Source organism: Kitasatospora phosalacinea, from assembly GCF_000716545.1.
In the GTDB taxonomy this organism is placed as follows: domain Bacteria; phylum Actinomycetota; class Actinomycetes; order Streptomycetales; family Streptomycetaceae; genus Kitasatospora; species Kitasatospora phosalacinea.
The window spans coordinates 1-55,446 of sequence record NZ_JNWZ01000007.1; the positions used below are offsets into that span (position 1 = coordinate 1).

At 74.8% G+C, this 55,446-nt stretch carries 51 protein-coding genes and 1 pseudogene (1 of these 52 only partly in view); 25 read left to right on the plus strand and 27 right to left on the minus strand.

The window, feature by feature from the left end; translation table 11 throughout:
• Positions 1 to 423 precede the first annotated feature (423 nt).
• Positions 424 to 1,167, plus strand: coding sequence for a DUF6215 domain-containing protein (locus tag OO48_RS41120; RefSeq protein ID WP_425338506.1), 744 nt, complete (start codon positions 424 to 426; stop codon positions 1,165 to 1,167).
• Here the strand turns inward: OO48_RS41120 and OO48_RS05095 are convergent.
• The gene (locus OO48_RS05095; RefSeq protein ID WP_033213132.1) at positions 1,127 to 2,338 is read right to left on the minus strand and encodes a pyridoxal phosphate-dependent aminotransferase; all 1,212 of its coding nucleotides are present in this window, start codon (positions 2,336 to 2,338) and stop codon (positions 1,127 to 1,129) included. The two genes, OO48_RS41120 and OO48_RS05095, sit on opposite strands and share 41 nt — an antisense overlap.
• 98 nt (positions 2,339 to 2,436) lie before the next feature.
• Between OO48_RS05095 and OO48_RS05100 the strand changes: the two are divergent.
• Positions 2,437 to 2,790 (plus strand): annotated as a pseudogene (locus tag OO48_RS05100) (winged helix-turn-helix transcriptional regulator); the annotation flags it as partial.
• 102 nt (positions 2,791 to 2,892) lie between these two features.
• On the opposite strand, the gene OO48_RS05105 reads toward OO48_RS05100, so the two are convergent.
• Together OO48_RS05105 and OO48_RS05110 are read right to left on the minus strand one after the other, a co-directional pair.
• The gene (locus tag OO48_RS05105; protein WP_051731751.1) at positions 2,893 to 5,007 is read right to left on the minus strand and encodes an MMPL family transporter; all 2,115 of its coding nucleotides are present in this window, start codon (positions 5,005 to 5,007) and stop codon (positions 2,893 to 2,895) included.
• A gap of 59 nt (positions 5,008 to 5,066) precedes the next feature.
• Positions 5,067 to 5,897, minus strand: a complete 831-nt coding sequence (locus OO48_RS05110) for an SDR family NAD(P)-dependent oxidoreductase (RefSeq protein ID WP_033213135.1) — start codon at positions 5,895 to 5,897, stop codon at positions 5,067 to 5,069.
• A 105-nt stretch (positions 5,898 to 6,002) separates the two neighbouring features.
• On the opposite strand from OO48_RS05110, the gene OO48_RS05115 reads away from it, so the two are divergent.
• From OO48_RS05115 to OO48_RS05130, 4 genes are all read left to right on the plus strand, one after another.
• Complete coding sequence (locus tag OO48_RS05115) at positions 6,003 to 6,905, plus strand: LysR family transcriptional regulator (RefSeq protein WP_033213136.1); 903 nt, start codon at positions 6,003 to 6,005, stop codon at positions 6,903 to 6,905.
• Positions 6,906 to 7,068: 163 nt separating this feature from the next.
• Positions 7,069 to 7,521, plus strand: a complete 453-nt coding sequence (locus tag OO48_RS05120) for a MarR family winged helix-turn-helix transcriptional regulator (protein WP_280842389.1) — start codon at positions 7,069 to 7,071, stop codon at positions 7,519 to 7,521.
• Positions 7,522 to 7,655: 134 nt separating this feature from the next.
• On the plus strand, positions 7,656 to 8,681 hold the full coding sequence (locus OO48_RS05125) for a Dyp-type peroxidase (RefSeq protein WP_033213138.1): 1,026 nt from the start codon (positions 7,656 to 7,658) through the stop codon (positions 8,679 to 8,681).
• Complete coding sequence (locus OO48_RS05130; protein ID WP_033213139.1) at positions 8,678 to 9,481, plus strand: family 1 encapsulin nanocompartment shell protein; 804 nt, start codon at positions 8,678 to 8,680, stop codon at positions 9,479 to 9,481. Before OO48_RS05125 ends, OO48_RS05130 begins: the two co-directional genes overlap by 4 nt.
• A 333-nt stretch (positions 9,482 to 9,814) precedes the next feature.
• Here OO48_RS05130 and OO48_RS05135 read toward each other — a convergent pair whose 3' ends face one another.
• On the minus strand, positions 9,815 to 10,402 hold the full coding sequence (locus OO48_RS05135) for a TetR/AcrR family transcriptional regulator (protein WP_033213140.1): 588 nt from the start codon (positions 10,400 to 10,402) through the stop codon (positions 9,815 to 9,817).
• Positions 10,403 to 10,562: 160 nt separating this feature from the next.
• On the opposite strand from OO48_RS05135, the gene OO48_RS05140 reads away from it, so the two are divergent.
• Positions 10,563 to 11,519, plus strand: a complete 957-nt coding sequence (locus OO48_RS05140; RefSeq protein ID WP_033213141.1) for an alpha/beta hydrolase family protein — start codon at positions 10,563 to 10,565, stop codon at positions 11,517 to 11,519.
• Positions 11,520 to 11,628: 109 nt separating this feature from the next.
• Entirely contained in the window at positions 11,629 to 12,411 is a 783-nt protein-coding gene (locus OO48_RS05145; protein WP_081951922.1) for an SGNH/GDSL hydrolase family protein, read from the plus strand.
• A gap of 43 nt (positions 12,412 to 12,454) precedes the next feature.
• Here OO48_RS05145 and OO48_RS05150 read toward each other — a convergent pair whose 3' ends face one another.
• Entirely contained in the window at positions 12,455 to 12,841 is a 387-nt protein-coding gene (locus tag OO48_RS05150; RefSeq protein ID WP_033213142.1) for a PPOX class F420-dependent oxidoreductase, read from the minus strand.
• Positions 12,842 to 12,870: 29 nt separating this feature from the next.
• On the minus strand, positions 12,871 to 14,205 hold the full coding sequence (locus tag OO48_RS05155; protein WP_033213143.1) for a glycosyltransferase family 87 protein: 1,335 nt from the start codon (positions 14,203 to 14,205) through the stop codon (positions 12,871 to 12,873).
• A 270-nt stretch (positions 14,206 to 14,475) separates the two neighbouring features.
• Here OO48_RS05155 and OO48_RS05160 point away from each other — a divergent pair, with 270 nt between their 5' ends.
• The gene (locus OO48_RS05160; RefSeq protein ID WP_051731773.1) at positions 14,476 to 16,809 is read left to right on the plus strand and encodes a Tex family protein; all 2,334 of its coding nucleotides are present in this window, start codon (positions 14,476 to 14,478) and stop codon (positions 16,807 to 16,809) included.
• Between the two features lie 33 nt (positions 16,810 to 16,842).
• Here OO48_RS05160 and OO48_RS05165 read toward each other — a convergent pair whose 3' ends face one another.
• Complete coding sequence (locus tag OO48_RS05165; RefSeq protein WP_051731752.1) at positions 16,843 to 17,406, minus strand: NUDIX domain-containing protein; 564 nt, start codon at positions 17,404 to 17,406, stop codon at positions 16,843 to 16,845.
• A gap of 1,143 nt (positions 17,407 to 18,549) precedes the next feature.
• On the opposite strand from OO48_RS05165, the gene OO48_RS05170 reads away from it, so the two are divergent.
• Complete coding sequence (locus OO48_RS05170; RefSeq protein WP_033213144.1) at positions 18,550 to 19,488, plus strand: SCO4651 family lipoprotein; 939 nt, start codon at positions 18,550 to 18,552, stop codon at positions 19,486 to 19,488.
• Positions 19,489 to 19,876: 388 nt separating this feature from the next.
• Here the strand turns inward: OO48_RS05170 and OO48_RS05175 are convergent, their stop codons facing one another.
• On the minus strand, positions 19,877 to 20,659 hold the full coding sequence (locus OO48_RS05175; RefSeq protein ID WP_033213145.1) for a DeoR/GlpR family DNA-binding transcription regulator: 783 nt from the start codon (positions 20,657 to 20,659) through the stop codon (positions 19,877 to 19,879).
• Between the two features lie 89 nt (positions 20,660 to 20,748).
• Between OO48_RS05175 and OO48_RS05180 the strand changes: the two genes are divergently transcribed.
• Together OO48_RS05180 and OO48_RS05185 are read left to right on the plus strand one after the other, a co-directional pair.
• The gene (locus OO48_RS05180; protein WP_425338507.1) at positions 20,749 to 21,948 is read left to right on the plus strand and encodes an MFS transporter; all 1,200 of its coding nucleotides are present in this window, start codon (positions 20,749 to 20,751) and stop codon (positions 21,946 to 21,948) included.
• Positions 21,949 to 22,146: 198 nt separating this feature from the next.
• Positions 22,147 to 22,494: a hypothetical protein gene (locus OO48_RS05185; RefSeq protein WP_033213146.1), complete on the plus strand. Its 348-nt coding sequence runs from the start codon at positions 22,147 to 22,149 to the stop codon at positions 22,492 to 22,494.
• Here OO48_RS05185 and hemC read toward each other — a convergent pair.
• A complete protein-coding gene (hemC, locus tag OO48_RS05190) occupies positions 22,472 to 23,407 on the minus strand; it encodes a hydroxymethylbilane synthase (RefSeq protein WP_033213147.1) in 936 nt (311 codons plus the stop codon). The two genes, OO48_RS05185 and hemC, sit on opposite strands and share 23 nt — an antisense overlap.
• Before the next feature lie 93 nt (positions 23,408 to 23,500).
• Here hemC and OO48_RS05195 point away from each other — a divergent pair, with 93 nt between their 5' ends.
• Entirely contained in the window at positions 23,501 to 24,028 is a 528-nt protein-coding gene (locus OO48_RS05195) for an AAA family ATPase (protein ID WP_033213228.1), read from the plus strand.
• A 67-nt stretch (positions 24,029 to 24,095) separates the two neighbouring features.
• On the opposite strand, the gene OO48_RS05200 is transcribed toward OO48_RS05195, so the two are convergent.
• Positions 24,096 to 24,728 carry an FMN-dependent NADH-azoreductase gene (locus tag OO48_RS05200; protein WP_033213148.1) on the minus strand — a complete coding sequence of 211 codons (633 nt, stop codon included), beginning with the start codon at positions 24,726 to 24,728 and terminating at the stop codon, positions 24,096 to 24,098.
• A 151-nt stretch (positions 24,729 to 24,879) separates the two neighbouring features.
• Here OO48_RS05200 and OO48_RS05205 point away from each other — a divergent pair, with 151 nt between their 5' ends.
• A complete protein-coding gene (locus OO48_RS05205) occupies positions 24,880 to 25,509 on the plus strand; it encodes a TetR/AcrR family transcriptional regulator (RefSeq protein ID WP_209439436.1) in 630 nt (209 codons plus the stop codon).
• Positions 25,510 to 25,568: 59 nt separating this feature from the next.
• Here the strand turns inward: OO48_RS05205 and OO48_RS05210 are convergent, their stop codons facing one another.
• The 3 genes from OO48_RS05210 to OO48_RS05220 form a co-directional block, all read right to left on the minus strand.
• Positions 25,569 to 26,165: a GNAT family N-acetyltransferase gene (locus OO48_RS05210; RefSeq protein ID WP_051731754.1), complete on the minus strand. Its 597-nt coding sequence runs from the start codon at positions 26,163 to 26,165 to the stop codon at positions 25,569 to 25,571.
• Positions 26,166 to 26,322: 157 nt separating this feature from the next.
• Positions 26,323 to 26,658: a nitroreductase family protein gene (locus OO48_RS05215; protein WP_245194519.1), complete on the minus strand. Its 336-nt coding sequence runs from the start codon at positions 26,656 to 26,658 to the stop codon at positions 26,323 to 26,325.
• A gap of 155 nt (positions 26,659 to 26,813) precedes the next feature.
• Positions 26,814 to 28,460, minus strand: a complete 1,647-nt coding sequence (locus tag OO48_RS05220) for an ABC-F family ATP-binding cassette domain-containing protein (protein WP_033213151.1) — start codon at positions 28,458 to 28,460, stop codon at positions 26,814 to 26,816.
• A gap of 393 nt (positions 28,461 to 28,853) precedes the next feature.
• Between OO48_RS05220 and OO48_RS05225 the strand changes: the two genes are divergently transcribed.
• Entirely contained in the window at positions 28,854 to 30,470 is a 1,617-nt protein-coding gene (locus OO48_RS05225; protein ID WP_033213152.1) for an ABC-F family ATP-binding cassette domain-containing protein, read from the plus strand.
• Between the two features lie 220 nt (positions 30,471 to 30,690).
• A complete protein-coding gene (gene aroA, locus OO48_RS05230) occupies positions 30,691 to 31,923 on the plus strand; it encodes a 3-phosphoshikimate 1-carboxyvinyltransferase (RefSeq protein WP_033213153.1) in 1,233 nt (410 codons plus the stop codon).
• A 40-nt stretch (positions 31,924 to 31,963) separates the two neighbouring features.
• Here the strand turns inward: aroA and OO48_RS05235 are convergent, their stop codons facing one another.
• Genes OO48_RS05235 through OO48_RS05245 form a run of 3 tightly spaced genes read right to left on the minus strand, consistent with a single transcriptional unit; the run spans position 31,964 to position 35,119 of the window.
• On the minus strand, positions 31,964 to 32,815 hold the full coding sequence (locus tag OO48_RS05235; RefSeq protein WP_051731774.1) for a carbohydrate ABC transporter permease: 852 nt from the start codon (positions 32,813 to 32,815) through the stop codon (positions 31,964 to 31,966).
• A complete protein-coding gene (locus OO48_RS05240) occupies positions 32,815 to 33,789 on the minus strand; it encodes a carbohydrate ABC transporter permease (RefSeq protein WP_033213154.1) in 975 nt (324 codons plus the stop codon). Before OO48_RS05240 ends, OO48_RS05235 begins: the two co-directional genes overlap by 1 nt.
• A 31-nt stretch (positions 33,790 to 33,820) precedes the next feature.
• On the minus strand, positions 33,821 to 35,119 hold the full coding sequence (locus OO48_RS05245) for an extracellular solute-binding protein (RefSeq protein WP_033213155.1): 1,299 nt from the start codon (positions 35,117 to 35,119) through the stop codon (positions 33,821 to 33,823).
• A gap of 202 nt (positions 35,120 to 35,321) precedes the next feature.
• Between OO48_RS05245 and OO48_RS05250 the strand changes: the two genes are divergently transcribed.
• A complete protein-coding gene (locus OO48_RS05250) occupies positions 35,322 to 36,134 on the plus strand; it encodes an IclR family transcriptional regulator (protein ID WP_033213156.1) in 813 nt (270 codons plus the stop codon).
• Between the two features lie 24 nt (positions 36,135 to 36,158).
• Here OO48_RS05250 and OO48_RS05255 read toward each other — a convergent pair whose 3' ends face one another.
• The 3 genes from OO48_RS05255 to OO48_RS05265 all read right to left on the minus strand — a co-directional run bounded on the left by OO48_RS05255 (position 36,159) and on the right by OO48_RS05265 (position 38,055).
• The gene (locus tag OO48_RS05255; RefSeq protein WP_033213157.1) at positions 36,159 to 36,812 is read right to left on the minus strand and encodes a Pr6Pr family membrane protein; all 654 of its coding nucleotides are present in this window, start codon (positions 36,810 to 36,812) and stop codon (positions 36,159 to 36,161) included.
• A 123-nt stretch (positions 36,813 to 36,935) separates the two neighbouring features.
• The gene (locus OO48_RS05260; RefSeq protein WP_033213158.1) at positions 36,936 to 37,199 is read right to left on the minus strand and encodes a DUF1876 domain-containing protein; all 264 of its coding nucleotides are present in this window, start codon (positions 37,197 to 37,199) and stop codon (positions 36,936 to 36,938) included.
• Between the two features lie 145 nt (positions 37,200 to 37,344).
• The gene (locus OO48_RS05265) at positions 37,345 to 38,055 is read right to left on the minus strand and encodes a GNAT family N-acetyltransferase (RefSeq protein ID WP_033213159.1); all 711 of its coding nucleotides are present in this window, start codon (positions 38,053 to 38,055) and stop codon (positions 37,345 to 37,347) included.
• A 165-nt stretch (positions 38,056 to 38,220) separates the two neighbouring features.
• On the opposite strand from OO48_RS05265, the gene OO48_RS05270 reads away from it, so the two are divergent.
• From OO48_RS05270 to OO48_RS05285, 4 genes are read left to right on the plus strand one after another with little or no spacing between them, the layout of a single operon-like run.
• A complete protein-coding gene (locus tag OO48_RS05270; protein WP_051731755.1) occupies positions 38,221 to 39,363 on the plus strand; it encodes a CaiB/BaiF CoA transferase family protein in 1,143 nt (380 codons plus the stop codon).
• A 16-nt stretch (positions 39,364 to 39,379) separates the two neighbouring features.
• Positions 39,380 to 40,522 (plus strand): acyl-CoA dehydrogenase family protein, encoded by a 1,143-nt coding sequence (locus tag OO48_RS05275; RefSeq protein ID WP_033213160.1) that lies wholly within the window; start codon positions 39,380 to 39,382, stop codon positions 40,520 to 40,522.
• Positions 40,523 to 40,550: 28 nt separating this feature from the next.
• A complete protein-coding gene (locus OO48_RS05280; RefSeq protein WP_033213161.1) occupies positions 40,551 to 41,771 on the plus strand; it encodes an acetyl-CoA C-acetyltransferase in 1,221 nt (406 codons plus the stop codon).
• A 41-nt stretch (positions 41,772 to 41,812) separates the two neighbouring features.
• Positions 41,813 to 43,975, plus strand: coding sequence for a 3-hydroxyacyl-CoA dehydrogenase NAD-binding domain-containing protein (locus tag OO48_RS05285; RefSeq protein WP_033213162.1), 2,163 nt, complete (start codon positions 41,813 to 41,815; stop codon positions 43,973 to 43,975).
• On the opposite strand, the gene OO48_RS05290 is transcribed toward OO48_RS05285, so the two are convergent.
• The 5 genes from OO48_RS05290 to OO48_RS05305 form a co-directional block, all read right to left on the minus strand.
• Positions 43,969 to 44,727 carry a MerR family transcriptional regulator gene (locus tag OO48_RS05290; protein WP_051731775.1) on the minus strand — a complete coding sequence of 253 codons (759 nt, stop codon included), beginning with the start codon at positions 44,725 to 44,727 and terminating at the stop codon, positions 43,969 to 43,971. The two genes, OO48_RS05285 and OO48_RS05290, sit on opposite strands and share 7 nt — an antisense overlap.
• 81 nt (positions 44,728 to 44,808) lie before the next feature.
• A complete protein-coding gene (locus OO48_RS05295) occupies positions 44,809 to 45,825 on the minus strand; it encodes an isopenicillin N synthase family dioxygenase (protein ID WP_033213164.1) in 1,017 nt (338 codons plus the stop codon).
• Positions 45,826 to 45,942: 117 nt separating this feature from the next.
• Positions 45,943 to 46,017 (minus strand): putative leader peptide, encoded by a 75-nt coding sequence (locus OO48_RS41125; RefSeq protein WP_425338508.1) that lies wholly within the window; start codon positions 46,015 to 46,017, stop codon positions 45,943 to 45,945.
• 54 nt (positions 46,018 to 46,071) lie between these two features.
• Entirely contained in the window at positions 46,072 to 46,632 is a 561-nt protein-coding gene (locus tag OO48_RS05300; protein WP_033213165.1) for a DinB family protein, read from the minus strand.
• 67 nt (positions 46,633 to 46,699) lie between these two features.
• Positions 46,700 to 47,785 (minus strand): zinc-binding alcohol dehydrogenase family protein, encoded by a 1,086-nt coding sequence (locus OO48_RS05305; RefSeq protein WP_033213232.1) that lies wholly within the window; start codon positions 47,783 to 47,785, stop codon positions 46,700 to 46,702.
• A 128-nt stretch (positions 47,786 to 47,913) separates the two neighbouring features.
• Between OO48_RS05305 and OO48_RS05310 the strand changes: the two genes are divergently transcribed.
• Entirely contained in the window at positions 47,914 to 48,525 is a 612-nt protein-coding gene (locus OO48_RS05310) for a TetR/AcrR family transcriptional regulator (protein WP_033213166.1), read from the plus strand.
• A 16-nt stretch (positions 48,526 to 48,541) separates the two neighbouring features.
• Here OO48_RS05310 and OO48_RS05315 read toward each other — a convergent pair whose 3' ends face one another.
• Entirely contained in the window at positions 48,542 to 48,796 is a 255-nt protein-coding gene (locus OO48_RS05315; RefSeq protein WP_033213167.1) for a hypothetical protein, read from the minus strand.
• Between the two features lie 368 nt (positions 48,797 to 49,164).
• Between OO48_RS05315 and OO48_RS05320 the strand changes: the two genes are divergently transcribed.
• Both OO48_RS05320 and OO48_RS05325 read left to right on the plus strand, forming a co-directional pair.
• Entirely contained in the window at positions 49,165 to 50,214 is a 1,050-nt protein-coding gene (locus tag OO48_RS05320; protein WP_033213168.1) for a zinc-binding dehydrogenase, read from the plus strand.
• Positions 50,215 to 50,291: 77 nt separating this feature from the next.
• Positions 50,292 to 50,645 (plus strand): MerR family transcriptional regulator, encoded by a 354-nt coding sequence (locus tag OO48_RS05325; protein WP_033213169.1) that lies wholly within the window; start codon positions 50,292 to 50,294, stop codon positions 50,643 to 50,645.
• Between the two features lie 9 nt (positions 50,646 to 50,654).
• Here OO48_RS05325 and OO48_RS05330 read toward each other — a convergent pair whose 3' ends face one another.
• Positions 50,655 to 51,500, minus strand: a complete 846-nt coding sequence (locus OO48_RS05330; RefSeq protein ID WP_033213170.1) for a hypothetical protein — start codon at positions 51,498 to 51,500, stop codon at positions 50,655 to 50,657.
• A 281-nt stretch (positions 51,501 to 51,781) separates the two neighbouring features.
• Positions 51,782 to 54,196 (minus strand): ATP-binding cassette domain-containing protein, encoded by a 2,415-nt coding sequence (locus tag OO48_RS05335; protein WP_033213171.1) that lies wholly within the window; start codon positions 54,194 to 54,196, stop codon positions 51,782 to 51,784.
• Positions 54,197 to 54,332: 136 nt separating this feature from the next.
• Here OO48_RS05335 and OO48_RS05340 point away from each other — a divergent pair, with 136 nt between their 5' ends.
• On the plus strand, positions 54,333 to 55,446 hold the 5' portion of the coding sequence (locus tag OO48_RS05340; RefSeq protein WP_157845381.1) for a hypothetical protein. It continues 1,163 nt past the right edge of the window; only the first 1,114 of its 2,277 coding nucleotides appear in the window; it begins with the start codon at positions 54,333 to 54,335; its stop codon lies beyond the right edge, outside the window.

Sequence of the window (55,446 nt, forward strand, 5' to 3'; positions counted from 1 at the left end):
TCTAGTACGGTCTCGTGGGCTCGGAGATGTGTATAAGAGACAGGGCTGGGCGTGGGCGACGGGCTGGGCGTGGGGCTGGGCGTCGGGGTCGGTGTGGGCGTGGGGGACGGCGTGGGCGTCGGCGTCGGGGCGGGGGCGCTGCTGCTGTGCGTGGCGGCGGGGGCGGGCGCGACCGGGTCGGTGGGCTCGCAGGCGGTGGCGAGCAGGGCGGCGGCCAGCAGTGCGCCGGCGGCGGTGGCCCGGCGCAGGCGGAGGGGGAGGGGGAGGGACAAGACGGCTCATCTCGGAGGGGCGGCTCGGACGGGACGCCATCCTTACGAGTGTGTGCGAGCAGTGGAGTTCGAGTGACGGGTTCGTTACCGATCGGCAATCCGAACGCCGCGCAGCGCCCCTCCGGCGCAGGCCCGGACGCGGGAGATCCGCATGCCGCGCATCGTGGGCGAGGGGGTGGGCGTGCCGCCAACTCCCGTGGTGGGAAACCCCGGTGCGGGTTCGAACCGAAGTGCTGCATCCTGCGGGCTTCGGACGGGGGCGGACCATGCGGGATTACGCGGCGGGTGTCGGCCGGACGATCGCGGTGCGTGCTGCGGTGGGGCTGGTCGTCCTGGGGGCGGGGCGTTCTGGCACTCGGCGCGGGGGTCGGACCACCGGGCGGACGGGCAGCGGGCGGAGGGCGGCGAACCGGCCGCGTGCTGGCCGATCGAGCAGGACTGGCCGGCCGGATACCCGGCGATGTGCGCCGCGCTGAACCGCCCCGACCTGGCGGAACTGCTCGACGTGCCGGGCGAGCGCGTCGTGAGTGCCGGGGTCGGCCCCTACTGGCCGCGGGACACCGCGGCGGCCCGGGTCCAGGTCGGCCAGGTGGTCGCCTCGGTGTCCGAGAGCCCCACCGTCCCGTACGACCGGCTGCTGGACGCCTCCGGCGCGGCCACCCCGGAACGCGGACGGCAGCGGCGGCTCCCTCCAACTGTCCCTGTGGCGGCTCGACGGCGGTTTCGCGGACAGCGAGCGGCTGCCCGGCCTGGCCGAGAAGCTGATGTCCGGCCTGGACGGCTGGAACGCGCCCCCGCTCCCGACCCCGTTCGGGCCGTTCTCGGGCGGCCGCTGAACCGGCGCCGCCGCGGCCCTACTGTCGGTAGGTGGCCAGGAAGCGGCCGATCCGGTTGATCGCGGTCTCCAGTTCGTCGGCGCGCGGCAGGGTGACGAAGCGGAAGTGGTCGGGGCGGGGCCAGTTGAAGCCGGTGCCCTGGACGATGTGGATCTTCTCGCGGAGCAGCAGGTCCAGGACGAAGCGCTCGTCGTCGACGATCCGGTGCACGGCCGGGTCGAGCTTGGCGAAGGCGTACAGCGCGCCGCGCGGTTTGACGCAGGAGACGCCGGGGATCTCGTTCAGCGCCCGCCAGGTGACGTCGCGCTGCTCGGTGAGCCGGCCGTTGGGCAGCACCAGGTCGTTGATGGACTGCCGGCCGCCGAGCGCGGCCTGCACGGCGTACTGGGCGGGCACGTTGGGGCACAGCCGCATCGCGGCCAGCATGGTGAGGCCCTCCAGGTAGTCCTTGGCGTGCTCCTTGGGGCCGGAGACCACCAGCCAGCCGCTGCGGAAGCCGGCCACCCGGTACGCCTTGGACAGGCCGTTGAAGGTGAGGGTGACCACGTCGTCGGCGAGGGCGGCCATGCAGTGGTGCTCGGTGCCGTCGTAGAGGATCTTGTCGTAGATCTCGTCGGCGAAGACCAGCAGGTGGTGGCGGCGGGCCAGGTCGAGGACGCCCTCCAGCAGCTCCTTGGGGTAGACCGCGCCGGTCGGGTTGTTCGGGTTGATCACCACGATCGCCTTGGTGCGGTGGGTGATCTTGGCGGCGATGTCGTCCAGGTCCGGGTACCAGTCGGACTCCTCGTCGCACAGGTAGTGCACCGCCTTGCCGCCGGCGAACCGCACCACGGCCGTCCACAGCGGGAAGTCCGGCGCCGGGACGAGCACCTCGTCGCCGTCGTCCACCAGGGCCTGGACGGCCATCTGGATCAGCTCGGAGGCGCCGTTGCCCAGGTACACGTCGTTGACGCCGACGCCCGCGACGCCGCGCTGCTGGTAGTACTGCACGACGGCGCGACGGGCGGGGAGGATGCCGCGCGAGTCGGAGTAGCCGTGCGCGTTGGGCAGGTTGCGGATGATGTCCTGGAGGATCTCCTCCGGGGCCTCGAAGCCGAAGGGGGCCGGGTTGCCGGTGTTCAGCCGCAGCACGCTGTGGCCGGCCTCCTCCAGGGCGTTGGCGGTGTCGACGACCGGGCCACGGATCTCGTAGCACACGTCCTTCAGCTTGCTGGACTGGCGAAACTCCATCAGCGGCCTCCCGACCCTCACCGAGCCCCTGCGGCCGGCTTGCTTCGTTCTACCAAGTAAGGACTTGGAAAGTCCAACCTATTGGCTATGCTGACGGCATGCCACGCCGAAGCTACGACCAGTACTGCGCCGTCGCCCGCGCCCTGGACGCGGTGGGGGAACGCTGGAGCCTCCTGATCGTCCGTGAACTCCTCGGCGGACCGCGCCGCTACACCGACCTGCACGCCGACCTGCCCGGCGTCTCCACCGACATCCTCGCCACCCGCCTCAAGCAGCTGGAGGGCGAGGGCCTGGTCGAGCGCCGCCGCCTGGAGCGCCCCGCCAACGCCACCGTCTACGAACTCACCCCGCGCGGCGCCGAACTGCGCCCCGTCGTCGAGGCGTTGGCCCGCTGGGGCGGCCCGGACCTGGGCGAGCCGCGCCCCACCGACGCCGTCCGCGAGCACTGGTACACCGCCGCCGGCTCCTGACGGCCGTCGGCGCGGTGTGCTTGGCCGGCCGCCGCGTCCGTCCTGCCGGTCGGGGGCGCCGCGGCCGCCTCCCGGGACGCCCCGTCAGTCCGCCTTGCGGGCCGGCCACCAGACCCGGCCGCCGATGTCGTGCACCAGGGCCGGGACGAGCAGGGAGCGGACCAGCAGGGTGTCGAGCAGGACGCCGAAGGCCACGATGAAGGCGATCTGGGCCAGGAAGGCCAGCGGGATGACGCCCAGCGCGGCGAACGTCGCGGCCAGCACCACGCCGGCCGAGGTGATCACGCCGCCGGTCGCGGTCAGGCCGCGCAGCACGCCCGCCCGGGTGCCGAGCGCCTCGGTCTCCTCGCGGACGCGGGTCATCAGGAAGATGTTGTAGTCCACGCCCAGCGCGACCAGGAACACGAACCCGTACAGCGGCACGGACGGATCGGTCGCCGAGAACCCGAACACGTGCGGGAACACCAGCGCCGAGACGCCCAGCGTGGCCAGGTAGGAGAGCGCCACCGTCGCCGCCAGCAGCACCGGCGCCAGCACCGAGCGCAGCAGCAGGACCAGCACCGCCAGGACGCACAGCAGCACCACCGGCATGATCAGCGTCCGGTCGTGCCGGGCGGTGGCCCGGGTGTCGGCCTGCTGCGCCGAGTAGCCGCCGACCAGCGCGTCGGCCCCGTCCACGGCGTGCACGGCGGTGCGCAGCCGGGCGACGGTGGCCAGCGCGGCGTCGCTGTCGGCCGGGTCGGTGAGCGTCGCGTCCAGCCGGACCAGGCCGTCCGCGGTGATCGGCGGGTCGGTGGGCGCGCCGCCGGTGTACGGGCGCACCGCCGCGACGCCCGGCACCCGCGCGGCCGCCGCCACCGCCCCGGCCCGGTCGGCGTTCGCGATGATCACCGCCGGGTTGCCCGAGCCGCCGGGGAAGTGCGCGGACAGCAGGCGCTGCCCGGCGACCGAGGGCTGGGCGGTGGTGAACAGCTCGGACTGCGGCACGCCCCGGGCGTCCAGCAGCGGGGAGCAGGCCGCGAGCGCCGCCAGCACCGCGGCCGAGCCCACCCACAGCGCGCGCGGCCGGCGGCCCACCAGTTCGGCGATCCGCTGCCAGACCCGGTGCCCGCCGCCCCGGCCGTCGGTACCGGGCGCGGCCGGCCAGAACGCGGCCCGGCCGCACAGCGCCAGCACCGCCGGGAGGAAGGTCAGCGCGGACAGCACGGCGCAGGCGATGCCGATCGCGCCGACCGGGCCGAGCGCCCGGTTGTTGGTCAGGTCGGAGAGCAGCAGCACCAGCAGGCCCAGGCCCACCGTCAGGCCCGAGGCGGCGACCGGCTCCGCCGAGCGGCGCAGCGCGGTGCGGGCGGCGGCGAACCGGTCCTGCCCGGTGGCGAGTTCCTCGCGGAAGCGGGCGGACAGCAGCAGCCCGTAGTCGGTGGCCGCGCCGATCACCAGGATCGACAGCAGCCCCTGCACCTGCCCGTCCACCCGCACCACGCCGTGCTGCGCCAGCGCGTACACGATCGCGCAGGCCACCGCGAGGGCGAACACCGCGCCCAGGATCACCAGCAGCGGCAGCAGCACCGCCCGGTACACCAGCAGCAGGATGAGCAGCACCACGCCGAGCGCCACCCCGAGCAGCAGGCCGTCGATGCCCGCGAACGCCCCCGACAGGTCGGCCAGCACCGCCGCCGGGCCGGCCACCCCGGCCGTGGCGCCCGGCACCTGCTCGGCGTACCCGCGGATCGCCTTGACCGCGTCCTTGGTGTCCGGCCCGAGGTCGGCGCGCAGCTGCACCACCGCCTCCAGCGCCTTCCCGTCCTCGGACGGCAGCAGCGGCGAGGGCTGCCCGACGGCGCCGGGCACCCGCGCGGCCGCCGCCAGCGCCTCGCCGGCCCGGGCCCGCAGTGCCTCGTCCACCTGCCCGGAGTCGGCCTCCCAGACCAGCACCACCGGCAGCGTGGACTCGGCGCGGAAGTCCTTCTCCAGCTGGGCGACCCGGGTCGACTCGGCGCTGCGCGGCAGGAACGCCGCGCCGTCGTTGGTCGACACCTCGCCCAGCCGCCCCGCGAACGGCCCGAGCGCGCCGCCGAGCACCAGCCAGACCAGCAGCAGGGCGAGCGGCAGCAGGAAGCGGGTGCGGCGGGAGGGTGCGGGGGAGGAGGACGCGGGGCCGGGGGACGTGGGGGGCACGGGCGGTGCGGGCGTCGGCATGGCCGGAGAATATCTCAATCATTGAGAGATCTGTCGTACCGGGCGCCCGCCGCGCGGACTCAGGCGTCGAAGGCCGTCCCCCTGGACCGCTCCTCCCAGGCCAGGACGTCCTCCCGGACTTGCTCCAGGTGCGCCAGCACCCCGTCCACCGCGTCCCCGCCCAGCACCAGCCGCAGCGGCGTCCGCTCCGCCTCCAGCGCGGCCAGGACCAGCGCCGCCGCCTTGTCCGGGTCGCCGGGCTGCGCACCGTCCCCGCCCGCCACCATCGCCCGGGTCGCGGCCACCGCCGCGTACCGGCCGCCGTCCTCGCTCACCCCGGCCCGGGAGGCCGCGAACAGCGACGTCCGGAAGGCGCCCGGCTCCACGATCAGCACCTTGACGCCGTACTCGCGCACCTCGTCCGCGAGCGCCTCGGACATCCCCTCCAGCGCGAACTTCGTCCCGCTGTACGCGCCGAACCCCGCGAAGGACAACTGCCCTCCCACGCTGCTCAGTTGCACGACGGCGCCGGAACGCCGCCCCCGCATGTGCGGCAGCGCCGCCCGCACCAGCGCCGCCGGCCCGAAGACGTGCACGTCGAACAGGGCGCGCAACTCCTCGTCCGTGGTCTCCTCGACGGCGCCCACGTGCGTGCGGCCCGCGTTGTTCACCAGCACGTCGATCCGCCCGTGCCGGGCCACCACCCGCTCCACCGCCGCCCCGGCCGCGGCCGTGTCCGTGACGTCGAGGCGCAGCGCCTCCACCTGGTCCGGGTGCGCGGCCACCAGGTCGTCCAAGGACTCCGGGTGCCGGGCCGCGCCCACCACCACGTCACCGGCGGCCACCGCCGCCCGCGTGATCGCCCGTCCGAAACCGCTGCCCGCGCCCGTCACCAGCCACACCCTGTTCACGGCGACTCCCGTTCGTTCCCGTTCGTTCCCGTTCGCTTCCGACACCCGCAAGCCTGCCGCCGAAACCCGTTGCCGGTCCAAGACCCGTGGTGATAACCAACCGGCATGGCCCTGGACGTCCACACCCGAGACCTGCGCTACTTCCTCGCCGTGGCCGAGGAGTTGCACTTCACCCGCGCCGCCGAACGGCTGCACGTCTCGCAACCCGCGCTCAGCAAACAGGTCCGCGCCCTCGAACAGCGGCTCGGCGCCGAACTGTTCCGCCGCGACCGGCACCGCGTCGCCCTCACCCCCGCCGGGCACGCCCTGCTGCCGCACGCCCGCGAAGTCCTCGACGGCTGGGCGCGCGGCGCGGACGCCCTGGCCGCCGCCAAGGCCGAGCAGCGCAGCACGCTCACCGTCGGCATGAGCACCAGCCCCGCCCGCGGCGGCCTCCTGCCCGCCGTCCGCTCCCGCCTCGGCGCCACCCACCCGCAGGTCACCACCCGCCTGCGCCAAGTCGGTTGGGGCGACCCCACGGCCGGCCTGGCCGACGGCGGCACCGACGTCGCCTTCGTCTGGCTCCCGCTGCCCGACCCGCACCGCTACGACTGGACGGTCGTCGCCGAAGAACCCCGCCTGATCGCCCTCCCCGCCACCCACCCGCTCGCCGCCCGCCCCGTCGTCGACTTCGCCGACCTGCTCGACGAACCCTTCCTCGCCCTCCCCCCGGACGCCGGCCCGCTGCGCGACCACTGGCTCGCCCTCGACGCCCGCGACGGCCGCCCGCCCCGGATCGGCGCCGAGATCGCCGGCGTCGAGGAGACCTACGAAGCCCTGATCGCCGGCCTCGGCATCTGCCTGGTCGCCGCCGGCAACGCCCCCCTCATCGCCCACGCCGGCGTCACCACCCGCCCCGTCACCGGCGTCGGCCCCAGCCGCTACGCCCTCGCCTGGCGCCGCGAGGACGCCCACCACCCCCTCGTCCGGGCCTACGCGGAAGCCTGCCGGGCGACAGCGGGCGGGTGACGGGCGCCCGGGCTCCCCTCGGGCGCCCGCCGCCTCCGGGCCGGCCCCCGGGGGCGTGGCGGCCGGGTGCGCCGGCCCCGGCGGTGCGGGCGCTAGGGTCGTGACCGGTCCGGCGGGTGTCCGGGCAGGCGGGCGGTCGGGTGCGGTGGCGGAGGAGCGGGCGGTGGCGCAGCGGGAGTTCGGGCGCTTGTTGCAGGGGCTGGCGTCCGAGATGAACCTGCTGGGGCACGACTTCGCGGCGGCCTCGGGGCTGCACGCCACCGACGTCCAGGCGTTGCTGGCGGTGCTGCGGGCGGCCGACCCGCCCGGGATCACGCCCGGCGGGCTGCGGGCCGAACTCGGGCTGACCTCCGGCGCGGTCAGCGCGGTGCTGGACCGGCTGGAGCGGGCCGGGCACGTCCACCGGACCAAGGACGCGGCGGACCGGCGCCAGGTCCACGTGCACTACCACCAGGACGCGGCCCGGATCGCCGGCGCGTGGTTCGCCCCCGTCGCCGAGTGCACCGACCGGGTGCGGGCCGAGTTCACGCCGGAGCAGGTCGCCGCGGTGGTCCGCTTCCTCACCCGGATGACCGAGGAACTGGCCGTGCTGCGCCAGGCCAGGCGGGCCGAGTAGGCCCGGCCGGGCGGGGGTTCCGGGCGGTCCCGCCGGACACGCCCGATTCGGGTGCCATCGCGGGGTCTCGAACCTTTTGCCCGGTATGGTCGGCGGGCGTCCGAACGTCCGGAAGTCCCCCGGGAGCCCTCGCCATGCCGCAGCCCCAACCGGTCCTCGCCACGCTGACCGGGGCCGCCGTGTTCCTGGTGCTCGGGATCGAGGAAGGCGGCGAGCAGACCGTCCGCGACCTGCTGCCCGACCTCGGCGGACTGGCCCGCACCGTCAGCAGCCGGGCCCCGCGCGAGCAGGTCGGCCTGGTGCTCGGCATCGGCTCCGACGCCTGGGACCGCCTGTTCGCCGGCCCCCGCCCCGCCCGGCTGCACCCCTTCGTCGAACTCGCCGGCCCCCGGCACCTCGCCCCCGCCACCCCCGGCGACCTGCTGCTGCACATCCGGGCCGAACGCATGGACCTGTGCTTCGAGTTGGCCGCCCTGGTCAGCCGGCGGCTCGGCGACCGGGTCACCGTCCTGGACGAGACGCACGGCTTCCGGTACTTCGACTGCCGCGACCTGATCGGCTTCGTCGACGGCACCGAGAACCCCACCGGGCGGGACGCCGCCGAGGCGGTCCTGATCGGCGACGAGGACCCGGAGTTCGCCGGCGGCAGCTACGTGATCGTGCAGAAGTACCTGCACGACATGGCGGGTTGGAACGCGATCGGCACCGAGAAGCAGGAACGCGTGATCGGCCGCACCAAGCTCGACAACGTCGAACTCGACGACGCCGCCAAGCCCGCCGACTCGCACGTCGCGCTGAACACCGTCACCGGGCCGGACGGCGAGGACCGCGACATCTGGCGGCTGAACATGCCGTTCGGGTCCTTCGCCGAGGGCGGCGAGTGCGGCACCTACTTCATCGGGTACGCCCGCGACCCGTGGGTCACCGAGGAGATGCTGCGCAACATGTTCCTCGGCCGCGGCCCCGCCGCCCACGACCGGCTGCTGGACTTCTCCACCGCCGTCACCGGCACCTTCTTCCACGTCCCCAGCGCGGACTTCCTGAACGACCCGCCGCCCGCCCCCGGCGCGCCCGCCCCGGCCGCCGAAGCCGTCCCCGCCCCGCCGGTCCGGGACGGCAGCCTCCACATCGGCAGCCTGAAAAGGAGCACCGCACCGTGAACAACCTGCACCGCGACCTGGCGCCCGTCTCCGCCGCCGCCTGGGCCGAGATCGAGGAAGAGGCCCGGCGCACCTTCCGCCTGCACGTCGCCGGACGCCGGGTGGTCGACCTGGCCGGCCCCGACGGCCCCGGACTCGCCGCCGTCGGCACCGGACACCTCGCCGACATCGCCGCCCCCGCCAACGGCATCCGGGCCCGCGCCCGGGAAGCCCTCCGGGTGGTCGAGCTGCGCGTCCCCTTCACCGTCACCCGGGCCGCCGTCGACGACGTCGAACGCGGCTCCAAGGACTCCGACTGGGACCCGGTCAAGGACGCCGCCCGCACCATCGCCCTCGCCGAGGACCGCGCCGTCTTCGACGGCTACCAGGCCGCCGGCATCACCGGCATCCGCGACGGCTCCTCCAACCACCCCGTCGCCCTCCCCGCCGACGTCCGCGAGTACCCCAACGCCGTCAGCCGCGCCCTCACCGCGCTGCGCCTGGCCGGCGTCGGCGGCCCCTACTCCCTCCTGCTCGGCGCCGACACCTTCACCGCCGTCAACGAGACCTCCGACCACGGCTATCCCGTCCACAACCACCTCGCCCGCCTCCTCGACGGCGAGATCATCTGGGCCCCCGCCGTCGAGGGCGCCGTCCTCCTCTCCGCCCGCGGTGGCGACTTCGAACTCCACCTCGGCGAGGACCTCTCCATCGGCTACCTCTCCCACGACGCCACCACCGTCCACCTCTACCTCCAGGAATCCCTCACCTTCCAGCTCCACACCCCGGAAGCCGCCGTCACCCTCACCTCCGCCGCCTGACCCGCCCCCGTCGCGGGTGGGGCGGGTGGTGCCAAATCGCTTGGGAGGTCGTGGAGTCGGGGCGGGATCCGGACAATGGCGGGGGAGGGCTTCCGGGGGCGGGGCGCGGGGCCGCACCATGTGGGGAGCGTGGTGGCGCCCGCCCGCATCCCGTCGATGATCGTCAGCGGCCCGGCGGCCCCGCCCGTGGTGCCCCGCCCGGCGGAACCGGGGGCGTGAGCGCCGCCCCGTCCGGACCCGCCCCGTCCGGACCCGCCCCGTCCGGACCCGCCCCGGCCGGTGGGCCTCCGGGGGCGGCGGGCGAGGGCGGCGGGCCGGGGGCGGTGGAGCCGGTCAGGGGAGCCGCAGCCCCCGGAGGAGTAGTTCGATCAGCCGGCGAGGGTCGTAGCGGGGGTCGCTGTCGTGCCCGATGCAGAGGTTGCCGATGCCGCGCATGAGTTCGTAGGGCCGGGTGCCGGGTGCGATCTCGCCGGCGTCGACGGCGGCGTCGAGCAGCTGGGCGCAGACGGGCATCAGCCGGTCGAGGAAGTGGGCGTGCAGCGTGGCGAAGCGGTCACTGTCGGACTGGAGGGCGTCGGCGAGCCCGTGCTTGGTGACCAGGAAGTCGGCGAAGAGGCCGACCCACTGGCGCAGCGCGTCGAACGGGGAGGCGGCGTCGGCCAGCAGCTTCGGGCCCGCTTCGGCGCAGGCCTCGATCTGGTGGTGGTAGACGGCGGTGACCAGGTCCGCCCGGGTGGGGAAGTGGCGGTAGAGCGTCCCCAGCCCGACACCCGCCCGGGCGGCGATCTGGCGGATCGGTGCGTCGATCCCCGAGGTCACGAAGACCTCCGCCGCGGCGTCGAGCAGCGTCTGCTGGTTGCGTACCGCGTCCGCCCGCTTGCTGCGGGCGGACGCTCCTCGGGTCGGGCCTGCTGCGGGCACCGCGCTCTCCTTCCGGCGGCCGTTGACAAAGCGGATCAGCGATCCATATCGTAAATGGAACAAGGATCCGCTTTCAGGTTAGCTGACTGCGGCCGCTCCGCCACACCCGCCGCCGCTGTCCGCGGCCAGGCGGCGGACGTCATCGAAGGGCATGCTCCCCATGAGTGCACCTGCTCGCACGGCCCACGCTCCCCGCACGACCACCCCCGTCCTCTCCGTCAGCCCCGTGGTGCTGCCGGCCCCCGGCCGCGCCACGGACCTCCAACTGCGCGTCTCCGCACCGGTGACCGGCGGCGAACTGCCGGTCGTCCTCCTCTCGCACGGCCTCGGCTTCTCCCACCACCTCTCCTCGCTGAACGGCTACGCCCCGCTCGCCGACTTCTGGGCCGCCCGGGGCTTCGTCGTGATCCAGCCCACCCACCTGGACTCCAGGACGCTGAACCCGGACTCCCGCGCCCCCGGAGCCACCCACTGGCGCACCCGGGCCGAGGACATGACGCTCGTCCTCGACCGGCTCGACGCCGTCGAGGAGGCCGTTCCGCAGCTCGCCGGGCGCCTCGACCGGAGCCGGATCGCCGTCGCCGGGCACTCCATGGGCGGGCACACCGCGAGCCTGCTGCTGGGCGCCCGCCTCACCGATCCCCACGACGGGACCGAAGTGGACCTGGCCGACCCGCGGATCAAGGCGGGCGTGCTGCTCGCCCCGCCCGGCCGGGGCGGCGACGCCCTCACCGAGTTCACCGCCGAGCACTACCCCTTCTTCCTGACCACCGACTTCTCCACGATGACCGCCCCCGCCCTCGTGGTCGCCGGGGACGAGGACGACTCCGCCTTCCTGACGGTCAGCGGCCCGGACTGGCACACCGACCCCTACACCCTCGCCCCCGGCCCCAAGTCCCTGCTCACCCTGTTCGGCGCGGGGCACGGGCTCGGCGGGGTCTCCGGGTACGACGTCGCCGAGACCACCGACGAGGACCCCGCGCGGGTCGCCGCCCTCGCCCACCTCGCCTGGGCCTACCTGCGCAGCGCGTTCCACCCCGAGGACCCGGCCTGGCGGGAGGCGTGCGACGCGCTGGCGGCCGACTCCGACCCCGTCGGGCGCGTCGAATCCAAGTAGGCCGGGAAGCCGCCCGGCCCACCCGCGCCGCCCGGCCCGGCCGGCGCCCGGAGCGCGCCGGTTACGCCTCGGTAGGGTTGGCCGGTCGGGAACGGACCGAGGAGGCGGTGTGCGGCAGTACCGGGCGATGGTGGCGGTGGGCGACTCGTTCACGGAGGGGATGTGCGACGACGTCCGCTCCGACGGGCACTTCCGCGGGTGGGCGGACCGGGTCGCGGCCGCACTGGCCGCCGAGGCCGGTCCGGCGGGCTTCCGGTACGCCAACCTGGCGGTGCGCGGGAAGCTGATCGGCCAGATCCGCGCCGACCAGGTCGACCCGGCCGCGGCCACCGACGCCGACCTGGTGACGCTGGCGGGCGGCCTGAACGACGTGCTGCGCCCGGGCTGCGACGTCGCGCGGGTCGAGCGGCTGCTCGGCGAGTGCGTCCGCGCGCTGCTCGCCGACGGCCGCACCGTGGTGCTGTTCACCTCCACCGACCCGACCCGCCGGATGGCCGGGAGCGCCCGGCTGCTGCCCGCGATCCTGCGGATGAAGGCGTACGTGGAGGGCGTGGTGCGGGACCACCCGGACCGGGTGGTGCTGGTCGACCTGTTCTCGGCGCCGGTGTTCGACGACCGCAGGCTCTGGGCGGAGGACCGGCTGCACCTGTCCCCGGAGGGCCACCGCCGGGTCGCGCTGGCGGTGCTGGAGGCGCTCGGCCGCCCCTCGGACGAGGACTGGCGGGCGCCGCTGGTCGAACCCGACACCCGCACCCGCGGCCGGAAGGCCCGCGAGGACCTCCGCTGGCTGGGCACCCACGTCGGCCCGTGGATCGGCCGCCGGCTGCGCGGCCGCTCCTCCGGCGACGGCCGCCCGGCCAAGCGCCCGCAGCTGCTGCCGTACGAGGGCTGAGCCGGGCGGGGACGCACCGGGGCGGGCGGACCGGCGCCGAGCGCTACCCGTCCAGCCGGACGGTGATGCCGACCGTGCCGTCCCTGCCCCGGCGCAGCCGGCTGCCGAGCAGGGTGAGCCGCCCGAGCAGCCCGTACTTGCGGGCGAGCAGCCGCCGGTAGCGCTCGGTGGTCCCGGCGTCGGCGATCTCGGCGTGCGCGGGCAGCGGCTTGCCGCTGGGGTTGCCGCGCACGTCGCACGGCCCGACCAGGACGTCGGCGCGCCGCCGGATCCGCTTGACCTTCCAGGAGTCCGCGGCGGTCCACGCCCCGAGCGCGTCGCCGTCCCGGACCACCCACACCGGGGTGGCCACGGCGCTGCCGTCCTTCTTGTAGCTGGTGATCAGCAGGTACTTGCCGGCGGCGAGCCGGTCCAGCGCGGTGTCGGCCATTGGTGGAGTGTACGTCCCCTGACCCCCCGTCAGGCCGCCGGTACGGCGTCCTGGTCCGGATCGGCGCGCGGATCGGCGTCCGGGCCGGTGCGCGCGCCGCCGGACTCCCCGGCGGCCGGACGGGACGCGGGCGGCGGGGAGACGGTGGCCCGCCACAGCAGCGCCGCGGACCAGCAGGAGGCGGCCAGCAGCAGTCCGTTGCGCAGCAGGATGACGCCGGTCGGCCACCAGCCGCCGGCCTGCATCGAGTCGAAGAACAGCGGGTAGTCGACGGTGGTGACGCCGACCGCGGGCAGCAGCAGGAACGCCACCGGCCGCTGCGTGGTGCCCTCCACGGTCAGGCAGACCGCCACCAGGCCGATCAGCCACACCAGGTACTGCGGGGAGATCACCCGGCTGGTGACGGTGAACAGCAGCACCGCGCTCAGCGCCGCGTCGTACGGGGTGGCGGCCGTCCAGCGCCGGGCCCGCACCCGCCACAGCAGCAGCCAGCCGAACGCCGCGGCGGTCAGCAGCAGAGACAGCTGCGAGACGCGGTGCACGTACCGGCCGAGGAACTCGAACGAGCCGTAGTGCTGCTCGACCCGGCCGGACCAGCCGAACTGCCGGGCCACCTGCAGGACGCTGCCGCCCAGCGACTCGATCTCCACCCCCCGGCCGCGCTGGGCGTACAGGAAGTCGAAGGCGTGGTCGAAGAGCGCGGCGAGCACCAGCAGCAGGGCGAGCGCCGAGACGGCGGCCGCCGTCCAGACCTGGCGGGTGGTGCGGCCGCGCGGGGTGCCGAGCACGGTCAGCGCCGGCCACACCTTCACCAGCGCGCCGATCCCGGCCAGGGCCCCGCCGAGCCTCGGCCGGGCCGGGACCAGCAGCAGCCCGACGACCGCCAGCGCGGTGGCCACCAGGTCGTAGCGGCCGTACGGCAGGCCGAGCAGGAGCGGCAGGGTCAGCGCCCACGCCCAGGCGCCCCACATCGAGCGCCCCGGGCCGCGGCCGGCCGCCAGCAGCGCGACCTGCACGGCGGCGTCGGCCAGCAGCATCAGCAGCACGAACGCCTGCAGGTAGCTCAGCAGCGGCAGCGCGCCCGGCGCGAGCATCGGCAGCGCCGCGCCGGGCGGGTACTGCCAGGTGACGTCGTCGACCGGGAAGGTGCCGGTGCGCAGGACGCGGTACCAGCCCCGGTACAGCTGGTGCACCTCGACGGCGGGCTCGGTCCGGCCGGAGCGGATCAGGCCGACCATCAGCACCCGGCCGGCGACCCAGTACGCGGCGAGGGCGAGCACCTCGCGGGGCCAGGTGGCGGGGCGGGTCCAGCGGACCGGCCGGTCGGGAGTCCGGCCGGCCGGGGCGGGGGCCTGGGCCACCATGTCCTCCAGTGCGCTCTGGTGCGGTCTCGGGGGGCGGGGCCGTGGGGACGGGGCGCCGCGAGCGGGGCTCGAAATGGTCGTCCGTCTCTCATACCAGACAAAACGGGCGGGCTCCGGGTCGCTCCGGCGCGTGTCCCCGGACGTCCCCGGGACGCGCCACGCGCCGGGCGGCCACCCGGTCCACCGGATCGTGTCGGCCGGACCTGCCAGAATGCTCGGGCGACACCGCGCAACCGTCATGAACATGAAGAGGTGACCGGCACCGTGACCATGCCCGTCGAACGCAAGATCGCCGAAGAACTCGGCGTCCGCGAGAACCAGGTGCAGGCCGCCGTCGGCCTGCTCGACGGCGGTGCGACCGTGCCCTTCATCGCCCGGTACCGCAAGGAGGCCACCGGCGCGCTCGACGACACCCAGCTGCGCACCCTGGAGGAGCGGCTGCGGTACCTGCGCGAGCTGGAGGAGCGGCGCACCGCCGTCCTGGAGTCCGTCGAGGCCCAGGGCAAGCTGGACGACGAGCTGCGCGCGCGGATCCTCGCCGCCGACTCCAAGGCCCGGCTGGAGGACATCTACCTCCCGTACAAGCCCAAGCGGCGCACCAAGGCGCAGATCGCCCGCGAGGCCGGGCTCGAACCGCTCGCCGACACCCTGCTCGCCGACCCGGACCAGGACCCGTCAGCCCTCGCCGCCGGCTACCTGAACGAGCAGGTCGCCGACGCCGCCGCCGCGCTGGAGGGCGCCCGCGCCATCCTGGTCGAGCGCTTCGGCGAGGACGCCGACCTGGTCGGCTCGCTGCGCGAGCGGATGTGGACGCGCGGCCGGCTGGTCGCCAGGGTCCGCGACGGCAAGGAGCAGGACGGCGCCAAGTTCGCCGACTACTTCGACTTCGCCGAGCCCTTCACCAAGCTGCCCTCGCACCGGATCCTGGCCATGCTGCGCGGCGAGAAGGAAGAGGTCCTCGACCTCGAACTCTCCCCGTACGACGGCGAGCAGGAGGCCGACCTGCCCGGCGCGAGCGACTACGAGCAGCGGATCGCCGCCCGCTTCCAGATCGCCGACCGCGGCCGCCCCGCCGACAAGTGGCTGACCGACACCGTCCGCTGGGCCTGGCGCACCCGCGTCCTGGTCCGGCTCGGCATCGACCTGCGGACCAGGCTGCGCGCCGAGGCCGAGGACGAGGCGGTGCGGGTCTTCGCCGCCAACCTGCGCGACCTGCTGCTCGCCGCCCCCGCCGGGACGCGCGCCACCATGGGCCTCGACCCGGGCTTCCGCACCGGCGTCAAGGTCGCCGTGGTCGACGCCACCGGCAAGGTCGTCGCGCACGAGACGATCTACCCGCACCAGCCCGCCAACAAGTGGGACGCCGCGCTCGCCACCCTGGCCCGGCTCGCCGCCCGGCACGGGGTCGACCTGGTCGCGATCGGCAACGGCACCGCGTCCCGGGAGACCGACCGGCTCGCCGCCGACCTGATCAAGCGCCACCCCGAGCTCGGCCTCACCAAGGTGATGGTCAGCGAGGCCGGCGCCTCCGTCTACTCCGCCTCCGCGTTCGCCGCCCAGGAACTCCCCGGCCTCGACGTGTCGATCCGCGGCGCCGTCTCGATCGCCCGCCGCCTCCAGGACCCGCTGGCCGAACTCGTCAAGATCGACCCCAAGTCGATCGGCGTCGGCCAGTACCAGCACGACCTGAGCGAACTCAAGCTCTCCCGCTCGCTGGACGCCGTGGTCGAGGACTGCGTCAACGCCGTCGGCGTCGACGTCAACACCGCCTCCGCGCCGCTGCTCACCCGGGTCTCCGGCATCACCGGCACCCTCGCCGACAACATCGTCGCCCACCGGGACGCCAACGGCCCGTTCCGCACCCGCAGGGCGCTCAAGGACGTCGCCCGGCTCGGCCCCAAGGCGTTCGAACAGTGCGCGGGCTTCCTGCGCATCCCCGACGGCGACGACCCGCTGGACGCCTCGGCCGTCCACCCCGAGGCGTACCCCGTGGTCCGCCGGATCCTCGCCGCGACCGGCGGGCAGCTGCGCGAACTGATCGGCAACGGCCCGGCGCTGCGCGCGCTGCGGCCCGGCGACTTCGCCGACGAGACCTTCGGCGTGCCGACCGTCACCGACATCCTCGGCGAGCTCGACAAGCCCGGCCGCGACCCGCGCCCCGCCTTCCAGACCGCCACCTTCAAGGACGGCGTCGAGAAGATCTCCGACCTGGAGGTCGGCATGGTCCTGGAGGGCGTGGTCACCAACGTCGCCGCGTTCGGCGCCTTCGTCGACATCGGCGTCCACCAGGACGGCCTGGTGCACGTCTCCGCGCTGTCGAAGAACTTCGTCAAGGACCCGCGCGAGGTGGTCAAGCCCGGCGACATCGTCCGGGCCAAGGTCACCGCCGTCGACGTCCAGCGCAAGCGGATCGGCCTCACCCTGCGCCTCGACGACGACACCACCGCCCCCGGCGCCAGCGGCGGCAACCGCCGCGAGCAGGGTCCCCGCCGGGACTCCCGCCCCCCGCGCCAGGAGCGCCGACCTGCCGGCCCCGGCACCCCGCCCCCGCCCGCCAACTCCGCCATGGCCGACGCCCTCCGCCGCGCGGGCCTGGGCAAGTAGCGCGCCACGGGGGCGGCCGGGCCCGGCCGCCCCTCAGCCGCTGCGGGACTCGACGGCCAGGGCGACGAGTTCGGGCCACCAGGGCTCGCGGTGGTGGGCGAGCAGGCGCCGGGCCTCCTCGGGGGTGACGGGGCGGACCTCCACCACCTGCTCGCCGTCGTCCGGGTTGGTGGGGGCGGAGTCGACCAGGACGTCCGCCCAGCCCCAGAGCCAGGCCTTGACGGGGTGCGGCTGCCAGGGGCGGTAGGGGGCGGGCCCGTCGGTGACGGCCAGGTGGTGGCCGATCCAGGTGGGCGGGCCGAGCAGCCGGGCGCCGGCCTCCTCGCGCAGTTCGCGCTCCAGGCAGGACTCGACGCTCTCGGCGGCCTCCCGGGTGCCGCCCGGCAGGAACCAGTGGCCGCGGACGTCCCGGCACAGGACGACCCGGCCCTCGGCGAAGCCGACCAGGTGGATGTTGGTGATCAGCTCGTCCGGTGGCAGGTCGGTGCTGAACTGGGCGTCGATGCCGCCCCACTCCCAGCGCTGCGGCGCGTGCAGGGCCGGGTACCTGGCCGCCAGTTCGCTGCTGTCGCTCGTTCTGCGTGTGGTGTCCGTCATCGATCGATCGTAGTCCTGGACGCTCCCGGACGGACCCGGACGGTCAACGAAGCGGACAAAACGTCACCCTTACGTGTCGCTCCGTCAACTCGGCGCGCCGGTGGTTCACCTGATGGAGCGCCAGTCGCCAACTGTCACTCCGGTCCGGCGACCACCGACCGGGCGGCGGGCCGGTCCTCGGCGTCCGGGTGCGCGCGCGGCGGCTGGCAGTGGCAGCCGGCGGCAGCCGGCGGTCCGTCCGGGCGAAGTCGGCTCCGAAACCGGCCCCGGCTTCTGACCCGGTCGCTGGGCCGCCGCTGGGCGGCCGGTGGGCGGCCGGTTCCGGCCGACCGCGAGCCGGGTCGGCAGCGCCGTCCGCAGGTCCGTCAACTCCCGGTACGGGCACGGCTGTTCGGTTACCGTGAGCCGCACCTCCCGGTGCCGGAGGACGGCCGGGATCTCGGTCGGCGACTCGATCCGCTGTCGCAGCGGGAGGTCCCGGACGACGCCGGGGCACGGGTCGTCGGGTCCGGCGGCCGGCAACGGCGGGCTCGCCCGGGCGGTCCGGCGCAGCGCCGTCCGGCTGGGCTGCCGCTCCCGGCGCGAGAGCGGGTGCGCGGGGTCGGCCGGCCAGGCAGTGGCCCGTTCGGCGCCCACCGCCAGTCGCCGCCCGTACCAGCCGCGTTCCGTCAACTCGCCGACCAGAGCGTGGACTTCGGTGGGTGCGGCGGCGTGCACGGACCGCACGGTGCGGGCGAACCGGGCCCTGCGCTCGGGCAGCGGGAGCGCGTCCGGCGCGGCGAGCAGGGCGGTGGGCGTCGGGGGCGACGGGGGCGCTCCGGCTGTCGTCGCTCTGCTACTCAACGGGGACATTCCTGTTGCTGAGCTGTCGTGGGGATCGGCTAGAGTCCGGCAGGAAGTATGAAAGAGGGATGAGAACGGTATTAGAGGGGGATCCGACACAACCCGCGTGTCGGGCCTGACGACCGCGGCGGCGCCCGCCGCCCCGGCGGCCGAGGCCGCCGCACCGGCCGACACGTCCGAGCTGCCGGAGGAACACCTCCGCACCGTTCGAAGCCCGTCCGGCCCCGGAAGCACGGGGCCGGACACCACCCGGCCCCGGAGACACCGTGCCGGGACGTTCCCCAGGGGGAGAAGAACCAGATGTTCAAGACCGGACGCGTGCTCCTCGCCGCCACCTCCGTCGCCCTGCTCGCGCTGACCGCGACCGCCTGCAACGACAACGAGACCGACGACAGCCCGGCGGCGGCCGCCAGCAAGGGCGGCGACTCGGGCGCCGGCTCGGGCGCCGGCAAGTCCGGCGCCCAGGGCGGCGCCGTGGACACCGCCTCGCTGCTCAAGCTGGTGAGCGAGAAGACCACCGCGGCCAAGTCCGCCAAGGTCGAGGTCACCAACGAGATGGGCGACTCGAAGACCAGCATGAAGGGCGCCCTCTCCTGGGAGAAGGGCCTCCAGGGCGAGATGAGCGGCGGCATCGGCGGCGGGGCGATGGCCGACTCCCTCGCCAAGGCCGGCAGCGACGGCAAGATGAGCGCCCGGTACCTCAGCGACGCGATGTACGTGAACATGGGCGACGCGATGGCCGGGCAGCTCGGCGGCGCCCACTGGATCAAGTACGGCTACGCGGACCTCACCAAGCTGATGGGCCCGGCCGGCGACAGCCTCAAGAACCAGCTCCAGAACGCCGACCCGATCTCCTCGGTGCGCGCCCTGATCGCCTCCGGCCAGGTCACCAAGGCCGGCACCGAGAAGGTCAACGGCACCGAGGCCACCAAGTACACCGGCGACCTCGGCGCGGCCGAGATCACCGCGGCCACCAGCAAGGGCCTCACCCAGGACCAGATCGACGCGCTGGAGGAGCAGTTCACCGCCGCCGGGATCAGCACCGAGCACATCGAGATCTGGATCAGCAAGGACAACCTGCTGCTGAAGAAGATCGAGCAGTTCGACAGCAAGGCCGGTCAGGTCGTCTCGACGGCCCTCTACTCCGACTACGGCACCCCGATCAAGGTCAGCGCCCCGCCGGCGAGCGACACCGTCGACTTCGCCGAGCTGATGAAGGGTCAGCAGGCCGGTTCCTGACGACCGCCCCCGGGAGCAGTGCCCGCCACCGGGCCGGAGCCGCCGCGGCTCCGGCCCGGTGGCCGTTTCCCGTGGTGCGCGTCGGTGGCAGCCCCCGTCGGCGCGTCGGCGCGGGGCGCCGGAGCCGAACCAGCCCGGCCGATCGCGCTTACTGACTGTGGGGGAGCGCGACGGCCGGGCCGTGTGGGGGTTGGTTCTCAACAGCCGCCCCGGAGGGCGGTTCTCGAATTTCGTGCGCGGAGCGGCCGGACCGTTTCCGTGCACTCAAAATGCCCGGCCGGCCGGGGCCCGTCAAGCGTTCCCCGCCCGCTTGAGCCGCCCTTAAGGCTCCCTTCGCCGACACCACTGGTGCCGGGGCCCGCGGCGCGCGGCGGGCCGGCCGGCGCGGTCAGACCCTCGTGACGGCGGTGCCCGCGGCTTCGAACGCGGCGACCTCGTCGGCCGGGGCCGCGCCGTCGGTGACCAGGGCGTGCAGGCTCCCGGCGGGGGCGACGCGGGCGAAGGCGGTGCGGCCGAGCTTGCCGCCGTCGGCGGCCACGACCGTGCGGCGGGCGGCGGCCATCGCGGCCTTCTTCACCGCCGCGTCGTCGAGGTCGTAGGCGGTCAGCCCGTCGGCGGCGCTCAGGGCGCAGCAGCCGAGGACGGCGGTGTCGAAGCGCAGCGCGTTGATCGAGGCGAGGGCGAGCGGCCCGGTCAGGGCGCCCTCGGCGGCGCGCGGGCGGCCGCCGGGGACGAGCAGGGTGGCCGGCCCGGGCGCGTCGCCGAGGACGTGGACGGCGGGCAGCGACAGCGGCATCACGGTGACCGGGCGCTCGCGCAGCAGCCGGGCGACCTCCAGGCAGGTGGTGCCGCTGTCCAGGATCACCGTCTCGCCGTCGGAGACCAACGCGCAGACCGCGGCCGCGATCCGGCGCTTGGCGTCGACGGCCTCGCGGGCGCGCAGCGCGAACGGCGGCTCCTCGCCGCGCAGCAGCAGGGTGCGGGCCCCGCCGCGGAAGCGCTCCAGGACGCCCTGGGCGGCCAGCGCGTCGAGGTCGCGCCGGATGGTCATCTCGGAGGCCCCGGTGAGCTCGGCGAGTTCGAGGACGCCGGCGCTGCCCGCGTCCCGGACGGCCTGGGCGATCAGCGCGTGGCGCTCCCCGGTGCTCCGGCCGGTGTTCGTACCGCTCATACCGAGATTGAACCGCACCCCGCAACGCACAATCAAGTTGTTCGATTCCAGGGTTTCGAACATCAGAAATGTTCGTTATGGTCGACGGCATGGAACGCCCGCTCCGTGCCGCCCGCGTGGCGACCTACGTCTACTTCGTCCTGTGCGGCACCCTGATGGGCGCCTGGGTCGTGCACATCCCCGCCGTCGAGGCCCGGGTCGGCATCGGCCACGCCGCCCTCGGCGGCCTGCTCGTCCTGCTCGGCCTCGGCGCCTTCGCCGGCATGCGGGCGGCCGGCCGCCTCACCGACCGCCTCGGCGCCCGCACCGTCGTCCCCGCCTCCGGGGCCCTGTGCGCCGCGTCCCTGGTCCCGCCCGCGCTCGCCCCCGACCCGTGGACGCTGGCCGGCGCGCTGCTGCTCTTCGGCTTCGCCAACGGCTGCCTGGACGTGAGCATGAACGCCCACGCCGTCCACGTCGAACAGGCCTACGGGCGGCCCGTCATGTCCGGCTTCCACGCCACCTTCTCGGTCGGCGGCGTGATCGCCGCCCTCGCCGCCGCCGCGGCCACCGCCACCGGCCTCGGCCCGGCCGCCACCCTCGCCCTCCTCGGCGCGCTCGGCCTCGCCACCGCCCTGCTGGCCGCCCGCGCCCTGCTCCCCGGCACCGCCGCCCCGGCCGCCGGGGCCGACGACCCCGCGGCCACCGCGGCCACCGCCACCGGCGTCCGCCGGCAGATCCGGATCTTCGCCGTCCTGGCCCTCATGGTCATGCTCAGCGAGGGCGCGGCCAACGACTGGAGCGCCCTGCACCTCAAGGACGTCCTCGGCACCCCCGCGAGCACCGCCGCGTTCGCGTACGGCACCTACGCCGCCGCGATGACCACCGGCCGCCTGCTCGCCGACCGGATCGCCACCCGCCACGGCTCGACGGCCGTCCTGCGCTACGGCGCCGCCACCGCCGCCGTCGGCATCACCGTCGCCGCCCTCACCCCGTGGGTGTGGGCCGCCTTCCTCGGCTGGGCGCTGTTCGGCCTCGGCCTGTCCGGCTGCGTCCCCCAACTGCTCAGCGCCGCGGGCCACGCCGACCCCGCCGCCGCCGGCGCCAACGTCTCCCGGGTCGCCGGCCTCGGCTACCTCGGCATGCTGGCCGGCCCCGCCGTCATCGGCTGGCTCACCCACCTCACCGCCCTCAACCACGCCTTCCTCCTCCTCACCCTGCTGTGCGCCACCGCCGCCACCGCCGCCGGCACCCTCCGCGGCACCACCACCCCCGGCACCCCCGCCACTCCGGCGGGCACCCCCCACTGACCGCCCGTGCGGCCCGGGCCGGGGCCGCACGGGCCACCCGGCCACCCCGCCCGTCCGGCGCGCGCCGTCGCGCCTCGCCCCGCCCCCCGGCCGCGTTCCACGGCCTCGAACGGCCGGATCTTCCGTGCGGCGCGGGTCGCGGGTGCGCGCAAACGCCTCCCCGGGAGCCGACGCCGGGGTGCGTCGGTGCCGGCCCGGATGCCGGACGGCACCCGGGCCGAGTACCTGCACCACCGCCTCGGCGGCGGGGACGACGTGGGCGTCGACGACTTCCTGCGCAGCTACGACCCGCCCCGGCCCGGCGGTGCGGCACCCCTGCCGGACGGCCCGAGGACGGCGCTGTCCGGCGACGAGCCGGCCGAGGCCGCCCTGCTCCCGGAGCCGCCGGGGGCGCCGGAGCCGCCGGAGCCGCCGGGGAGCCCGGTCCGGCGGCAGGTCTGCGTGGTTCGGACGGAGAGCGGCCGGACCGGCTCGGGGGACGTCCACGTCCGCGCCGCCGGTCAGGAACCGTCCGGCCGGTCGCTCAGTGCGGGATGGCGGAGATGAGTTCGGCGGCGCCGGCGCGCTTGAGGGTGAGGGCGACGGAGGCGCCGAGGTCCTCGGGGGAGAGCGGGCCGGCCCACTCGTGGGCCTTGAGGACGCGCTTGCCGTCGGGGGTGAAGACGTGGCCGCGCAGGGAGAGGGTGCCGTCGGGTTCGGCCTTGGCGTAGCCGGCGATGGGGGAGTTGCAGTGGCCCTGCAGGACGTGGAGGAACATGCGTTCGGCGGCGGCTTCGCGCCAGGTGCCGTGGTGGCCGAGGCCGGAGACGGTGTCGATGGTGCGGGTGTCGTCCTCGCGGCACTGGAGGGCGAGGATGCCGGCGCCGATCGGGGGGCACATCGCCTCGACGGTGAGGATCTCGCTGATCCGGTCGGTGGCGCCGATGCGCTCCAGGCCGGAGACGGCGAGCAGCAGGGCGTCGGCCTCGCCGGCGGCCAGTTTGGCGAGGCGGCCGTTGGCGTTGCCGCGGATCGGCACGGTCTCCAGGTGCGGGTGGGAGACGGCGAGTTGGGCGATCCGGCGGACCGAGGAGGTGCCGATCCGGGTGCCGGGCGGGAGCTGGTCGAGGGTCAGGCCGCCGGGGTGGACCAGCGCGTCGCGGATGTCGTCGCGCCGCAGGTGGGCGGCGAAGATGGTGCCGGCCGGCAGCGGGCGGTCGGCGGGGACGTCCTTGAGGCAGTGCACCGCCAGGTCGGCCGCGCCGTCGAGCAGCGCCTGGTCGACCTCCTTGGTGAAGGCGCCCTTCCCGCCGAGGGCGGCCAGGTCGCCGGTCCAGCGGTCGCCGGAGGTGGTGACGGGCACCACCTCCGTCCGGATGCCCGGGTGGAGCGCGGCCAGTTCGGCGCGGACGCGTTCCACCTGGGCGAGCGCCATGGGCGAGGAGCGGGAGACGATGCGGACCAACTCGGCTGAGGGCATGCCGAGATGATAGGCCGTCTTACCCGGGGGACCGGGGTGGAACGGGGGCCGCGCCGGGCGAGGGCCGCCTGACGCGGTACTAGCGTGGGCGGCATGATCGTATGGCTGAACGGGACTCACGGCGCGGGCAAGACCACGACCGGCGCGTACGTGCGGCAGCTGCTGCCGGACTCGCGGGTGCTGGACGCCGAGAAGGTCGGCGAGACGCTGATGGACATCGAGCCGGGGCTGCCCGGGACGGACAACTTCCAGCACTGGCCGCCGTGGCGGCCGCTGGTGGTGGAGACCGCCCGCCGGGTGCTCGACTACACGGGGGGCACGCTGGTGATGCCGATGACCGTCCTGGTCGAGGAGTACTGGCGGGAGATCAGCGGCGGCCTGGCCGGGTACGGGATCCCGGTGCGGCACTTCGTCCTGCACGCCGACCGGGAGACGCTCCGGGGGCGGATCGCGGGGGACACCGTCACCGGCCCCGACTCCCCGTTCCGCCTCCGGCACCTGGACCTCTACGCCGAGGCGGCCCGCACCTGGCTGCACGCCGAGGCGGAGGTGGTCGACACCACGCACCTGACGCCCGCCGAGGCGGCCCGGCGGATCGCGGCGTCGGTCAGCGGACGGTAGGGCCCCGGGGCGGGGAGGCGGAAGGCGCCGGCGGCGGTGGCCGTCGGCGCCTCCGCGAGGGGCGGGGTCAGGCGCGGACCAGGCCCTTGCCGGCGGCGGACGCGGCGTCCAGGGCCTGGGTGTGGTATTCGGCGGCCAGGTCGCGCAGGCTCTCCATCGCCGGGTTCACGGCGGCGAGGGTCAGCTCGCGGCGGACGGTGGTGAGTTCGGCGCCCCAGACGTCGCGCAGGATGCGCTCGATGTACGGGGTGGAGTGGTCCCAGCCCTCGCGGGGGGTGCCGGGGGCGAAGCCGCCGCCGAGCGAGGTGACCAGGACGGCCGGCTTGCCCTTGAGCAGCTCGGCGGACGGGCCGGCGCCCGCGATGACCAGGTCGACCCAGGTCTTGAAGTGCTGGGAGACGCCCCAGTTGTAGAGCGGCACGGCGATGATCGCGGCGTCGGCGGCGCGCAGCTCCTCGGCGAGCGCGGCGCCGAGCGCGGCGGCTTCCCGCTGCTCGGGGGTGCGCTGGTCCTCGGGGGTGAAGCCGGCCAGGGCGGCGGTGGCCCAGATGTCGCCGGGCAGCGGGTCGGTGCCGAGGTTGCGGCGGGTGACGGTGCCCTCGGGGTGGGCGGCGGCCCACTCGGCCTCGGCGGTGTCGGCGAGCTCGGCGCTGGTGGAGGCGCCGGGCATGATGCTGGCGTCCAGGCGGAACAGGTTCATGACGGAACTCCTCGGTTCACGCCCCGCCGGATCGTGGCGGGCGCGGGACGGGTGCCGATGGGCACGGCGGGGCGGAGGTGCGGGCGCCGGGGCGCCGCACTCGACGTAACCGGACTTTACCCCGTTTCTGTCGCCCGGTAAATTGGCGTCCATGGACAGCCCCCTGGTCCCCTTCGGCAGACCCCCCACCGAGCGCGCGGACGCGGCCCGCAACCGCGAAGTACTGCTCTGCACCGCCCGCGCGATGATCGCCGAGCTCGGGGCGGAGCACGTGACCATGGACGGGCTCGCCGAACGCGCCGGGCTGGGCAAGGGCACCGTGTTCCGCCGCTTCGGCACCCGGGCCGGGATCTTCCGGGCCCTGCTCGACGCCGAGGAGCAGCGCTTCCAGTGCGAGGTGCTGTCCGGCCCGCCCCCGCTCGGCCCCGGCGGCGACCCGGTCGACCGGCTGATCGCCTACGGCCGCGCCCGCACCCGCTTCCTGCTGGAGCGCCACGAGATCGCGCGCGCCTCGTTCGAGCGCAAGGGCCCCGTCCCGCCCGCGGTCGGCCCGAACTTCTCCGGCCCGCACATCCGGATGCTGCTCGCCCAGGCCGCCCTGGGCCTCCCCGACCCGGACACCCTCTCGCTCCAGCTCGCCAGCGCGCTGGAGGGCCCCGCGCTGCTCTTCCTGGTCGCCGACCTGCCCCCCGAGGGCCGGGCCGGGTGCGGCCAGGACGACCTGGGCACGCTGCTCGCGGACGGCTGGCAGACCCTGATCGAACGGATCGCCCGCCGCTGAGGACTCCCGGCCCGACGTCGGGGGCCGGACGCCAGGGGCCGGACGTCGGGGGCCGGTCGTCAGAGGCCGGTCGTCACCCAGATCATCGTGCGGCCGCTCTCGGACGGGGCGCTCGGCGGATCCTGGACGATCCGGTCCAGGACGTAGCCCAGCTTGCGCGGGACGGCCGCGCTGGCCGCGTTCGCCTCGTCGCAGTGGATCTCGGTGCGCGTGACGCCGGGCAGCGCCAGCGCGGCGCCGGTGAGGACGCGGGCGGCGGCGGTGGCCAGGCCCCGGCCGGTGTGCTCGCGGTCCACCCAGTAGCCGATCTCCAGCGCGCCGGAGCCGATCCGGCTGTGCAGGCCGAAGGCGCCGATCACCGAGGCCGGGTCCGCGTCCAGGCCGAGCAGGTACAGGAAGTCGGTGCCCTCCTCCCAGGCCGTCTCGCCGCGCACCGAGAGCTGCTCGCTCTCCGCGAGCGTCGGCACCTGCCGGGCCCAGGGCATCCACGGGCGCAGGTGGGCGAGGTTGGCGATCACCGCGGCGTTCAGCGCGGGGGCGTCCGCCAGGACGCGGCGGCGCAGGTGCGCGCCGCCGCCGACGGACAGCAGTTCGGGCGGGCGGCCCGCGGTGACCGGTCGCACAGCGTGGTCGGGCGCGTCGGAGGAGTGACTCATGGACCGGAGTATGGGCCATGCACGACCCCGCTCACCAGCGGATATTCACAACCCCGCGCCGGAGCGCCCCCGCTCCGGAGCACCCTCGCTCCGGAGCGCCCCCGTCGGCGCCCCGCCTCCGCCCCGCCTCCGCCCCGGCCGCCGGCGCCCGCCCTGGTCAGAGCCGGACCATCACCTCGTCCAGCGGCTTGCGCACCAGGTCGGGCACCCGGGCGTCCTCGGCCGGGTAGCCGACCGGGATGACGTACGCGGCGCGCTCCTCCGCCTCGGCGGCCTCCCGCAGCCGCCGCTTGCGCTCCGGATCGGTGATCACCACGAACCGCCACGGCTGCACGTGCGCGCCGCTCGGCGCGGTCGCCGCCGTCCGCACCGCCCACTCCAGCACCCCTTCGGGCAGCGGTCGGGTCGCGTAGTCGCGCACGGTGCGGCGCCGGTCCATCACCTGGTGGAAGGCCCGGCAGCGGTCGGCCGCCTCGTGGGCGGGCACGCTCATCGGGCGCAGCGGCGCCGTCGGGTGGGACGGCGCCGGGGCGGACGCACTCTCAACTGCACTGTCAACCATGCGCGCCAGCCCAGCACGCGGCGCGCCCCGGCGGAAGGCGCCGGGCCCGGTCGGCACGTACTGGCAAGGGGGCGCCGGGCGCGGCCCTACGCCTCGGTGACCTTCCCGTCCGCGACCACCAGGCGGCGGTTCACCTGCACGGCCTCCAGCATCCGCCGGTCGTGGGTGACCAGCAGCAGGGTGCCGGTGTACGAGGCGAGCGCCGCCTCCAACTGCTCGATCGCCGGCAGGTCCAGGTGGTTGGTCGGCTCGTCCAGCACCAGCAGGTTCACCCCGCGCCCCTGCAGCAGCGCCAGCGCCGCCCTGGTCCGCTCGCCCGGGGAGAGCGTCGCGGCCGGGCGCAGCACGTGCACCGCCTTCAGGCCGAACTTGGCCAGCAGGGTGCGCACGTCCTCCGGGTTGAGCTCCGGCACGGCGGCCGAGAACGCCTCCAGCAGCGGACGCCCGGCGTCCTTGCCGAACAGGTGCCCGCGGGCCTGCTCCACCTCGCCGATCAGCACACCCGAACCCAGCGCCGCCGAGCCCGAGTCCAGCTCCAGCCGGCCCAGCAGCGCCGCCAGCAGCGTCGACTTGCCCGCGCCGTTCGCACCGGTGATCGCCACCCGGTCCGCCCAGTCGATCTGCAGGTCCACCGGCCCGAACGCGAACTCCCCGCGCCGGACGGCCGCCTGCCGCAGCGTCGCCACCACCGAGCCGGAGCGCGGCGCGGCGGCGATCTCCATCCGCAGGTCCCACTCCTTGCGGGGCTCCTCCACCACGTCCAGGCGCTCGATCATCCGCTGGGTCTGCCGGGCCTTCGCGGCCTGCTTCTCGGTCGACTCGGCGCGCTGCGCCCGGGCCTTCTTGTCGTTGTCGCCGCCCTTGCGCCGGGCGTTGCGGACGCCGTGCTCCATCCAGTTGCGCTGCATCTGGGCGCGCGCCTCCAGACCGGCCCTGGTGTCCGCGAACTCCTCGTACTGCTCGCGGGCGTGCCGCCGGGAGACCGCCCGCTCCTCCAGGTACGCGTCGTAGCCGCCGCCGTACAGGTTCACCTGGCCCTGGTGCAGGTCGAGTTCGAGGACGCGGGTGACGGTGCGGGCCAGGAACTCGCGGTCGTGGCTGATCAGCACGGTGCCCGCGCGCAGGCCCTTCACGAACGCCTCCAGGCGCTCCAGGCCGTCCAGGTCCAGGTCGTTGGTGGGCTCGTCCAGCAGGAACACGTCGTAGCGCGACAGCAGCAGCGAGGCCAGGCCCGCCCGGGCGGCCTGGCCGCCGGACAGCGCCGTCATCGGCAGGTCCAGCGACACCTTCAGGCCCAGCGAGTCGGCGACCTCCTCGGCCCGCTCCTCCAAGTCCGCGCCGCCCAACTCCAGCCAGCGGTCCAGGCCCACCGCGTACGCGTCGTCCGCGCCCGGACGGCCCTCCACCAGGCCCTTGGTGGCCTCGTCCAGCGCCGCCTGCGCCGCCGCCACGCCGGTGCGGCGGGCCAGGAAGTCGCGCACCGACTCGCCCTCCCGGCGCTCCGGCTCCTGCGGCAGGTGGCCGACGTTCGCGGTCGGCGGGCTCAGCTTGAGGCTGCCGCCCTCCGGGGCGTCCAGCCCGGCGAGCAGCCGCAGCAGGGTCGACTTGCCCGCGCCGTTCACCCCGACCAGGCCGATCACGTCCCCGGGGGCGACGACCAGGTCCAGCCCGGAGAACAGCGTGCGCTCGCCGTGGCCGGCGGCGAGGTCCTTGACGACGAGAGTGGCAGTCATGATGGGGTCGATTCTAGGCGGCGGCGCGAAGCCCTCCGGACGGGCGGCGGGGGCACCGCCGGACGCCGGGACCTAATTCCGTTGCGGGGGCCGCAGCGGGTTCCGTACCCTCGAAGACGTCACAACCCCGCACGTCTGGAGAAGGCCGTTGCTCGTCTGAGGTCATGAGACACCGCGCCACGCCACACACCCGTGTCCTTTCCGGGTCGGTCGGCGTGCGGGCGCGAGTGCGACCTCGGCAGGGCAGCGATCCACGGCTCCCGCGCGGGTTCCCCGTCCCTCCTGGGACGGCCTCCCCGCGACGGTCCTCCGCGACGGCCCCCCGTGCTCCCGCGTCCCCGGTGTCTCCCGTGTTGCTCCCCATCCCCGCGCGGCAACCTCCAGGAGGCCCTCATGGCGCAACCCACCACCTCGATCCTCTGCACCGACCTCGGCTTCGAGTGGCCCGACGGCCGCCCGGTGCTGAGCGGTTTCCACCTCGCCGTCGGCCCCGGCCGCACCGGGCTGGTCGGTCTCAACGGCGCGGGCAAGTCCACGCTGCTGCGGCTGATCGCGGGCGAACTCACCCCCGCCACCGGCACCGTCCGGGTCGCGGGCGAACTCGCCTACCTGCCACAGGACCTGACGGTCGCGGCCGGGCAGCGGGTGGACGAGACGCTCGGCATCCGGGCCCAGCGCGAGGCCCTGCACGCCATCGAGTCCGGAGACGTGGACGAGCGCCACTTCACCGCCGTCGGCGACGACTGGGACGTCGAGGAGCGCGCCCGCGCCACCCTCGACCGCCTCGGCCTCGCCGAGCTCGACCTCGACCGCACCACCGGCGAACTCTCCGGCGGCCAGGCCGTCCTGCTGCACCTCGCCGCCCTGCTGCTGCGCCGCCCCGACGTCCTGCTGCTCGACGAGCCCACCAACAACCTGGACGTCCAGGCCAGGGCCCGGCTGTACGACGCGGTGGCCGCCTTCCCCGGCGTGCTGCTGCTGGTCAGCCACGACCGCGAACTACTGGACCGGGTCGACCAGATCGCCGACCTGCGGGACGGCGAAGTCACCTGGTACGGCGGCAACTTCAGCGCCTACCAGGAGGCGCTGGAGACCGAGCAGGAGGCCGCCGAACGCCTGGTCCGCAACGCCGGAGCCGACGTCAAGCGGCAGAAACGGGATCTGGTCGAGGCCGGCCAGCGGCTCGCCAAGTCCGCCGCCTACGGCAAGCAGCGCTCGGTGCGCCGCAACGACCCCAAGGCCCTGGCCGACAAGCTCCAGGCCAAGGGCGAGGAGACCGCGGGCCGCCTGCGCGGCATGCACGCCGAACGCCTCAACGAGGCCAAGGAGCGCCTGGCCACCGCCGAGGAGGCCGTCCGCGACGACGCCGAGATCCGGATCGACCTGCCCCGCACCGCCGTCCCCGCCGGGCGCACCGTCCTCACCCTGGAGGGCGTCCGGCTCGCCCACGGCGGCCGCGGCCGCGTCGACCTGGACTTGCGCGGCCCCGAACGGATCGCCCTGACCGGCCGCAACGGCTCCGGCAAGACCACGCTGCTGCGCACCATCGCCGGTGAACTCGCCCCCGCCGAGGGCATGGTCACCACCCCGGTGCAACTGCGGTACCTCCCGCAGCAGTTGGACGTCCTGGACGACGAGGAGACGGTCTTCCGGAACGTCAAGGCGCACGCCCCCACCGCCACCGACAACGAGATCCGGGCCCGGCTGGCCCGCTTCCTGTTCCGCGGCGCCCGCGCCGACCAGCCGGCCGGCACCCTCTCCGGCGGCGAGCGCTTCCGGGCGACGCTGGCCGCCCTCCTGCTGGCCGACCCGCCCCCGCAGCTCCTGCTGCTCGACGAACCCACCAACAACCTCGACCTGGCCAGCGTCCGTCAGCTCACCCAGGCCCTGGCGGGGTACCGCGGCACGCTGATCGTCGCCAGCCACGACCTCCCCTTCCTCCGGGAGATCGGCATCACCCGCTGGCTGGAGTGGGAGGGGGGTGAACTGCGCCCGACCGATCCCCGCTGACCGCCGACGGCCTCCGCCCCGCCCGCCGCCCGTCCCCGCTGTCCGTCCCCGCCCGCCCCGGCGTCCCGCCCCCGGCGTCCCGCCCCCGGCGTCCCGCCCCCGGCGTCCCGTTGCGGCGTCCCGTTGCGGTGTCCGCACAGTGGGACGAGTGGGACGGGGCGGGGGCCGGCGGGGCAGGATCGGGGTGGTCCTGTTGTCGTTCCCCGCTGGAGTGTGCGCCGTGGCGCTGGTCGAGATCCCCGGTTCGAAGTCGGTGACGGCGCGCGCGCTGTTCCTGGCCGCGGCGGCGGACGGGGTGACGACGCTGGTGCGGCCGCTGGTGTCGGACGACACCGAGGGCTTCGCGGAGGGGCTGCTCGCGCTCGGGTACCGGGTGGAGCGGGAGGCCCGGGAGTGGCGGATCACCGGCCGCCCGCAGGGGCCGGGGGCCGACGGCGCCTCGGTGTTCTGCCGGGACGGCGCGACCACCGCCCGCTTCCTGCCGACGCTGGCCGCCGCCGGGCACGGCACCTTCCACTTCGACGCGTCCGAGCAGATGCGCCGCCGCCCGCTCGGCCCGCTCACCACCGCGCTGCGCGAGCTCGGCGTGCGGCTGGAGCACCACGGCGCCGAGGGCCACCACCCGCTGAGCATCGAGGCGGCCGGGGTCGAGGGCGGCGAGGTGACGCTCGACGCCGGGCTCTCCTCGCAGTACCTGACGGCGCTGCTGCTGCTCGGCCCGCTCACCCGCACCGGCCTGCGGATCCGCGTCACCGACCTGGTCTCCGCCCCGTACGTCGAGATCACCCTGGCGATGATGCGCGGCTTCGGCGTCGAGGTGGCCCGCGAGGGGAACGTGTTCGACGTTCCGGCGGGCGGCTACACCGCCGCCCGGTACCCGGTCGAGCCGGACGCCTCCACCGCCTCGTACTTCTTCGCCGCCGCCGCGCTGACCGGCCGCGAGGTGACCGTCCCGGGCCTGGGCCGGGGCGCGCTCCAGGGCGACCTGAAGTTCGTCGAGGTGCTGGAGCGGCTCGGCGCGAAGGTCGAGATCGGGGCCGACGCCACCACCGTCACCGGCGGCACGCTCACCGGCGGCACCGTCAACATGCGCGACATCTCCGACACCATGCCGACGCTGGCCGCCATCGCCCCGTTCGCCTCCGGCCCGATCCGGATCGAGGACGTCTACAACACCCGGATCAAGGAGTGCGACCGGCTCGACGCCTGCGCGGAGAACCTGCGCCGCCAGGGCGTCGACGTCGCCACCGGCCGGGACTGGATCGAGATCCGCCCGGGCGCCCCGAAGCCGGTGGAGATCGAGACCCGCGGCGACCACCGGATCGTGATGTCCTTCGCCGTCGCCGGCCTGCGCACCCCGGGCACGACCTTCGACGACCCGGGCTGCGTGCGCAAGACCTTCCCCGGCTTCCACGACGCGTTCGCCGCCTGGGCGGCCCGGCCGGAAGGCTGAGCCGCCCGGGGCGGCGGAGGGGGAGGGGCGGGGTCCGGGGTCAGTCCTTCACCGCGCCGCCCAGGCCCGACACCATGTGCCGCTGGACCAGCACGAAGAAGACCAGCACCGGCACCGTCATCAGGGTCGAGGCGGCCATGATGCCGCCCCAGTCGTTCTCGTCCGGCTTGAAGAACACCATCAGCGCGGCCGGCAGCGTCTGGTGGTCGGTGTCCAGGATCAGCGTCTTGGCGAACACGAAGTCGTTCCAGGCCGTGATGAAGGAGAACACGCTGGTCGCCGCCAGGCCGGGGGCGACCAGCGGGAACAGGATCCGCCACAGGATGGTGAACCGGCTCGCCCCGTCGATCCGGGCCGCCTCCTCCAGCGACTCCGGCACCGCCGCCACGAACCCGCGCAGCATCCACACCGCGAACGGCAGCGAGAACGCCAGGTTCACCAGCATCAGCGAGCCCAGCGAGGACAGGCCGAAGCCCGGCGCGACCGAGCCGATGTCCCGGACCAGGAAGAACAGCGGGATGGTCAGCGCCTCCACCGGCACCATCTGCGCCACCAGGAACATGATCAGGACGGTGGTCCTGAACCTGAACTTGAACCGGGACAGCGCCACCGCCGCCAGGAACGCGACCGCGGCGGACACCACCACCACGACCACCGCCACCAGCATGCTGTTCACGAAGTACCGCCCGAAGCCGGACACCCCCAGCGCGTTGCGGAAGTTCTCCAGCGTCGGCGCGAACGTCCACGGCCGCGGGTGCGCCGAGGTGATCTCGCCCTTCGGCTTCAGCGCCGACAGCACCATCCAGTACAGCGGGAACACCGTCAGCAGGGCCAGCACCACGGCGGCGGTGTTCGCCCCCTGCCGCAGCACCCGGTTGTCGCGCTTGCTGATCACAGTTCCTCCCCGGAGCGGCGCAGGCTGCGGACGTAGACGGCGGTGACGCCCAGCAGGATCAGCGTCATCAGGACGCCGATCGCCGCGCCGAGGCTGTAGTTCTCGGCGACGAACGCCTTCTGGTAGGCGTAGACGTTGAGCACCAGGTTCTGGCCGGCGATGCCGCCGCCCCCGGTCATCACGTAGATCTGGGTGAACACCTTGAAGTCCCAGATGACCGACTGGATCACCACGATCACCAGCAGCGGCCGCAGCATCGGCAGCATGATCTTCCGGAAGACCGTGACCGTCCCGGCGCCGTCCAGCCGGGCGGCCTCCACCACGGAGTCCGGGATCGCCTGGATGCCCGCGTACAGGGTGATCATCACGAACGGGAAGCTGTGCCAGACCACGACCACGGCGACCATCGCGAACGCCGACCACTTGTCGTACATCCAGTTGTGGCCCTGGGTGCCGAGGACCTCGTTGACCAGGCCGGAGTTGGTGTCCAGCAGGAACATCCACACCGTGGAGCCGGTCATGGCGGGCGCCGCCCAGGCGCCCAGCGCGCCGAACATCAGCATCAGCCGGGGCCACCTGCCGACCCGGGTCAGCAGCACCGCGCAGGTCGCGCCGACCGCCAGGGTGGCCAGCACGCAGAACGCGGCGAACGCCAGGGTCTGGCCGAGCACCGACCAGAACTGCTCGTCGCCCAGCACGTCGGTGTAGTTCGACAGCCCGACGAACTCGGTCGGCACCCCGCCGGACGCCTGCGGCTGCCCGAACTTCAGCACCGACAGCAGGCCCAGCTGGTACAGCGGGTAGCCGAACAGCGGGATCAGCACCAGGGCGGCCGGCAGCAGCAGCCACAGCGGGACGGGGATCCGGGCCAGTGGCCCGGAGCGGCGGCGGCCCGGGGCGGGGGCGCCGCCCGCCCGGCGGACCGGGGAGTCCCCCCGGTCCGCCGGGGCGGTGACGGTCGTGGCAGGCATCGACAACTTCCGCTCCTCTACGGGCTCGGGACTACTTGCCGCTGAACGAGGAGTTCATCGCGGCCGCGGCCTCCTTGGTGGCACCGGCCACGTCGGACTTGCCGGTGATGACCTTCTGCAGCATCGTCGGCACCACGTTCTGGGCGTCGATCTTGGCCCAGGCCGCGTCCTTCGGGACGAACTTGGTGCCCGCCGCGATGGTGTCCGTGAACGGCTTCAGCCACGGCTGCCGCTGCACCACCTCGGCCCGCGCCGAGGACAGCGTCGGCAGGTTGCCCATCGCGTCGAACAGCGCCAACTGGTTCTTCTTGGAGGCCAGTTCCTTGATGAAGTCGGACGCCAGGCCGCGGTGCTGGGTCGACTTCATGACACCCAGGTCGTTGCCGCCGGAGAACGCCGGGGCGATCTTCCCGGCCGCGGTGCCCGGCAGCGGCACGATCGCGTACTTGTCCTTCGCCGCGCCCGCCTCCACCGCGCTGCGCGAGGAGTTCGGCAGGATCGCCATGCCGGCCTTGCCCGCCGCGAACGCCTCCACGGTCTTGCCGCCGGTCAGGTCGGCGCACTGCTGCGCCGGGCAGATCGCGTCCGTGAACAGGTCGGTGTACTGCTTCACGCCGGCCTGCGACTGGGCCGAGTCGATCGCCGAGGCGTACGCCGAACCGCCCCGCGCCGCCAGGTCGCCGCCGTTGGCCCACACGAACGGCAGCGCGCCGAAGGTGTACTTGCCGCCGACCGCGATGCCCAGCAGGTCGCCGTGCGCGGCCCGCACCTTCTCCGCCGCCGACTTCAGCTCGTCGTACGTGGTCGGCGCCGACAGGCCCAGCTCGGTGAACACGTCGGTGCGGTAGTACAGCGCCCGCACGCCCAGCCACCACGGCAGGCCGTAGGTCTTGCCGTCCACCACCGCGGTGTCCTTCAGGTCCTGCGGCAGGTCCTTGCCCTCCTCCCAGCCCGCCAGGTCGGAGGTGATGTCGGCCAGGCCGCCCGAGGCGGTGTAGCCGAACAGGTCGGTGTTGCCGAACTCCACCACGTCCGGCGCCGAGGACGGGTCGTTGAAGGCGCCCTTCATCTTCTCCGCGCGCGGACCGGCGTCGGTCGGGATGTACGAGACCTCCACCTCGACGCCCGCGTGCTTCGCCTTGAAGTCGGCGACGGCCTGCGCCACCACCTGCTCCTTCGGCGCCCGGTTCGCCTCGTCGTACAGCCACACCTTCACGGTGCCGGTCTGCTTGTCCGCGGACGTCGTGTTCTTCGCGGTGCCCGGCGCGCAGGCCGTGGCCACGGTGCCGGCCAGCACGGCAAGGGCGGCACCACGGGCCAGCTTCTTCATGCTCAACGTCATCTCCTCGCCGCAGCGGGACGCACCTGCGCGCCCCGGGACGAACCGGGACATGCAGTGGGGGATCGGTGTGAGCGGGACGTTAGAAACTCGCCGGGCACGGCGACAAGAGCAGACCGCGAAAGTTCTGCACTGCAAAACGATGTGCTGCGGATCTGGCACGAGGACGCCGCGCGCCGTAGCGTCACACCCCATGACCAGCACCGCCGCCGAGAGCCGGCCCGCCGAGGGCCGACCGGAACGCAACCAGTCGGCCTCGCTGCGCCGCGCCCTCGCGGTGCTCGAACACGTCCGGGACCACGCGGCGGCCGGCACCGACCTCAGCCTCACCGCGCTCGCCGACGGCCTGGGGATGTCCAAGTCCACCGTGCTGCGGCTGGCCGCCCCGCTGGTCGACGCCCAGCTCCTCGCCCGCGACCGCGACACCGGCCACTTCCGGCTCGGCCCCGGCTCCCTCCAGCTCGGCCAGGCCTACCTCGCCACCCTCGACCTGCGCACCGCCGCCTCCGAGGAGGCCCACCAGCTGATGCGCGAGGTCGGCGGCACCGTCCACCTCTGCGTCCCCGACACCCCGTACGTGGTCTACGTCGACAAGGTCGAGAACGAGACCGCCGTCCGGATGGCCTCCCGGATCGGCAGCCGCGCCCCGATGTACTGCACCGCCGTCGGCAAGGCCATGCTCGCCTGGCTCCCCGAGGACGCCTTCGCCACCGTCGTCGCCGACGGCCTCCCCGCCATCACCACCCGCACCCTCACCTCGGCCGCCGCCCTGTGCGCCGACCTCACCCGCATCCGCACCCGCGGCTACGCCGTCGACGACCGCGAGAACGAGCCCGAGGTCCGCTGCATCGCCGCCCCCGTCTTCGACCACAACAACACCGTCATCGGCGCCATCTCCACCTCCGCCCTCACCTCCCGCATCACCGCCGCCCGCGCCCGCGAACTCGGCCCCGTCGTCGCCGCCACCGCGGCCCGGGTCTCCCGGCGGATGGGCTCCACCCGCTGACCGACCCGGCCCGGCGGCGCCCCGTCAGGCCTCGGCGGCGTCCGCGGCCGGTCCGCGGCGGAGCCTGGTGCCCAGCCGGTCGAGGCCGACGACCAGGGCGCCGAGGACGGCGAACTCGGCGACGAGTTCGACCATCTGGAGGCCGACCCAGGCGTAGCCCTTCTCGGTGGGGTCGAGGAAGAAGTAGGGGTAGCGGACGGGGAAGTCCGGGAAGAGGATCGCGCGGGTCTCGGTGAGGACGGCGTAGCCGAGCGGGTAGGACAGCCACAGCGGCAGGTCGCGCCAGCGGGAGGCGTTGCGGGGGGAGAACACCAGCCACTCGACCAGGACCAGCACCGGGGTGGTGTAGTGCAGGAAGAAGCTCGACCAGTGCTGGAGCCGCTCGGGGCCGGAGAACAGGCCGGGGAGCGGGTTCTCGCCGTGGTTGAGCAGGACGTGCGCGACGATGCCGGTGATGGTGATGTACAGGACGGCGGCGCCGCGCAGCCGGGGCGCCGGGGCGTCGGCGGTGTCGCGCCCGGCCATCCAGTAGAGCGCGGCGAGGAAGTAGCCGAGCACGATCACGTTGCTCTGGATGGTGAAGTACACCAGCGAGCTGTTGCTGAGGAAGATCCCCAGGAACGCGGACAGGACGATCGCGCTGCGCCACCAGGCGGCGGGGCGGGCCCAGAGAGTCATGCGGTCACCGGACGTTCGTTTCGGCGGTGCCCCCCGTGGGCACGACAGATCGCCGCACTCTACCCGCCGGTTCGGCGGTCGGAAAAGATCACCGGTCGGGGGCGGTGCGCGCCGGGCGGCGGCTCAGAAGGACAGCTGCGCGGGGGTGTGGGTGTGGCTCTCGATGCCGGTCGCGGCGTGTCCGACCAGCTGCCGGGCGAGGTCGTTGCAGGCGCGGGCGGCGGCGAGTTCCTCGCCGATCGCGGTGTCCGCGTCGTCGCCGGGATTGCGCCGGGCCGTTCCGCTGCCGCGGGTGCCGGGGGCGCTGAAGCCGCTGAGCGAGGCGGTGCAGGTGGTGCGGGACTCGTCCTCGTCGAAGGTCAGGTCGACGACCCAGTGGTTCTGCATGGCGGTTCACCTTCCGGGTGCGCGCACCGGCGCGCGGGCGGCCGGTGCGCCTGGCTTCCTTCCAGCCTCCGCCGGTGCCGGTCGGGCGTCAACAGGCCGGGACGGGGCCCGACCGGGGCCTGCTCGGGGCCTGCTCGGGGCGCGCTCAGGGCGTGCGGAAGCCGCGGAAGACCACGTCGGCGCGGCGGACGAAGCCGAGCCGCCCGTACAGCGCGAGCGCGCCGGTGTTGCCGGCGGCGGCGTGCAGGAACGGGCGTTCGCCGCGCGCGGCGATCCGGGCGGCCAACTCGCCGACCAGGTGCGCGGCCAGGCCCCGGCCGCGCGCCTCGGGGGCGGTGCAGACGGCGGAGACCTCGGTGAAGCCCGGCGGGCGCAGGCGTTCGCCGGCCATCGCCAGCAGTTCCCCGCCGCCGTCGCGGACGCCCAGGTAGGTGCCCAGCTCGCGGGTGCGCGGCCGGAACGGGCCCGGGCGGGTGCGCTCCACCAGCGCCAGCATCTCGGGCACGTCGGCGGCCCCCAGTTCGACCACCCGCAACCCGGCGGGGGCGGCCGGACGGACCTGCTCCACCTGCACCAACTGGTGCCCGTCCAGGACGAATTCGGCCTTCCAGTGGGCGGGCGGCAGCGCCGGACAGCTGAACAGGTCCGCGAACTCCCCGGACCCCAGCAGCTCGACCAGGTCGTCCCAGGCCCCGGGCCCGGGCGCGACGCCGACGCCGCTGAAGCCCGCCACCTCCGGGTCGTACCGCACCGCCGCCCCGTGCCGTCGCGCCAGCCCCGCGTGCGCCCCGCTCAGCGAGGCCCCCACCGGGTCGTCGAGCACGGCGGCGCCGAGCCCGCCTTCGAGATCACGCATGGGTCCGAACCCTCCCGGTCGATCGGTCCGTCCCATGATCGCGCACCCGGGCGGGTCCGTCCGGCACCCGGGGCCGGGCCGCGCCGGGCTCTTGTTACCGGCGAGTCACGTCCCTATCATCGCCACTGTGACAGCTCCACTGTCAAACCTGGGAGGCGGTCGCCGATGACCCCCGCAACACCGTCCGCCGGGCCCCTGGCGGGGGTCCGGGTGCTGGAGCTCGCGGGCATCGGGCCCGGGCCGTTCGCCGCCATGCTGCTGGCCGACCTCGGGGCGGACGTGGTGCGGGTGGACCGGCCGGGCGGGCAGGGGCTCGGCCCCGATCCGGGGCGGGACCTGACCAACCGGAACAAGCGCTCGGTGCTGCTCGACCTGAAGGCACCGGAGGGCGCCGCCGCGGTGCGCGACCTCGCGGCCCGGGCCGACCTGCTGATCGAGGGCTGGCGCCCCGGTGTCGCCGAACGCCTCGGCGTCGGACCGGACGACTGCCTGGCCCGCAACCCCGCGCTGGTGTACGGGCGGATGACCGGCTGGGGCCAGCACGGGCCGCTGGCCGAACGCGCCGGGCACGACGTCACCTACCTGGCGACGTCCGGCGTGCTCGGGCTGATCGGCCCGGCCGACGGGCCGCCGGCGGTCCCGGCGAACCTGCTCGGCGACTACGCGGGCGGCTCGCTCTACCTGGTGGTCGGCCTGCTCGCCGCGCTGCACCACGCCCGCGCCACCGGCACCGGCCAGGTGGTCGACGCCGCGATCGTGGACGGCGCCGCGCACCTGTCCACCATGCTGTGGGGCCTGCTGGACGCCGGGCTCTGGCAGGACCGGCGCGGCGCCAACCTGCTGGACGGCGGCGCCCCCTGGTACGGCACGTACGAGACCTCGGACGGCCGCTGGATGGCGGTCGGCCCGCTGGAGCCGCGCTTCTACGCCGAGTTCGCCCGCCTGCTGGAGCTGGACGCGGACGCCCCCGACCAGTACGACCTGTCGCGCTGGCCCGAACTGCGGACCGCCCTGGCCGCCCGCTTCGCCACCCGCACCCAGGCCGAGTGGACCGAGCTGTTCGCGGGCCACGACGCCTGCGTGGCCCCCGTCCTGACCCTGCGCGAGGCCGCCGCGCACCCGCACCTGGCCGCCCGCGGCAGCTACACCGAACGGGACGGCACCCTCCAGCCCGGCACCGCCCCGCGCTTCTCCGCCACCCCCGGCGCGCTGCGCACCCCGCCCGCCCGGCCCGGCGAGCACACCGCCGAGGTGGCCCGCGACTGGGCCGTCCCCGCCCTGGACCCCCTCGCCCCGCCCACCTCCTGAAGGAAGGGACCCGCCCGTGCAGCGCGAGCTCTACACCGAGGAGCACGAGGACTTCCGCACCACCGTCCGGGCCTTCCTGGCCCGGGAGGTCACCCCGCACCACGCCCGCTGGGAGCGGCAGGGGATCGTCGACCGCTCCGCCTGGCTGGCCGCCGGGAAGGCAGGGCTGCTCGGCCTGGCCGTGGAGGAGCGCTACGGCGGCGGGGGCAGCCCGGACTTCCGGTTCGCCGCCGTGCTGGCCGAGGAGTTCGTCCGGGCCGGGGCCGGCGGGCTGGCCGTCGGCCTGCACAACGACATCGTCGGCCCGTACCTGACCGGCCTGGCCACCGAGGAGCAGAAGGAGCGCTGGCTGCCCGGGTTCTGCTCGGGCGAACTGGTCGGCGCGATCGCGATGACCGAGCCCGACACCGGCTCCGACCTCCAGGCGATCCGCACCACGGCGGTCGACGCCGGCGACCACTACCTGCTCAACGGCGCCAAGACCTTCATCTCCAACGGCATCCTCGCCGACCTGGTCGTGGTGGTCGCGAGGACCACCGCCGAGGGCGGCGCGCACGGCCTGAGCCTGCTGGTGGTCGAGCGCGGCATGCCCGGCTTCGAGCGCGGCCGCAACCTGGAGAAGATCGGCCAGAAGGCCCAGGACACCGCCGAGTTGTTCTTCCGCGACGTGCGCGTCCCGAAGGCCAACCTGCTCGGCGAGGAGCACCGGGGCTTCCTGCACCTGATGCGCAACCTCGCCCAGGAGCGGCTGGCCATCGCGGTCGCCGCGATCGCCGCCGCAGAGTACGTCCTCGCGGAGACCGTCGAGTACGTCAAGCGGCGCACCGCGTTCGGCCGGCCGCTGGCCAAGCTGCAGCACGTCCGGTTCGAGATCGCCGAGCTGGCCACCGAGTGCGCCGTCACCCGCGCCTTCGTGGACCGCTGCGTGAGCGAGCACAACAGGTACGCGCTGACCCCGGTGGACGCCTCGATGGCCAAGTGGTGGGCCACCGAGCTGCAGAAGCGCGCCGCCGACCGCTGCCTGCAACTGCACGGCGGGTCAGGGTACATGAGCGACAGCGCGGTCGCCCGGGCGTTCACCGACGGGCGTGTCCAGACCATCTACGGCGGCACCACCGAGATCATGAAAGAGATCGTCGGCCGTTCCCTGCTTTCCTGAGTCCCCCTGTCGGAGAGGCATCCACACCGTGACCACCGAAGCGTACGTCTACGACGCGATCCGCACCCCGCGCGGGCGCGGCAAGCGGACCGGCTCCCTGCACGGCACCAAGCCGATCGACCTGGTGGTCGGCCTGATCCACGAACTGCGGCGCCGCTTCCCCTCGTTGGACCCGGCGGCGATCGACGACATCGTGCTGGGCGTGGTCAGCCCGATCGGCGACCAGGGCTCCGACATCGCCCGGGTCGCGGCGATCGCCGCCGGGCTGCCCGACACCGTCGCGGGCGTGCAGGAGAACCGCTTCTGCGCGTCCGGCCTGGAGGCCGTCAACCTGGCGGCGGCGAAGGTCCGTTCGGGCTGGGAGGACCTGATCCTGGCGGGCGGCGTCGAGTCGATGTCCCGGGTCAAGATGGGCTCCGACGGCGGCGCCTGGTTCGCCGACCCGATGACCGCGTACGAGACCGGCTTCGTCCCGCAGGGCATCGGCGCCGACCTGATCGCCACCGTCGAGGGCTTCACCCGCACCGACGTGGACGCGTTCGCCGCCGAGTCGCAGGCCCGCGCCGCCAAGGCCCAGGCCGACGGGCTGTTCGACCGCTCGGTGGTGCCGGTGCGCGACCGCAACGGCCTGGTGGTGCTCGGCCGCGACGAGTTCATCCGCCCCGGCACCAGCGTCGAGTCACTGGCCGGGCTCAAGCCGTCCTTCGCCGACATCGGCGAACTCGGCGGCTTCGACGCCGTCGCCCTGCAGAAGTACCACTGGGTGGAGTCCATCGACCACGTCCACCACGCGGGCAACTCCTCCGGCATCGTGGACGGCGCCGCGCTGGTGGCGATCGGCTCGCGCGAGATCGGCGAGCGCTACGGGCTCACCCCGCGGGCCCGGATCGTCTCCGCCGCGGTCTCCGGCTCCGAGCCCACCATCATGCTCACCGGCCCCGCCCCCGCCACCCGCAAGGCGCTCGCCAAGGCCGGGCTGGGCGCCGCCGACATCGACCTGGTCGAGATCAACGAGGCGTTCGCCGCCGTCGCCCTGCGCTTCATGCGCGAACTCGGCTTCCGCCACGACCAGGTGAACGTCAACGGCGGCGCCATCGCGCTCGGCCACCCGCTCGGCGCGACCGGCGCCATGCTGATCGGCACCCTGGTCGACGAACTGGAACGCCGCGACCTGCGCTACGGCCTGGCCACCCTGTGCGTCGGCGGCGGCATGGGCATCGCCACCGTCATCGAACGCGTCACGAACTGACCATCCGTCAACTCACGTACTCAACCAAGGACTTCGACGAAATGACCGACGTGAGCAGCCCCATCCGCTGGGAGCAGGACCAGGACGGCGTGGTCACCCTCGTCCTCGACGACCCCGCCCAGTCCGCCAACACCATGAACGCCGCGTTCACCGACGCGCTCGAAGCGACGGTCGAACGGCTCGCCGCCACACCGGAGTTGGCCGGCGTCATCGTCACCTCCGCGAAGAAGACCTTCTTCGCCGGCGGCGACCTCAAGATGCTCTCCGCGGCCGGGCCGGAGGACGCCGAGCGGGTCTTCACCGACTCCATGCGGATCAAGCGCGCGCTGCGCCGGCTGGAGACGCTCGGCAAGCCGGTGGTCGCCGCGATCAACGGCGCGGCCCTCGGCGGCGGCCTGGAGATCGCGCTCGCCTGCCACCACCGGATCGCCCTGGACGCCCCCGGCAGCAAGATCGGCCTGCCCGAGGTCACCCTCGGCCTGCTGCCCGGCGGCGGCGGAGTGGTGCGCACCGTGCGGATGCTCGGCATCACCGACGCCCTGCTCAAGGTGCTCCTCCAGGGGCAGCAGTACCGCCCGGCGCAGGCCCTGGAGAACGGTCTGGTGCACGAACTCGCCGACAGCGCGCAGGAGATGGACGCCAAGGCGCGCGAGTTCATCGCCGCCCACCCGACCAGCCTCCAGCCCTGGGACGCCCCGGGCCACAAGATCCCCGGCGGCACGCCCAGCACCCCCGCGTTCGCCGCCAACCTGCCCGCCTTCCCCGCCAACCTGCGCAAGCAGCTGGGCGGCGCGCCCTACCCGGCGCCGCGCAACATCCTGGCGGCGGCGGTGGAGAGCTCCCAGGTCGACGTGGACACCGCGTTCGAGATCGAGGCCAGGTACTTCACCGAACTCGCCTGCGGACCCACCTCCAAGAACATGACCAAGGCCTTCTTCTTCGACATGCAGGCCGTCAACTCCGGTGCCTCCCGCCCGAGTTCGGTGCCCGCCCGGAAGGCCGCGAAGGTCGCCGTGCTGGGCGCGGGCATGATGGGCGCGGGCATCGCCTACTCCTGCGCCAAGGCGGGCCTGGACGTCCTGCTCAAGGACGTCACCCCGGAGGCCGCCGAACGCGGAAAGGCGTACAGCGAGGGCCTGTTGGACAAGCAGGTGGCGCGCGGCCGGATGACCGGGGACGAGCGCGCCGCGTTCCTGGCCCGGATCACCCCCACCGCGGACCCCGCCGACCTGGCCGGCTGCGACACCGTCATCGAGGCGGTCTTCGAGAACCCCGAGCTCAAGCACAAGGTGTTCCAGGAGGTCCAGCACGTGGTCGCCCCCGACGCGCTGCTGTGCTCCAACACCTCCACCCTCCCGATCGGCCTGCTCGCCGAGGGCGTCGAACGGCCCGCCGACTTCATCGGACTGCACTTCTTCTCGCCCGTCGACAAGATGCCGCTGGTGGAGATCGTCCGCGGATCGCGCACCGGAGACGAGGCGCTCGCCCGGGCCTTCGACCTGGTCCGGCAGATCCGCAAGACCCCGATCGTGGTCAACGACTCCCGCGGCTTCTTCACCTCCCGGGTCATCGGCCAGTTCCTCAACGAGGGCGTCGCGATGATCGGCGAGGGCCTCGACCCGTCCTCGGTCGAGCAGGCCGCCGCCCAGGCCGGCTACCCCGCCAAGGTCCTCGCGCTGCTGGACGAACTCACCCTCACCCTGCCGCGCAAGATCCGCGACGAGACCCGCCGCGCCGTCGAGGAGGCCGGCGGCACCTGGACCCCCCACCCCGGCGAGACGGTCATGGACCGGATGCTCGACGAGTTCGACCGCCCCGGCCGCAGCGGCGGCGCCGGCTTCTACGAGTACGAGAACGGCCGCCGCACCCGGCTCTGGCCCGGCCTGCGCGAGCACTTCGTGCGCGAGGGCGCGGAGATCCCGTTCGAGGACATGAAGGAGCGGATGCTGTTCGCCGAGGCCATCGACTCGATCCGCTGCCTCGACGAGAACGTCCTCACCTCGGTCGCCGACGCCAACATCGGCTCCATCCTCGGCATCGGCTTCCCCGCCTGGACCGGCGGCGTCCTCCAGTACGTCAACGGCTACCCCGGAGGCCCGGCCGGTTTCACCGCCCGGGCCCGCGAACTCGCCGCCGCCTACGGCGAGCGCTTCACCCCGCCCGCCTCCCTGGTCGCCCTCGCCGGGAGCGGCGGCCGCTACTGACCCCCGCCGCCCGAGCCCGCCCGGTCCGCCGGGCGGGCCAACTCCTCCGCCGGGCGGGCCAACTCTTCCGCCAGCGAGCGCTGGAACGCCGTCACCAGGGCCTGCACCACCACCGGCTGGATCCGGTCGGTCAACTCGCGCATCCGCTCCAGCTCCGCGGGCTCCGGGCCGCTCTCCCGGTACGGGCGCCAGACCGTGTCCCGGAACAGCCGGTGCAGGTCGTGGGCCGTCGCCCGGCTGTGCAGCCGCACCACCGCCCGGGCCGCCAGCAGCGTCTCCAGCGGGATCGGCACGTCCAGCACCCGCACGCCCAGCGGCAGCAGGCCCGGATCGACCTTGAACACCTCCGGGTCGTCCGTGCGGTGCAGCGCGCCCATCGCGGCCAGCGAGTCCAGGTCGGCGTCCGACAGGGCCCGCCCGGTGCGCCGCTCCAGCTGGGCCCGGCTCGCCTCCTCGGCGGACTCCGGCGTCCAGGACGCGACCAGCGCCCGGTGGATCGCCAAGTCCAACTCGTTGATGTCCTGCGGTAGTTGCGCCAGGTACCGTTCGATCGCGGCCAGCGTCAGGCCCTGCCGCTGCAACTCCTCGATCAGCTCCAGCCGCCCCAGGTGCTCGGCCCCGTACCACCCTACCCGCCGCGGCCCGAGCTCCGGCGGCGGCAGCAGCCCCTTCGCGCCGTAGAAGCGCAGCGTCCGCACCGTCACCCCGGCCCGGCCCGCCAGCTCCTCCACCGTCCACCGCGGCCCGTCCACCACGCCCGACCCCTCACCCCGGCCCCACTGTGACAGCAGAAGTGTCGCACCGGCCGGGGTGGGCGGTCCATCGCCGGAAGGTCAGCCCAGCGGGAGCAGTTCGGGGTGGTGGCGCCTGGTGACCGCAGGGTGGGCTCGACTGTATCCCTTCAATTCGTTCGCTCCGAATTCCGAGTGCAGAGGATTCGAAGGATCCTGGGTGATGCCGGGGGCGTGGTGGGCGTGCGGGAAGTCGAGCGGGGCGATCTGGGCGTCCAGGCGGGGGTTGTAGAAGAACGGGACGGAGAAGCGCTCGCGGGCACCGGGCGGGGACAGGACGCGGTGGGAGGTGGCCTTGAGGTAGCCGTCGGTGGCGACTTCGAGGAGCTCGCCGAGGTTGACCACGAAGGCGCCCTCCAGCGGGGGGACGTCCAGGAAGGTGCCGTCGGGGCGTTCGACCTGGAGGCCGCCGACGGTGTCCTGGAGCAGCAGCGTGATGAAGCCGTAGTCCTTGTGGGTGCCGACGCCCTGCGGGGGGCCGTCGGGGGCGGTGCCGGGGTAGCGGACCAGCTTGAGGTGCAGGTGGGGGTGCGGGGCGAAGGCGGCGTCGTAGAAGTCGGGGCGGGCGCCGATCGAGGCGAGCAGTTCGCGCAGCAGGCGGTGGGCGACGGCGTCGAGCCGGTCGATCCAGTGCAGGGCGGCGGTGCGCAGCTCGGGCAGCGCCGGGGGCCACTGGTTCGGACCCTCCAGCCACCAGTACGCGGGCTCGCCCGGGGCCGGGACGTGCGGGGGCAGCTCGGGGCCGATGTCGAGCTGGTCGCGCCAGTCGCGGCGGCCGCCGGTGCGTTCGTCGCCGGTGCGGGTGTAGCCGCGGAAGTGCGGGGAGTTGAGGTTGCTGACGGCCAGCCGCTCGGCCTCGGGGAGGGCGAAGAAGGCGCGCATCGCGGAGGTCAGGGCGGCGGTCTCGGCGGGCGTGACGCCGTGGCCGGTGAGCTGGAAGAAGCCGACACCGGTCGCGGCCGCCCGCAACTCCTGGTGCAGGCGGGCCCGGTCGGCGGGGGTGCCGTCGGCGAGCGAGAGGTCGATGACGGGGAGGGAGTCGGGGTGCTGCTGCGTCATGGGGGTGCGTCCGCGGTGGTGGAGACCCCGGTGGGGCCGGCGGATCGCGCCGGACGGGCCGGGGAGGGCGGGGCCCGCGCGTCCGGGTGGGAGTGCGGGGGCCGGAGGGGGGTGAGGTCAGCCGGAGCGTCGACAGGACGTGCTCGTGACGCGGAGCAGGTCCACGTGGCGACGGCTGACGAGTAGGAGCACCCCACCAGGCTACAGCCACCGCCCGGAAGGCCCCGGGCGGTGGCGCGGGGCCGGTCAGTAGCCGGTGGCGCCGTCGATGCGCTCGCGCAGCAGGTCCGCGTGCCCGTTGTGGCGGGCGTACTCGGCGAGCAGGTGCACCAGGATCCGGCGCAGCGAGACCGGCTGCCCGGTGGCCTTGTGGACGCCGGTGGCGTCCAGCGAAGGAGCCTCGGCGACGATCCGGCGGGAGGTCTCGACCTGGGCGCGCCAGGTGGCGAAGGCCAGGTCGAAGTCCCCGTCGAGGCGCTCGAAGTCCTGGTTCGGGTCGTCGTCCGAGTAGTACAGCACCGGCTGGGACTCGTCCCCGGCGAACTGGATCTGCAGCCACCACTGCTCGACCCCCGCCAGGTGCCGGACCAGGCCGTGCAGGGACAGCCCGGACGGCGGCACCGGCAGCTCGGACAGGCGCCCGGCCGGGACGCCCGCGCACTTCAGCGCGAAGGTCTCGCGCTGGAAGTCGAGGTAGGAGAGCAGGATCTCCCGCTCGTCGCCGACCAGCGGCGGGTCGGTCCGGCCGGCGGCGTCGGGCCAGGCGGGGGAGAAGTTCTGCGGGGAGGTGGTGGGTTCGTCGCTCATCGCGCCAGCCTGCCAGCCGGGACCGACGACGGGCGTGCCGCGCGGACCGGACCCGCGTGTCCGGGGCTCAGAGGGTGACGACCAGCTTCTTCGCGCGGACGCCGCCCTTCAACTCCCGCAGGGCGTCGGGGACGGCGGCGAGCCCGTGGCCGACGACGGCGGCGTCCGGCGCGGCCCGGTAGGCGCCGGTGGCGAGCGCGGTCGGCAGGAAGTCGGTGTAGACGGCCGGCCCGACCTCGTTGTCCTTCAGGGTGCCGCCCCAGATGCTGCTGACCCGCACCCCGTGCCGCCGCGCCAGCCACCCCGGGAGCCGGGTGAGCACGGCGGGCTGGGCCGAGGCGATCCGCCCGCCGCCCGGGGCCCGGGCCGCGACCGGGACGGTCCGGCGCAACGAACCGGCGCCGATCGCCAGGGTGCCCGCGAGCGGGCCGTCGCCGATCAGCTCCAGCAGTTCCGCGACGGCGGTGGGGCTGTTGCGGTCGACGGCGTGGGCCGCGCCCAGGGAGCGGACGTGGTCGAAGTTGTGCGGCGAGGCGGTGGCCACCACCCGGTAGCCCGCGTTGCGGGCGAGCTGGATCGCGTTGCTCCCGACACTGGTCGAGCCGCCCCAGACGAGCACCGTCTCCCCCCGGTCGGCGGGGCCGGGGCCGGGGCCCGGGTCTGGGCCGGGGCCGCGGTCGGCGCCGGGCAGCGCGAGGCCGAGGTGGTCGTGCTGGAACAGGCCGGTCGCGGCGGTGGACAGAGCCAGCGGGAGCACGGCGGCCCGGGCGAAGGGCAGTGCGTCGGGGACGGGGGAGACCATGTGCCGCATGAGCACGACGTAGTGCTGGAAGGCGCCCTCGGCCGGACGGTTGCGGGACCGGTCCACCCCGAACGCGTGCCCGAGGACGCGGTCCCCCCGGCGCAGCCCGGTCACGGCCGGGCCCGTCTCGACCACCTCGCCCGCGACGTCCGAGCCCACCACGGCGGGGAAGGACAGCCAGGGCAGGGCGAGCCGGTACAGGAAGCCCGGTATGCCGTCGATCGGGTTCACGGCGACCGCCCGCACCCGGACGACGACCTCGCCCGCCGCCGGGGGCGTGTAGGGCGCGGGCCCCACTTCGAAGGGTGCGCCCGGCTTCGGGAGCCACAGCGCGGTGTTCCGGGGTGTCATCTCGGGCCTCTTCTCCTCGGCACGCCGGCGGGTCGGCACGTCGGCGGTCGGCGCGCCGGTGTCCGGCACCCAGAGACTAGGCAGTGACTAGAAAGTAGTCAATGACTACTTCCGGATAGGATGGGGCCATGTCCCACCGGCCCTTCCACCACGGCAACCTCCGTGCCGTGCTGCTCGAACAGGCGGAGGCGGTGCTCCGCGAACGCGGCACCGACGCGCTGTCCCTGCGGGAACTGGCCCGCGAGGCGGGCGTCAGCCACGGGGCCCCGCGCAGCCACTTCCCCGACCGGGGCGCCCTGCTCGACGCGCTCGCGGAACGCGGCTTCCTCCGGCTCGACGAGGAGATCCGCCGGGCCGCCGCCCGGGTGCGCGACGGCCGCGCGGAGGGCGGCCACGCGGAACTCCTGCGCGCGGCGGCCTCGGCCTACGTGGGCTTCGCCGTCCGGGAACCCGCGCTGCTCGACCTGATGTTCGCGACGAAGGCCGACGAACCCCCGGAGGCGGTGCGCGACGCCGCGGGGCGCCTGTTCGCCACCATGGGCGGCCTCATGGACGCGGGCGTCGCGGCGGGCGCGTACCCGGCGTCCGACGTCGCCCGGCTCACCCTGCTGCTGTCCGCGACCGTCCAGGGCATCTCGGCCCTCGTCACCTCCCGGCGGATCACGGCCGCCCGGGGCGAGGCCCTCGTCGACGACGCGGTCACCCTCCTGCTCTCCGGCGCCGCGGCGGCCGGCCGGTAGCCGGCCGCCGCGGCGCTCACCGGCGCTCCGGGCCGCGCTCCGCGTCGGAGTCCCGGTCGTCCGGCCCGGGCGCGCCGGTGCGCCGGGCGGCGTCGGCGGTGGCGTCGTAGCCCTCCTGCGGACCCCGGACGTCCGGGTCGGGCTCGCGGACGGGCCGGACGTCGGCGGCCCGGTCGCCGTAACGGCGGTCGCCCTCGGCGTCCGGCCGGGCCTCGTCCCGGTCCCGGTGCCCGGCCCGGTCCTCGGGTGCGGAGTCGCGGCGTGCGGTCATCGGTGCCTCCTCGGGGTGCGCGGCCTCGGCCCTGCGGCTACCCGGCCGCCCGGCGCACAATCCGCCGCGCCCGCCGGTCGATCGGCCAGGTCGGCGGCGGGTCGAACAACCGGCCCGACGGCGGCCCGCGACGGTCGGTCGTCCGCCGAGGTGAACCGCCGTGGATCCCGGAGCGGTGCCCGCCTCCGCCTCCGCCCGCCCGCCGCCCGCCCGCCGGTCGCCCGGCGGGCCGTCCCCCGCCGCGCCCCACCTGATCGGCGCGGTACTTGACCCTGCCCCGCGGGTCAGGGATTAGCGTTCCGGCACTTCCCGCCCGGCGCCGCCGTCGAGCCGCGCCCGGCGTTCCCCCGAGGACCTGAGGAGCCGTCATGAGTGTGCCCGCAACCGTCCGTGAGATCCGCCTCGCCCGCCGCCCGCAGGGCCGTCCGGTCGCCGCCGACCTGCTGGTGGCCGAGACGCCCGCGCCGGAGCCGGAGCCGGGCCGAGTCCTGCTGCGCAACCGGTGGTTCCTGGTCTTCCCGGGCCTGGCCACCCTGCTCGGCGACACCCCGGAGGGCTCGCCCTACCCGTCGATCGAGCCCGGCGACACCCTGTTCGGGCCCGCCGTCGCGGAGGTGGTCGAGGCCCCGGAGGGCAGCGGGCTGCACCCCGGGGACCTGGTCGCCCACGGCCAGGGCTGGCGGGAGTACGCGGCCGCCGATCCGGCGGCGCTGACCCCGCTGGACGGCGCGCTGCCCGATCCGGCGGCCCACCTGGCGCCCGGCGCGGTCGGCTACGGCGCGCTGACCCGCACCGCGCCGGTGCGCCCCGGGGACACCGTCCTGATCACCGGCGCGGCCGGAGCCGTCGGCGCGCTGGCCGGTCAGACCGCCAGACTGCTCGGCGCGGGCACCGTCCTGGGCACCACCGGCTCCCCGGCCAAGGCCGAGCGGCTGCGCCGACTCGGCTACGACACCGTGCTGGTGGACGAGCGGACCGGCGACGGGCGGGCGGACGGCCCCGGCCGCGCCGAACGCTTCGCCCGGCAGCTCGCCGAGGCCGCCCCGGAGGGCATCGACGTCCTGCTCGACACCGTCGGCGGGCACCAGGCCGAGGCCGCCCTCGCCGCCGCCCGCCCCGGCGCCCGGGCCGCCCTGGTCGGCCTGCTCTCCGGACAGTTCGGCGACACCCCGGCCGCCGACGGCTCGCTGCGCCTGGACGCCTTCCAGCTCATCGTCAAGGGCGTTCAGGTGGCCGGCTACGCGAACGCCGGGCACGCCGCCGTGGTGTCCGAGTGGCTGCCCCGCCTCGGCGGCTGGCTGCGTTCCGGCGAGATCACCTTCCCGCACGTCAAGGTGGCCGGCCTGGACCGCGCCCCGCAGGCGTTCCAGGACATGACCGAGGGCCGGTACTTCGGCACCGTCGTGGTGGAGCTGTGACCGGGTGCCGGAATGCCCGCGCCGGGCCGGTGGTTGGACGGACCACCGGTCACCGGCCATCGGGGAGGCGCACGGACATGCGGATCGGGGACGCGGCGGCCGCCGCCGGAGCCACGCCCAGGGCGCTGCGCCTGTACGAGCAGCGCGGCCTGCTGCCGCCGCCCGCCCGCAGCACCAGCGGGCAGCGGGTCTACGACGGGACGGACGTGGCCCGGGTCCGGGTGATCCGCCGGCTCCTCGCCCTCGGCCTCACCATCGAGGACCTGCGCGGCCACGCCCGGTCCTTCGACCTGCTGGCCGCCGACCCGGACCGCCGCTGCGAGAACGCCTCCGGCGGCCCGGTCGTCCGGCGCCGCCTGGCCGCGCTGGACGCCGAGATCGCCCGGCTCACCACCCTGCGCGCCGCGCTGGCCCGCTCGCTGGAGGACTGAGCCCCGCCGTCAGCCCGCGTGGTGCCGGGCCATCAGCTCGGCCTCGCGGCGCAGCGCCCCGTCCCCGGTGCGGTCGGCCGCGGCGAGCAACTCGCCGGGGAAGGCGCCCTGCAGGTCGGGGTGGTGCGCCAGCAGCCCGTAGGTGGCCCAGAGCAGGTGCTCGCGGGTCAGCGGGTCGGGGCGGTGCGGGGCGTACCAGACGTTCTCGAAGCGGGGGCGCAGCGCCGGGTCGGTGAGCAGGGTGAGCAGCCGGCCGAGGTGGCGCACCGGCAGGTCGGGGTCGAACGGGGCGGAGGCGTGCACGGCGGCCACGTACAGCGCCGGGTGCTCCTCGGTGAGCGTCTCGGCGAGGACGGCGCGGGCGCCGGTGGTGCCGGTGGCGGCGAGGGCGCGCAGCAGGGCGAGCCGGACGGACGGCTCGGTCTCGGTGCGCCACAGGCCGAGCAGGGTGGCCGGGTCGGGGGCGAGCGGGAGCGCGGCGCGGCGGACCGCCGGGTCCGGGTCGGCGAGCAGCGGCAGGGCGCCGGAGCGGTCCCGCTCGGTCAGGTCGGCGGCGGTGTTCAGCAGGCGCGCCAGCAGGACGGTCAGCGGGACGCGGGTGGCGCCCATCTCCGGGTCGGTGGCCAGCGCGAGCAGGAACGGCAGCGCGGCGCGGGCGGCGGACGGCGCGGGCCGGCCGGGCCGGGGGACGAGGCAGTGCAGCAGCGCGCAGTCCTCGGCGGGGGCGCCGGGACCGGCCAGGGCCAGCCGGCGCAGCACCCTGGGCACCATCGTCGCGGGGCTCGACCAGTGCGCGGTCTCCAGGCCCTCCCACGGCGCGGCGTCCAGTTCCGTCAGCGGCATTTCGGTGGTCATGTTCTCCCCCGTACTCCGTGGTGCCCAGTGAAGTCGTGCCCCGTGAAGATCGGCTGTCATTCTCGGCCGGGACGGTCGCGCTGTCGTGTGGATTTTCGACCGCTGGCGAAAACTTTGCCGAGGTGATGCGGAGGAGTGATGGAGCGTCACGGAAGGGATCGGGGCCGTTGCCGACCGTCGCCGCGCGGCTGCTCGGGCGCAGGTCGCGGCGACGGTCGGTGACGCGTCATCGGTGGCGCGTCACCGGTGACGGGTCATCGGTGGCGGGCACCGGCGGGGTGTCAGGCGCCCACGTACTCGGCGAGGTGCCGCCCGGTCAGCGTGCGGCGGTCGGCGACCAGCGCGGCGGGGGTGCCCTCGAAGACGATCCGGCCGCCGTCGTGGCCCGCGCCCGGGCCGAGGTCGATGATCCAGTCGGCGTGCGCCATCACCGCCTGGTGGTGCTCGACCACGATCACCGAGGTGCCGGAGTCGACCAGCCGGTCCAGCAGGCCGAGCAGTTGCTCGACGTCGGCCAGGTGCAGTCCGGCGGTCGGCTCGTCCAGCACGTAGACGCCGCCCTTCTCGGCCATCCGGGCGGCCAGCTTGAGGCGCTGGCGCTCGCCGCCGGAGAGCGTGGTGAGCGGCTGGCCCAGCGTCAGGTAGCCGAGGCCGACGTCGGAGAGCCGCTTCAGGACGGCGTGCGCGGCGGGCGTGCGGGCCTCCCCGGCGGCGAAGAACTCCTCCGCCGCGTCCACCGGCATCGCCAGCACCTCGGCGATGTCGCGCCCGCCGAGCCGGTACTCCAGCACCGCCGCCTGGAAGCGCTTTCCCTCGCACTCCTCGCAGACCGCCGCGACCCCGGCCATCATCCCCAGGTCGGTGTAGACCACGCCCGCGCCGTTGCAGGCCGGGCAGGCGCCCTCCGAGTTGGCGCTGAACAGGGCCGGCTTCACCCCGTTCGCCTTCGCGAAGGCCTTGCGGATCGGCTCCAACAGGCCCGAGTACGTCGCCGGGTTGGAACGCCGCGAGCCCCGGATCGGGCTCTGGTCGATCGCCACCACACCGTCCGGAACGGCCCCGCCCGCCAGCGCCGCGCCGCTCACCAGCGAACCGTGCACCAGCGAGCTCTTCCCCGAGCCCGCCACGCCCGTCACCACCACCAGCACGCCCAGCGGCACGTCCACGTCGACCTTCCGCAGGTTGTGCGTGTCGGCCCCGCGGATCTCCAGCACCCCGGTGGGCGTGCGCACTTCCGGCTTGAGCGAGGCCCGGTCGTCGAAGTGCCGGCCGGTGACGGTGCCGCTGGCCCGCAGCCCGTCCACGCTGCCCTCGAAGCACACCCGGCCGCCCGCCGAACCGGCGCCCGGCCCCAGGTCGACCACGTGGTCGGCGATCGCGATGGTCTCCGGCTTGTGCTCCACCACCAGCACCGTGTTGCCCTTGTCGCGCAACTGCCGCAGCAGCCCGTTCATCCGCTGGATGTCGTGCGGGTGCAGCCCGGTGGTCGGCTCGTCGAAGACGTACGTGACGTCGGTCAGCGAGGAGCCCAGGTGCCGGATCATCTTCACCCGCTGCGCCTCGCCGCCCGACAGCGTCCCGGCCGGGCGGTCCAGCGAGAGGTAGCCCAGGCCGATCCCGGTGAAGGAGTCCAGCAGCCGGCCCAGCGACTCCAGCAGCGGGCGCACCGGCGGCTCGTCCAACTCCCGTACCCAGTCGGCCAGGTCGCTGATCTGCATGGCGCAGGCGTCGGCGATCGAGATGCCCCTGACCTTCGAGGAACGGGCGTCCGCGCTCAGCCGGGTGCCGTCGCACTCCGGGCAGGTGGTGAAGGCCACCGCCCGGTCCACGAACTCGCGGACGTGCGGCTGCAGGGCGGCCCGGTCCTTGGCCAGCATCGACTTCCGGACCCGCAGCACCAGGCCCTCGTAGGTCATGTTGATGCCGGCGATCTTCATCCGGACCGGCTCCCGGTACAGGAAGTCGTGCCGCTCCCGCTCGCCGTACGCGTCGATCGCCTTGTCCGGGTCGACCAGGCCGGACTCGGTGTACAGCCGGTGGTTCCAGCCGCCCGGCTTGTAGCCCGGGATGGTCAGCGCGCCCTCGTTCAGCGACTTCGAGCCGTCGTACAGCTGCCGCAGGTCGATGTCCGAGACGCTGCCCCGCCCCTCGCAGCGCGGACACATCCCGCCCGCCCGCCCGAACGTCCGCTTCTCGGTCCGGGTGTCCTCGCCGCGCTCCACCGTGATCGCCCCGGCGCCGTGCACCGTCGGCACGTTGAAGGAGAACGCGGGCGGCGGGCCGACGTACGGGTCGCCGAGCCGGCTGAACAGGATGCGCAGCATCGCGTTGGCGTCCGTCGCGGTGCCCACCGTCGAACGCGGGTCGGCGCCCATCCGCTGCTGGTCGACGACGATCGCCGTGGTCAGGCCCTCCAGCACGTCCACCTCGGGGCGGCCCAGCGAGGGCATGAAGCCCTGGACGAAGGCGCTGTACGTCTCGTTGATCAGCCGCTGCGACTCCGCCGCGACCGTCCCGAACACCAGCGAGCTCTTCCCCGACCCCGACACCCCGGTGAACACCGTCAGCCTGCGCTTGGGCAGTTCCACGCTGACGTCCTTGAGGTTGTTCACCCGGGCCCCGTGCACCCGGATCAGGTCGTGGCCGTCCGCCGGGTGCCGCCCGTCCCCGCCGCCCGTCCGTGCCGCGCCGCTCATCGTCCTCGTCCCTCCGTCCGGCGGCGCCCGTGGCGGCGCCACCGTCCCGATCCAACCATCCGGAACCGTCACCGGTCGGTTCTCGTCCCCATCAAGCGCGGGTAAAGTGACCGGCCGAACCACCCGGGAGGCACCCATGCGGACACAGCGGCGGACACGGGACCGGGAACGGTCGACGGCGCGGACGGCCCCGGGCACCCCGGTGGCCGCCGCCGCGCTCGCCGCCGCCCTGCTGCTGCTCGGCGGTGCGGCCCCGGCCACCGCGGCCGACCCCACCGCCGCGCCGGGCGCCGCCGCCACTGCGCCCGCGTCCCCCGCCGCCGCGCCGACCGCCGCCGGACAACCGCCCGCCGGGGCGACGCAGTCCGAGCGGCTGGCCGCCGAGCTGCGCAGGAACCCGGTCTACATCTCCGCCGACCTGCCGCGTCAGGTGCCCCGCTCGCTCGCCCCCGAGTTCGCGGCCGTCGCCGGGCGCACCGGCGTGCCCACCTACGTCCTGGTGCTGCCCGACGCGGACCGGACGCTGCTCGCCCAGGTGCACGACCGCCTCGGCGTCGACGGACTGTACGTGCTGGTCGAGAAGTACGGCGGCATCACCGTCTCCGCGTTCGGCACCGACCTCCCCGCCGAGGCCGCCGCCCGGATCGTCAACCACGAGGTCCCCTACGACGCCGGGCCGCTCGCCCGCCTCACCGCCTTCGCCGACAAGGTCGTCCAGGACCGGAGCCGGGTCGAGGCCGAGGCCGACGAGACCTCCCGGAACCACGACGACTACCCCTCCCGGACGTACATCTCCTCCACCGACCGGGAGAACCAGAACCTGCTGCTCGGCCTGGCCGCGGTGCTCGTCCCCGGCCTGCTGCTCGCCCTCGGCCTGCGGTTCGCCCGCCGCCGCGACACCCCCGCCCCCGCCCGCCCCGGCCGCGTCCCCCTCGCCAAGAGCGCCGCGAAACCGCAGTTCGAGAAGGGTGCGGGCCGGCAGGGCGTCGGCCGGAAGGCGAAGGGCGCCGCCGGGCCGCGCCCGAGGCCCGCGTCCCCCTCCGCCGGGTCGTGGCGCCCCGGCGTGCTGGCGGTGACCCTGGCGGCCGCACTCGCCTCCCTGCTCGGCGTGGTGCTCGCCGCGCCCGCGGTCTTCCCGCAGACCATCGACGACCCCGACCTCACCGTCACCAGGGCCGACCTGGACGCCCGCGCCACCGAGGCCGCCGCCGCGCTCACCGCCGGCGGCGTCTACCAGGACCCCTCCGCCC

Bases quoted from the DNA above. Each gene is read 5' to 3' on its own strand.
- OO48_RS05270 (WP_051731755.1), top strand. From the start codon at position 38,221: ATGACCCCCGCAACACCGTCCGCCGGGCCCCTGGCGGGGGTCCGGGTG.
- OO48_RS05335 (WP_033213171.1), bottom strand. From the start codon at position 54,196: ATGAGCGGCGCGGCACGGACGGGCGGCGGGGACGGGCGGCACCCGGCG.
- OO48_RS05315 (WP_033213167.1), bottom strand. From the start codon at position 48,796: ATGACCGCACGCCGCGACTCCGCACCCGAGGACCGGGCCGGGCACCGG.
- OO48_RS05105 (WP_051731751.1), bottom strand. From the start codon at position 5,007: ATGCCGACGCCCGCACCGCCCGTGCCCCCCACGTCCCCCGGCCCCGCG.
- OO48_RS05210 (WP_051731754.1), bottom strand. From the start codon at position 26,165: ATGAGTCACTCCTCCGACGCGCCCGACCACGCTGTGCGACCGGTCACC.
- hemC (WP_033213147.1), bottom strand. From the start codon at position 23,407: ATGCCCTCAGCCGAGTTGGTCCGCATCGTCTCCCGCTCCTCGCCCATG.
- OO48_RS05245 (WP_033213155.1), bottom strand. From the start codon at position 35,119: ATGAAGAAGCTGGCCCGTGGTGCCGCCCTTGCCGTGCTGGCCGGCACC.
- OO48_RS05160 (WP_051731773.1), top strand. From the start codon at position 14,476: ATGCCCGTCGAACGCAAGATCGCCGAAGAACTCGGCGTCCGCGAGAAC.
- OO48_RS05155 (WP_033213143.1), bottom strand. From the start codon at position 14,205: ATGGTGGCCCAGGCCCCCGCCCCGGCCGGCCGGACTCCCGACCGGCCG.
- OO48_RS05240 (WP_033213154.1), bottom strand. From the start codon at position 33,789: ATGCCTGCCACGACCGTCACCGCCCCGGCGGACCGGGGGGACTCCCCG.
- OO48_RS05140 (WP_033213141.1), top strand. From the start codon at position 10,563: ATGAGTGCACCTGCTCGCACGGCCCACGCTCCCCGCACGACCACCCCC.
- OO48_RS05095 (WP_033213132.1), bottom strand. From the start codon at position 2,338: ATGGAGTTTCGCCAGTCCAGCAAGCTGAAGGACGTGTGCTACGAGATC.
- OO48_RS05200 (WP_033213148.1), bottom strand. From the start codon at position 24,728: ATGAACCTGTTCCGCCTGGACGCCAGCATCATGCCCGGCGCCTCCACC.
- OO48_RS05125 (WP_033213138.1), top strand. From the start codon at position 7,656: ATGCCGCAGCCCCAACCGGTCCTCGCCACGCTGACCGGGGCCGCCGTG.
- OO48_RS05195 (WP_033213228.1), top strand. From the start codon at position 23,501: ATGATCGTATGGCTGAACGGGACTCACGGCGCGGGCAAGACCACGACC.
- OO48_RS05325 (WP_033213169.1), top strand. From the start codon at position 50,292: ATGCGGATCGGGGACGCGGCGGCCGCCGCCGGAGCCACGCCCAGGGCG.
- OO48_RS05175 (WP_033213145.1), bottom strand. From the start codon at position 20,659: ATGAGCGGTACGAACACCGGCCGGAGCACCGGGGAGCGCCACGCGCTG.
- OO48_RS05220 (WP_033213151.1), bottom strand. From the start codon at position 28,460: ATGACTGCCACTCTCGTCGTCAAGGACCTCGCCGCCGGCCACGGCGAG.
- OO48_RS05265 (WP_033213159.1), bottom strand. From the start codon at position 38,055: ATGCGTGATCTCGAAGGCGGGCTCGGCGCCGCCGTGCTCGACGACCCG.
- OO48_RS05185 (WP_033213146.1), top strand. From the start codon at position 22,147: ATGCCGGACGGCACCCGGGCCGAGTACCTGCACCACCGCCTCGGCGGC.
- OO48_RS05150 (WP_033213142.1), bottom strand. From the start codon at position 12,841: ATGGCCGACACCGCGCTGGACCGGCTCGCCGCCGGCAAGTACCTGCTG.
- OO48_RS05285 (WP_033213162.1), top strand. From the start codon at position 41,813: ATGACCGACGTGAGCAGCCCCATCCGCTGGGAGCAGGACCAGGACGGC.
- OO48_RS05180 (WP_425338507.1), top strand. From the start codon at position 20,749: ATGGAACGCCCGCTCCGTGCCGCCCGCGTGGCGACCTACGTCTACTTC.
- OO48_RS05250 (WP_033213156.1), top strand. From the start codon at position 35,322: ATGACCAGCACCGCCGCCGAGAGCCGGCCCGCCGAGGGCCGACCGGAA.
- OO48_RS05170 (WP_033213144.1), top strand. From the start codon at position 18,550: ATGTTCAAGACCGGACGCGTGCTCCTCGCCGCCACCTCCGTCGCCCTG.
- OO48_RS05255 (WP_033213157.1), bottom strand. From the start codon at position 36,812: ATGACTCTCTGGGCCCGCCCCGCCGCCTGGTGGCGCAGCGCGATCGTC.
- OO48_RS05215 (WP_245194519.1), bottom strand. From the start codon at position 26,658: ATGAGCGTGCCCGCCCACGAGGCGGCCGACCGCTGCCGGGCCTTCCAC.
- OO48_RS05305 (WP_033213232.1), bottom strand. From the start codon at position 47,785: ATGACACCCCGGAACACCGCGCTGTGGCTCCCGAAGCCGGGCGCACCC.
- OO48_RS05295 (WP_033213164.1), bottom strand. From the start codon at position 45,825: ATGACGCAGCAGCACCCCGACTCCCTCCCCGTCATCGACCTCTCGCTC.
- OO48_RS05320 (WP_033213168.1), top strand. From the start codon at position 49,165: ATGAGTGTGCCCGCAACCGTCCGTGAGATCCGCCTCGCCCGCCGCCCG.
- OO48_RS41120 (WP_425338506.1), top strand. From the start codon at position 424: ATGCCGCGCATCGTGGGCGAGGGGGTGGGCGTGCCGCCAACTCCCGTG.
- OO48_RS05300 (WP_033213165.1), bottom strand. From the start codon at position 46,632: ATGAGCGACGAACCCACCACCTCCCCGCAGAACTTCTCCCCCGCCTGG.
- OO48_RS05205 (WP_209439436.1), top strand. From the start codon at position 24,880: ATGGACAGCCCCCTGGTCCCCTTCGGCAGACCCCCCACCGAGCGCGCG.
- OO48_RS05225 (WP_033213152.1), top strand. From the start codon at position 28,854: ATGGCGCAACCCACCACCTCGATCCTCTGCACCGACCTCGGCTTCGAG.
- OO48_RS05310 (WP_033213166.1), top strand. From the start codon at position 47,914: ATGTCCCACCGGCCCTTCCACCACGGCAACCTCCGTGCCGTGCTGCTC.
- OO48_RS05115 (WP_033213136.1), top strand. From the start codon at position 6,003: ATGGCCCTGGACGTCCACACCCGAGACCTGCGCTACTTCCTCGCCGTG.
- OO48_RS05330 (WP_033213170.1), bottom strand. From the start codon at position 51,500: ATGACCACCGAAATGCCGCTGACGGAACTGGACGCCGCGCCGTGGGAG.
- OO48_RS05260 (WP_033213158.1), bottom strand. From the start codon at position 37,199: ATGCAGAACCACTGGGTCGTCGACCTGACCTTCGACGAGGACGAGTCC.
- OO48_RS05165 (WP_051731752.1), bottom strand. From the start codon at position 17,406: ATGACGGACACCACACGCAGAACGAGCGACAGCAGCGAACTGGCGGCC.